Origin of the sequence: Nakamurella lactea DSM 19367, assembly GCF_000426645.1 — a bacterium.
GTDB classification, from domain to species: domain Bacteria; phylum Actinomycetota; class Actinomycetes; order Mycobacteriales; family Nakamurellaceae; genus Nakamurella; species Nakamurella lactea.
The window spans coordinates 526,786-584,456 of record NZ_KE384549.1 but is presented as its reverse complement, the minus strand read 5'-3'; the positions used below and the strand labels follow the sequence as shown (position 1 = coordinate 584,456).

Genomic DNA, 57,671 nt, shown 5'->3' with positions numbered 1-57,671 from the left:
GGGAGGAGATCACCCTGGCGTCCCGGTTGCCGCAGGCGATCCTGATCGAGGGCCTGGTCGCCGCCACCGCGGCCCGGCTGGGCGAGGTGGCCGACCGGGCCAGGGAGCTCTCGCTGGACGCGATCGGCGACAACCTCGCCGAATAACGGGCCGAACAACGGAAAGTCCCGGTCCACCTCCCCGACAGAGGTGGACCGGGACTTACCTTCCTACAATGCCCTCGACTGCGCAGTTGTTGCAGTCCGGGGGGCGATTTCTCGATCCGTTCACCGAATCGAGATGTTCAGTTTCCGTCCGTCAGCGGATCCGGGCGTGCGCGCGGGGCCCGCCGACCTGGTTCTTGCCGCGGCCGGTGATCGCACCGACCAGCCAGATGCCACCGGCCACCACTGCCACCCAGAACACCGCGGTCGCCAGGAAGCCGAAGACCCAGCCGACCAGCCCGAACGCAATCCAGGCGACCAGCACGATGCCGGCGATCTTGAGGAACTTGTCCATGTCGCTTCTCCTGTGTCTTGTCTCCCGGCCTGAGAACCTCTCACCGCCGGTATGACTCCACAGTGCCACCGGACGCCGGCGGAAACATCAGGTGTGATCCCTGATCTTCGAGTCAGGGTTTGCCCGGGACCATTTACGGCACCGAACAACTGGTCAGCAGGCCAAGGGCCACGTTCAGGGTGGCGGTCACCGGAGTCGATTTCCAACCCCCGGGCCCCGTCGCCCGTAGCTCAAAGGTCCCGCTGCCGACCGTGAGGATGCCACCGCCGTTCAGCCGCACCGTGGTCGCCGCCGCGTTGTTGATGGTGCCGCTACCGGACGGGCCCAGTGCGCCGATCGGCTTCACGACCCAGGTGTACCCGGTCCTGGCCAGGCCGCCGGCCGGCAGCGTCCAGGTCAGATCGAATCGGCTGACACCTGCCAGACAGCTGAGGCCGGTGGGCGGACTCACGTTCCCGGCGGTGAAGGTGGCCTTTCCGTAGTCTCGGTCCGTCCAGGCGGCGAGCGTGGTCGACGTCGATGCCAGCGTGACAGCGAGCAGCACCAGTCCCAGTGCGGCCAGCCCGGTCCGCAGCTGGCGACTCCGACGACGTCTGGTCACCCCGGTCACCGGACAACCCTCCGGCCGCGCCGCTGAGCCACTCCGAGCAGGCTCAGTCCGACGATCAGGCCGAGCGCCCCGGCCAGCAGCGCTGCGCGCACCCCGCCACCGAGCCCGGTGTTCGGCAGCTCACCGCCACCCGGCGCGCTGACCACGGTGTCCCCGAAGCCGGTCGCGGCAATCCGCACTCGCGCCGTTCCAGCCTTCGTCCCGGCGGCGTCGGCCGGTAACCACGCCTCCACCTGCAACCATCGTTGCTCGCCGGCCGGCATGCTGCCGGCGGGCTTGGCTGCGCCGAGATAGCCGGCCGCGGGTGCGGCCGGCAACACTGGTGACATCGACGTCGGACAGTGGCCTGCTCGCCACCGTTCCGCGCAACTCGAGACGCTCAGCTGCAGCCCGCCGGGTGTCGATGCCAGCGGCCCGGACACCATCACGGTCAGGTCGATCCGACCCGGCTCCGGGGGGTCGCTGGATACCCCGACCTGCCACCGGACCGGTTGTCCCGGTTGGAGATTCGTCATCGCTGCTTCGTCGCCGACCGTGATCAGGGTGATCACGCTGCCGCTGATCACCCGCTCCTGGATTCCGGCGGAGGCGTTGGCCGGTCGCGCCGTGATCAGGAGGCCGCCGAGACCGACCAGGACGACCGCGGCGAGCGAAGCCGACGTACCGCCGAGCCGGATCCCGCCGCCGTCGCCGGTGGAGTCGTCCGTGGGGTCGCCGGCGGGCTCCGCCGGGGATTCGGTGGCCGGCCCGGATCGCGCCGCTCGCGGCCAGAACGCCCACAAGACCAGCCCGGCCAGCAGAATGGTGATGCCCCCCAGGACGAATGGATTCGACAACGCGACTATCACTCCGGCGACGCCGGGGATCGAGAACTGCACCAGGCGGACCGACGTCACGGGGTAGGTCTCCGCGTCGTCAGCGGCATTCGCATCGCCGCGCAAGGTCAGGATCCGAGCAGCGCCCTGGCCCGGTTCGACGGCTCGAACCCGGTGTGTCACAGGCAATCTGCCGGGTCGGTCGACCGTCACCACGTCGCCGATGTTGACCTCGGCGGCCGGGATCTGCCGGACGACGGCCACCGAACCCGCCGGGATGGTCGGACTCATCGAGCCGGTGGAGAACATGATCAAGGTGATCTTGAAGATCCAGGCGGCCAGCACGGCGAGGATGCAGATCGCACCACCGATCGCCGCCAGGGTGAGCAGCAGATTCCCGGCCGCGGCCGCTACCCGACCGGACCGGCTCGTTCCGGCACCCGAAGCCGCGGGCGGAGGCTGCCCTGCCGCCTTGGCGGCGCCCACCCCGATCAGCTCGTCGAAGTGGCCAGCAGCTGCCAGGTCGCGGTCCCGGTCTGGCCCTGGACGAGCCCGGCGCCGGCAGTTACCGCGAAGCACAGGTACACCGGAGCACCGGCAGTTCCAGCCGTGGCGCCCTTCACCAGGGTGAACGGCGCGGGTGTCCCGACTGAGCTGAGCAGGGTGCCGGCGGGCACCAGGATGGCGGCACCGGTGGCACCGGTCACCGCGGCCGCGTTGCAGGTGATGGAGGAAGTCGTGACCAACGCATAGGTCAGGTTCGTCACCGTCCCTGTGTTGGTCACCGCCTGCACGGCCACCGACGCGCCGGTGGTGGTGCCGGCCGCGAGCCGGATCGCGAACGGCGAGTAGACGACCTGGCCGGGCGAGAGATTCGTCGGGTTGACGGTGAACGGCAAGGTGGCGGCGGTCGCCCCCGTCGCGTGGTCGGCATAGGTGGTGCCGTCGGTGCTGCCCTCGAGGTTGAAGGTGCCGGCGGCGAAGGTCCCGGTCGCGTATTCGGAATCGTTCCAGGCGGCCAAGGTGACGGCTGCCCCCAGCCCGAGTACCAGGCCGGCGGCCAGCACGGCGCGCAGCTTGCGCCGCCGGGGCTGACGAATCGCTGGGGTCTGGGTGGTGTTCATGGCGATGGTTCTCCTTCGGCACGCCGACGGTGGCCGACCCCCGAACAGACCGGCGCGGTCCCCGCAACGCGGCCACCGTCTCATGCGGGGCCTCGCTCCGCAACATCTGACCCTTCAGAACGCGAAGTCCTACCCCGAACAGCGCAACCGATCAGTGCTCAGTCGCTGACGAACGCCCGCAGCCCGGCCAGCGCGCCGCGGATCTCCGCCTCGTCACCGGCGAAGCACATCCGGATGAACCGGTGACCGTCGGTGAGGTCGAAGTCAAGGCCGGGGACGACGGCGACGCCGGTGGCGGCGAGCAGTTCGGCCGCCCAGATCGACGAATCCGGCGTCAGCGCGGAGATGTCGGCGTAGAGGTAGAACGCCCCGTCCGGCGGTGCCACCTTGTCGATCCCGATCGCCGTCAGCCCGTCCAGCAGCAGCTCGCGGTTCGCCGCGTACCTGACCACGTGGGCGTCGCACTCGGCGGTCGCCTGCAACGCGCCCAGCGCCGCCACCTGGGAGACGGCCGGTGGGCAGATGGTCAGGTTGCCGGCCAACGCGTCGACCCGGTCGCGCAGGTCGTCGGGCACCAGCAGCCAGCCGATCCGCCAGCCCGTCATCGAGTGGTATTTGGAGAAGGAGTTCACCACGAACCCGGTCCGGTCGCTCGCCCAGCTGCAGGCCTGCTGCACGGTGCCGTAGGTAATGCCGTGATAGATCTCGTCGGAGATGAGCCGGATCCCATTTCGGCCGCAATAACGTGCGATCGCGTCGACCTCAGCAGGGGGCAGCATCGAGCCGGTCGGATTGGCCGGCGACGCCAGCACCAGCCCGTCCAGGTCGATGCCGTCGTCGGCGTACTGCTGCAACATCGCCACCGTCGGCTGGAACCTGGTCTCCGGGCCGCAGGCGAACTCGACCAGCTCACAGCCGAAGGCGGTCAGCGCATTGCGGTAGGCCGGATAGCCCGGCCTGGCCATCGCCACCCGGTCGCCGGTGTCGAAGGCCGACAGGAACGCCAGGATGAAGCCGGAGGACGACCCGGTGGTCAGGTAGACCGCGTCCGGATCGACGTCGAGGCCGTAGCGGTCGCAGTACAGCGCGGCGATTCCGGCCCGCAATTCCGGCAGTCCTGGTGCCTGGGTGTAACCGAGCACCTGTTCGTCCAGCGCCCGGTGCACGGCATCGATCGCCGGTTTCGGCGCCCGCGTCGCCGGCTGGCCGGCGGTCAGGGCGAAGACGGCGTCGCCGGATGCCCGCCGGGCTTCGGCTGCGGCCAGCACCTGCATGACCCGGAACGGATCGATGTTGCTGCGGGTGCTCGGCCCGAACGACGGCCCGGCTTCGGACATCGGCGGTCTCAGCGACGGGCGGGGCTGACGGACTCGCCCGCTGTCGGGGCGGTCTGGGTCGGGGCGGTCTGGGTCGGGGCGGCGGCGACGGGCTGCGCGGCGGCTGGCGGCGCGGCAGCAGGCTGCGCGGCGACTGGCGGCGCGGCAGCAGGCGGCGCGGCGCCATCAGGTGCGGCGGCGCCTCCGGACAGCTGCCCGGGGCGGGTCCCGCCGCTGAGCCGGCGCATGGTGCCGACCGGCACGTTGAGCGCCAGTGCCTGCTCCTCGTTCAGCGGGATGTACTCGTCGCGGCCGAATCTCATCTTCTTGGTGTGTTCCAGGGAGTCCTCGATCAGCATCCGGTTGGTCCGGATCAGGTCGGCGGTGATGCCGATCACCAGCATCAGGAAGGCCAGCACGAACATCACCGAACCGACGATCACCGACTGCACCAGTGGCCGGTCGTCACCGATGATCCGATAGACCCCGAACCGGATGAAGAAGAACGCACCGAGAGCGGCGAAGATGCCACCGAACAGCGAGAAGATCGCGTACGGCTTGTACATGATGTAGGCGCGGATGATCGCCCCGGCCGACTTCATCATGTGCTCGCGCATCGAGGAGAACAGCCGCGACTCCCGGGTCTTCGGGTTGGTCCGGATCTCGATGCTCTCGATCTTCAGCTTCTTGTTACCCGCCTGGATGATCGTTTCCATGCAGTAGCTGAACCGGGTGATGGTGTTCAGCAGCATCAGGCTGTCGCGCGAGTAGGCCCGGAAACCCGAGGCGGCGTCCGGCAGTTTGGTGCCGGCGGCCATGTTGACCACGCTGCTGCCGAACTTCTGCATCTTCTTCTTGAAGCCGGAGAAGTGCTCGATCTTGGCGGTCTGCCGGTCGCCGATGGTGATCTCCGCGCGCCCGGCGATGATCGGCTGGACCAGCTCGCCGATCATCTCCTGCGGGTACTGGTTGTCGCCGTCGGTGTTCACCACGATATCGGCGCCGAGCTCCAGCGCCCGCTGCACGCCGTCGTGGAACGAGCGACCGAGGCCGCGGTTGCGGGCGTGCCGGACGAAGTGGGTGACGCCGTGCGCCTTGGCCACCTCGACCGTGCGGTCCGTCGAGCCGTCGTCGATGATCAGCACGATGATCTCGTCGATGCCGTCGATCTGCTTCGGGATGGTCGAGAGCACCATCGGAAGAGTTTCTTCCTCGTTGAGACACGGGATCTGCACGACCAGGCGCACCAGCGGGACCTCTTCTTCTCGGCGTGTTGTCTGTCGTTCGGGACTCGTACGGCGGTGGCCGGCGGCGACCGGCCCGTCCGGTCCGGCGTCACCTGCGCCATCGCCCATCCGAGGATACGCCGACGGGCGACACCCGCCGGGCAACCGCAGCGGCCCGGGTGTCCGGAGTCACGGCGCCACACATAGCATGCTCGTCCCGCCGCCACCTCGTCCGGCCGCCACCCGGAGTCGCCGACCAAGGTACGTCGACACTTCGGATACCTCGGACGGGCCCGGACCGGCTGCGGACGGTCTGCGGCTAACCGGCAGAATCGACCCGGTGAACAGCGCATCAGCCACGGTCGAAGAGGTCGCCTGGGACGATCCGCGGGCGGCAGCGCTGCGGGCCGCGATGAGCGTCGAGATGCAGGCCAGGTACGCCGGCCGCAGCGAGAACCAGGATGCGGTCCGGGCGGCCATCTCGGTGGATCCGGCCGACATGGTGTCGACCGTGATCGTCAGCGACCAGGACGGGACGCCGGTGGCGCACGCGGCGCTCCGGCGGTTGGGCGCCGAATGGGAGGTCAAGCGGGTGATCGTCGACGCCGACCGCCGCGGCCAGGGACTTGGCCGGCTGCTGATGGCCGCACTCGAGGACATCGCCACGCGGCGGGGCGCGACCCGGCTGATCCTGCAGACCGGCGACCGGCAGCCGGACGCCGTCGCGCTGTACCGACGCCTCGGCTACACCGAGATCCCGGTGTACCAGCCGTACACCGATGCCGTCCCGTTCTCGCTGTGCTTCGAAAAGGTGTTGGCTGCACCGGTCATCGATCCCGACGACGCCGACGACCGCGGCGAACGCGACCTCAGCGGCGCGGCCCGCTGACCTGACCGGCGATCGCGGCGGCCGCGATGTCGGTGCGGTGGTGCGAGCCGCGCAACCGCACGGAATCCACCAGCGCGTAGGCCCTTTCCCTGGCCGTGGCCAGATCGGGACCGCTGGCAGTGGCCGACAGCACCCGGCCGCCCGAGCTGACGACGACGCCGTCGGCCTGGGCCGTTCCGGCGTGCAGGACAACGGCATCGGCGGTCGGGGCCGGGATACCGGTGATCTCGTCTCCGCTGACGGGTGCCGCCGGGTAGTTCTCGGCGGCGATCACCACCGTCACCGCGGCCCCTGATTTCCACTGCAGTGCAACGCCTTCGAGGTTGCCGGCGGCCGAAGCGCCGAGCAGTTCACCGAGCGGCGAGTCGAGCAGCTCGAGCACCACCTGGGTCTCCGGGTCACCGAACCGGCAGTTGAATTCGATCACCTTCGGACCCTCGGCGGTCAGCACCAGCCCGGCATACAGCAGCCCGGAGAACGGCGCTCCGCGGCGCGCGAGTTCGGCGAGCACGGGGTCCAACACGGTGCGCTGCACGGTGTCCACCAGATCCGGCGGCGCCCAGGGCAGCGGCGCATAGGCGCCCATCCCGCCGGTGTTCGGGCCGGCATCCCCGTCAGCCGCGCGTTTGAAGTCCTGGGCCGGCAGCAACGGCAGCGCCCGAGTCCCGTCGCAGACCGCGAACAACGACACCTCGGGACCGGCCAGGAACTCCTCGACCAGCACCGGATGCCCGGCCGCCAGCACCGCACGCGCGTGCTCCTCGGCGACCGCTCGGTCCTCGGTCACCACCACGCCCTTGCCGGCCGCCAGGCCGTCGTCCTTGACGACGAACGGCGCGCCGAGCGCATCCAGCGCGGCGCCGATGCCGCTCTCCTCGGTGACGCCGATCGCCCGGCCGGTCGGCACCCCGGCAGCGCTCATCACGTCCTTGGCGAACGCCTTCGATCCCTCGATCCGGGCGGCGGCGGCCGTCGGACCGAACGCCGCGATCCCGTCCTGCCGCAACCGATCCACCGCACCGGCGACCAGCGGAACCTCTGGACCGATCACCACCAGATCGACCCCGAGCCCGCCGGCCAGCGCGCTGATCGCCGCCGGGTCCCCGACATCGACCGGGTGCGCCGCCGCCAGCTCCCCGGTCCCGGCGTTGCCGGGTGCCACATGCAGCTGGGTCACCGCCGGATCGCGGTCCAGGGCCCGCAACAGGGCATGTTCACGGGCTCCGGAACCGATGACGAGGATGCGCACGCGTCAACCCTAGCCAGCCGCCGCGCGCCCTCCGCCGATGGATTCAGCTCAGCTGCGGGCAGCGCCCCATCGTCGCCTTCTCGGCGGCGAATCGGCCCACTGGCCGCTCGTCAGATGAATCCGCCGCCACGCCGGACCCGTGGCACCGAGCCGTCGTCATCCCACCGTGAAACAGTGAACCCATGTCCAGCGACGCCCGCTTCGAAAGTGAGCCCGCCGAGTTCGGCCTCGCCGGGCGACTGGCGGCCATCGGCGCGGGCACCGAGCGCCTGCTGGACAATCTGCGGGCCACGGGTCCGGATGCCCCGGTGCCCACCTGCCCGGACTGGACGATGCGCGACCTGGTCCTGCACCTGGGCATGGTGCACCGCTGGGCCGGCAACATCGTGGCGAACGCGATCACCGACTTCGCCGACGCTCGCGACGACTTCGCCCCTGCCCAGCCCGAACCGGACGTCGACGACCTCGCCGACTGGCTCGCCGAGGGTTCGGCGGCGCTGCTCGACGCGTTGACCGCCGCCCCCGACGACCTGGCTGCGCTGGTCTTCATCAAGGCCGCCCCGGCTCCCCGGGACTTCTGGGCACGGCGGCAGGCCAACGAGACAACGATTCACGGAGTCGACGCGCTGGCCGGCCGGCTCGGCCGGATCCCGACCACGAAGGAAGCCGACATCCCGACCGACCTGGCCCTCGACGGGCTCGAGGAACTGCTGGTCGGCTTCCTGCCACGCAAGTCGTCGGCGATGCGCGCCGAATCGCCGGTGAGCTTCCTGGTCGCACCCAGCGATGCGGCGGCGAGCTGGACGGTTCGGCTGTCGCCGGAACCCCCGGTGGTGGTGCGCGGAGCTGACGGCGAGCCGGACGCGGTGATGACCGGCACGGCCGCGACCTTGTACCTCGGCCTGTGGAACCGCGGCGACGAGATCGCGGTGACCGGCGAGCCGGAACTGCTGGGCGTGTGGCGGGACAAGACCCGCATCCTCTGGAGCTGATCGACCGATGACCAGCGAGATCCATCCTCGGCCGACGCCGGTGGCCCGCATCTGGCACGGCCTCACTCTCGTGGTCGCGCTGGCGGCCCTGGTGCTGCAGTTCGTGCTGGTCCTGCGCGGCGGCCACGTGCTCGGCGAGACGACCCTTCCGCCGACGGGCGAACGGGTATTGAACTACTTCAGCTACTTCACCATTCAGTCGAACATCCTGGTTGCCGTCACCGCCTGGACCCTGGTGGCCGGACGCGACACGGACCGAACCTGGTGGCGGGTGGTCCGGTTGAACGCAGTGGTCGGCATCAGCATCACCGGGCTGGTGGTCTGGCTGATCCTGGCGCCCTGGATGAAGAAGAACGGGATGGGATTGCACGGCGCTGACCTGCTGGCGGACCGGCTCCTGCACGTGGTCGTGCCGCTGCTCGCGGTGATCGGATTCGTCGTGTTCGGACCGCGAAAGCGCGTCAGTGTCAGGGATCTGCTACTCACCCTGGTCTGGCCGCTGGCCTGGATCGGCTACACGCTGATCCACGGGGTGATCGCCGACTGGTACCCGTATCCGTTCGTCGACGTGGCCGCCAACGGCTATCCCCGGGTGCTGTTGAACTGCCTGGGCATCGCGGTCCTGCTGCTGGTGGTGACCGGCGTGTTGCTGCTGCTCGGCCGCTGGCGATTGACCCGGGTGGCCCGCGGGCAGGTCAGCTACTCCCCGCGCTGAACTCGACGTCCGGCAGGCCGGCGGTGATCTCCGCCAACTGATAGAGCCGCTGCTCGGTCGCCGCATCGACCGGCGTCATCACCGACATCCGCAGCTCGCCGACGTCGTCCATCGCGGTCCAGACGAACTCCAGGTGCATCTCGCCGACCTCGGACTGACGGATCCGTTTCGTCGGGTACTCGCGGTTGAGCACGTCGTGCTCGCGCCACAACCGGTCGAACTCGGTCGAGCTGGTCCGCAGCTCGTCGACCAGTTCGACGAACCGCGGGTCGTCGATCCGTCCGCCCATCGCCGCCCGAAGTTTGGCCACCATCCGGCCGGCGACGATGTCCGGATCCAGGTAGTGGGCGCGCCAGTCGCGGTCGGTGAACATCAACCGGACACAGTTGCGCTCCTGCGGTGCCCTGGTGTCCATGTCGCCGAACAGGAACCGGTAGGCCCGGTTGTAGGCGAGCACGTCGAACCGGGCGTTCTGCACACAGGCCGGGTACGGGTCGAGTTGCGCGATCACCTTGCGGGCGCCGCTGGAGATGGTCGGGAACGGTTCCGGCGGCGGCCCGGGCGGGGTGACGCCGGCCAGCGTCCAGAGGTGGTGTTCCTCGGTCGAGGTCAGCCGCAGCGTGCGGACGATGGCCCCCAGCACCTGGGCGCTGGCGTTGATCGGCCGGCCCTGTTCGAGCCAGGTGTACCAGGTGACGCCGACCCCGGCGAGCGCGGCGACCTCCTCGCGGCGCAGGCCGGGCGTGCGCCGTCGGCCGCCTGCCGGGATACCGGCCCGTTCGGGACTGAGCCGTTCCCGCCTGGTCCGCAGGAAATCGCCCAGCTCGCGCCGGCTGTTCGCCGAGGTCTGTCCAGCCATGGGCCCAGTCTGCCCGCTGCTCGGCGGGCGATCCAGGTTGCGCTGGTACCAGGATAACTACGCTCTGGTACCCGGATAACCGTGCTCGCAGGCTGGTACCCGTGACTACCACTACCTCACTCGCCACCCCCGGCAGCCGGCCACTCACGGCCACGCAGAACACGCTCAGCACCGCCGGCCTCTACACGGCCCTGTCGGCGCTGCTGATGTCGGTGCTCAGCTTCTCCGCCACCAGCGTCGCGCTGCACGACATCGGCACCGCCCTGCACGCCTCGCCGGCGTCACTGTCGCTGGTGATGTCCGCCTACTCGGTCGGCTTCGCCATGCTGATGGTGATCGGCGGCCGGCTCGGTGACCTCTACGGCCGCCGACGGCTGTTCCTGATCGGGATGGCCGGCTTCACCGTGACCTCGCTGCTGGCCACCTTCGCCCCGGACGTCGGGGTGCTGATCGCCGCGCGTGCCCTGATGGGCTTCGCCGCCGCGATGATGGTGCCGCAGGTGCTGGCCACCTTCACCGCCACCACCAGCGGGAAAGCAAGGGCGAAGGCGGTCGGGCTGTTCGGCGCCACCGCCGGCGGTGGCACAGCGCTCGGCCAGGTACTGGGCGGAGTAGTGCTGTCGGCCGACGTTCTCGACTCCGGCTGGCGCGGCGTGTTCGCCATCGGGGTACCGATCGGCGCGCTGGCCTTCGTGGCAGCGCTGCGCTGGATGCCGGAGACCACCGCGCCCGGGCACCGGCACCTGGATCTGCGCGGGACGGCGTTGCTCGGCGCCGCCCTGCTGGCGCTGCTGGTTCCGCTGGCCGAGGGTGGCTCGCTGCACTGGCCCTGGTGGACCTGGGCGCTGATGGCGGCCTCTGTGGTCCTCGCCGGATGGTTCTGGCGGACCCAGAAGTCGTTGCACGGCAAGGGAACCGTGCCGCTGGTTCCGCCGCCGCTGATGCGACTGCGGACGTTCCGGCTGGGCCTGCTGATGGCGGTGATCCTGATGGCCGGGTACGGCGCGTTCACCTTCGAGTACACGCTGCTCACCCAGACCGGACTCGGTTGGTCGCCGATGCATGCGGCGCTGGTCACCGTGCCGTTCGCGCTGGTCTTCCTGATCGTGTCGATCGTCGCGGGAAACCTGGTGCCACGCTTCGGGAGTCGCCGGATCCTGCTGATCGGCGCGATCGTCCAGAGCCTGGGGCTGATCGGGATCGCGAGCACCGCGCTGGCCGAGGGTGGGTCGCTGGATTCGGTCTCGCTGGCCGGCTCGCTGGTCGGAATGGGGCTGGGTCAGGCGATGATGCTCGGCCCTCTGGTGGGGGTGGTACTGGCCGAGGTTCCGGTCGCCTCCGCTGGTGCCGGATCGGGCGTGTTCACCACCACCCAGCAGGCATCGCTGGCGCTCGGGGTGGCCGCCCTCGGGGCGGTGTTCACCACCATCGTGGGTGACGGCCGGGACGCCCCCGACGCGGCCCGGTACTCGACCGCATTCGCGGTCTGCCTGCTGATCCAGGCGCTCGGCGCGGTGCTGTTCGCGGTCGCCGCGGCCCGGCTCCCGCGCCTGCAGCGGTAGGTGCCGCGGACGGGACAACCCCGCTACGGCCGCGGCGGGACAACCCCGCTACGGCTGCGGCGGGACAACCCCGCTACGGCCGCGGCGGGACAACCCCGCTACGGCCGAGGGGAACCGGCCCCGTCACCGCTGCGGCCGCGCCCGCACGTGGATCCGTTCGCCCTGCTTGCCAAACAGGCTGAGCAGCTCGACCGCCTGCTCGCCGGCGCGGCCGAACCAGTGCGGGGTGCGGGTGTCGAACTCGGCGACCTCACCCGGCTCCAGCACCAGGTCGTGGTCACCGAGCACCAGTCGCAGCCGCCCGTTCAGCACGTACAGCCATTCGTAGCCTTCGTGCGTCCGCGGATCGGGTTCGTTCCGCGGGCTGTCGGCGGCGATCACCATCTTGAACGCCTGCACCCCGCCCGGCCGCCGGGTCAGCGGCACGTAGGTCATCCCGTCCGCGGACACCGGCCGCAGGTGCACCCGGGGATCTGCCACCGCCGGCGCGCCGACCAGTTCGTCCAACGGCACCCGATGGAAACGGGCGAGCGGCAGCAGCAGTTCCAGGTTGGGTCGGCGGTGCCCCGACTCCAGTCGGGAGAGGGTGCTGACCGAGATGCCTGTGGCGGCGGCCAGGTCGGCGAGAGTGGCCGACCGTTGCAGCCGCAACGCCTTCAGCCGCGGGCCGACCGCTGCCATCACCTCGTCGATGTCACCGTCCGATTCGCCGTTCGTTTCGCCGGCGGAGTGGTTGCGCATTCCTCCAGCTTGCCACTTCGGCAACGAAGCTTGCCAACTCCTGGAGTGGCGGCGCACGGTGAACGGCATGACGAAGACGCTCTCGAACCGGTATGACGTGGTGGTGATCGGCGGCGGCGCCGCCGGGCTGAGCGGGGCGCTGACGTTGACCAGGGCACGCCGCTCGGTGCTGGTGATCGACGCCGGCGAGCCGCGTAACGCCCCGGCCGCGCACCTGCACGGCTTCCTGTCCAGGGACGGCGCCGCGCCGTCCGAACTACTCGCGAACGGCCGCCGGGAGGTGACCGGCTACGGCGGCGAGATCGTCAGCGGCGTCGTGACTTCCGCGCGGCGGGAGGAAGCCGGCGGATTCCGGCTGACGCTCGCCGACGGGCGGGTCACCACTGCCCGCCGGCTGTTGGTCACCACCGGGCTGACGGACGAACTGCCGGACCTGCCCGGCCTGGCCGAGCTGTGGGGCACCGACGTCATCCACTGCCCGTACTGCCACGGCTGGGAGGTCCGCGACCAGCCGATCGGTGTGCTCTCGACCGGGCCGATGGCGATCCACCAGGCCCAGCTGTTCCGCCAGTGGAGCGACGACGTGGTGCTGTTCGGGCACACCGGCCCGGAGCCGACCGAGACCGAGCACCGCGCGCTGACCGCCCGCGGCATCAGGTTCGTCGCCGGCCAGGTCGAGCGACTCGAGACCGAGAACGGCCGGCTGCACGCGGTCCGGATGGTCGACGGCAGCACCGTCGAGCGGCGTGCGCTGGTGGTCGCACCGCGGTTCACCGCCAGGGTCGGGCCGCTGGCCGAGCTCGGGCTGACGGCAGTTCCGCTGCAGCTCAACGATTTCCGGCTCGGCAGCCGACTGACCGCCGATCCCACCGGCCGCACCGAGGTGCCCGGCGTCTGGGTCGCCGGGAACGTCACCGACCTGATGGCCCAGCTGATCGCAGCGGCCGCATCCGGGGTGACGGCGGCCGCGGCGATCAACGGCGACCTGATCGACGAGGAGGTGGCCACCGCGCTCCGGGCAGCGGACAACCCGTTCTCGGCCGCCGCCGAGGCAGCGCTCAACGCGCAGGTACAGGGCGACCGGCGGCACGGGCTGACGGTCGGGTGATCGTCGGCCGGCCGGCTGCCGCATAGTGAACCCATGCGATCACTGACCTCGGCCGGCGACGCCATCGACACCCTGGCCAGGGTGGTGCCGGACTTCCCGGCGCCCGGCGTGCTGTTCCGCGACCTGACGCCGCTGTTCGCCGACCCGACCGGGCTCCGGCTGCTCGGTGAGGAACTGGCCGGGCTGTGTGGGCCGGTCGACCTGTTCGCCGGACTGGAGGCCCGCGGATTCGTGCTCGGTGCGGCCGCCGCCATGGCCGCCGGCGCCGGAATGATCGCCATCCGCAAACCCGGCAAGCTGCCCGGGGCGGTACTGGGTGAGGACTACGCGCTGGAGTACGGCAGCGCGCGCCTCGAGGTGCACCCGGACGACGTGCCGGACGGCGCCAGGGTGGTGATCGTTGACGACGTGCTGGCCACCGGAGGCACGGCGGCCGCGGCCTGCCGGTTGCTGCGCCGGGCCGGTGGCGTGGTGGTCGGTGTCGCGGTGGCGATCGAGCTCGCCGACCTGGGTGGCCGGGCCCTGCTACCCGCCGACGTCGCGGTGGCGGCGATCCGGCAGGTCTGAGAGTTCATCTCGGTCGAGGCCAGTGGGCCGCTCGGGTCGATCCGAGCCTGATTTCGCCCGGCCGGCCGCAGCTGGGCTGACTCTCCATTGACCCTGACGCGACGTCAGGCTTTAGCGTCACCGTGCCTGCGGCCGCACCCGGCGACCGGGCTGAACCAGAAGCAGGAGCGATGACGAACACCGAGAACCGCCGGGAGATCCGGCGCGCCGATGACGACGAGCTGCTGGGCTTCGTCGCGGCTGCCGAGGACGCCGGCGGGTACCGCTCGCTCACCGTCTTCGGCGGACTGCTCGGCATCCACGACGACGGCGAAGCGGCCGAGCAGCAGGTGCGGTCGATCGGGTTGCAGAGCCTGGCCGAGCGCTGGTGGATCCACTCCGACGGACGGTGGGAGCGCTGCCACCTGATCGAGGCATCACCGGACCGGCTGCTGGTGATGATCGCCACCTACGCATTCGAGGCCAGGCCACAGGTGGTCCCGCCGGGCACACCGCTGCAGCTGGCCGAGCCCGCTGACCTGGGCTGACGCCAACCGCATCGGACGGTCCGGGACCCGCCAAGTCGGCGAGTTCCGGACCGGATCCGGTCACCCGGCGTGGCCGAACCCGCCAGGTCGGCGGGGTCGGGACCGGATCCCGCCGGGTCTGACGCCGGGTCGGGAACAGCTCCGGCGGGTCGGGAACAGATCCGGTGTCCTCCACGTTGGAGAGGTTGGTACCAGCCGGTCCATGACCCCCGGGCTCAAACCTCAGCCGCCACGAGCGTGCCACTCGCCGAGAGGCGTCTGCCGGCTGGTACCGCACCACCTCCGGTCCGAGCGACCGATGTCCCGATCCGCTGGAACCAGGTCGGTCCGCCGTAACGATGCTCCAGCCGTCAGCTCTCCAACCGGACGTCCTCCGGCGACTTGTCGGTCCGCACCCCGCGCCAGGACGCCGCCCGCAGCCGGCGATCCGGGGTCCACTCGCCGAACGTCACCTCGCCGACCAGGTCCGGCTCGACCCACACCGCATCTCGCGCATCCGCCGCCGGGATCCCCGCTGCGGCCGGGGCAGCAGCCGGGTGCAGCATCCGTTGCAGATCGTCGAGCACCTTGTCGGTGAAGCCGGTACCGACCCGCCCGGCGTACCGCAGCCCGGCGACCCGGCCCTCGTTGTCGGGCACGGCCACCAGCAGCGAACCGATACCACCGGCCCGCCGGCCCGCGCCGGGCCGCCAGCCGATCACCACCACTTCCTGCATCAGCTGGTTCTTCATCTTCAGCCAGTGCCCGGAGCGCACCCCCGGCCGGTAGATCGAGTCGCGTCGCTTGGCCACGATGCCCTCCCAGGCCAGCTCCCGGCTGTAACGCATCGCCTCCTGCAGATCGCCGTCCAGCGGTGCCGGCACTTCCACCCGTTCGCCGACCAGCTCCAGCGCTTCCAACAGCCGCCGCCGCTGGTCGTAGGTCTTGCGCAGCAACGAGATTCCATCGAGCTGCAACAGATCGAAGGCGAAGTAGCGGACTGGCACCTGCTCGACGGCCCTGGCGATCGCCGGCGCCGACGCCAGGTTCATCCGCTGCTGCAGCAGCGGAAAGCTGGTGCGCCCATTGCCGTCCAGCGTCACGATCTCGCCGTCCAACACCGCGGCGTGCCCGTCCAGCAGCTCGGCCAGCTCGGCCAGTTCCGGGTATCCGGAGGTCAGCTCGCGGCCGGACCGGCCGATCAGCCGCACCGCGCCGTCCGCCACCGCGGCCAGCGCCCTGATCCCGTCCCACTTGCCCTCGAAGCGCCAGGCCGTCGGGTCGGTGATCTGGGCCGGCTCACCGGCCGTCGCCAGCATCGGCAGCAGCTCGGGCGCCCCACCACCGGACAAGGTGGTTCGCTCCCGCGCCGCACCGCCGGGCGTACCCGTTGCCTTGGCAGAGTTCTCCTTGCGGACCACCCGGCCCCGCGGTCCCTCCAGCGGATCCTGCCAACGGTGCGCACCGTGCGTCTTCCCACCGCCCATCGCGGCAACCGCGTAGGCGGCGGCGCCGGCCCGCGGGTCGTGCGGCTCGTCCGTACCGTCCTCGTTGCCGTCAGCTCCGTCGCGGTGATCCGCGGCGTCGTCAGCCGCGGGACCGTCAGCCTCGGGACCGTCAATCGCGGGACCGTCGTTCCCGGGCGTCCCGAGATCGCCGTCAGCCGCGGCACCGTCATCCCCGGGGTTGCCGGCATCGTCGTGCTGACCGAAATGGTCCCGCCACGGATCGAGCCCGTCGGCGAGCCGATCCAGCACCTCGTGGAACTCCAAGTGCCGCAGGTCGGCTGCCTCGAGTTCGGCCCAGTCGCGGGGCGCGGCGACCATCGGCCGCTCCCGGCCGCGCATCGAGTACGGGGCGATGGTGGTCTTCGCCGCGCTGTTCTGCGACCAGTCGATGAACACCCGGTCCGGGCGCACCGATTTGGCCATCTTGGAGGTCACCAGCTTCGGGTGCTCGGCCTCCAGCGACTGGGCGACCGCCTTCGCGATCGCCGACACCTCGTCGGAGGTCCGCTCACCGTCCAGCGCCACATAAAGGTGGAGCCCCTTGGAGCCGCTGGTCACCGGCACCGCATCGGATCCGGCCTGCTGCAACACCTCTCGCACCCAACGGGCCACCCGAGCACACTCGACCAGACCGACGCCCGGACCGGGATCGAGGTCGAAGACCATCCGGTCCGGCCGGCAGGTGCCGTCGGCGGAGCGACCGGCGAACCGCCACTGCGGGACGTGCAGCTCCAGCGCCGCCATCTGCGCCATCCAGGTCAGCACCGCCGCCGAGTCGGCCAACGGGTAGGTCACCGGCCCGTCACTGTGCGGCACCGTCCGGCGCGGAATCCACCTGGGCGCCCCGGCTTCGGTGTTCTTGACGAAGAACGGCTCGCTGTCGACCCCGTTCGGCCAGCGTTTGCGGGTCACCGCCCGGTCGGCCAGCACCGGCAGCAGGGCCGGCGCCACCAGCGCGTAGTAGCGCAGCACCTCGGCCTTGGTGGTCCCCGTCTTCGGGTAGAGCACCTTGTCGAGGTTGGTCACGGCGAGTCGACGCCCGTCGATCTGCACGATCGTCGATTCGCCGGCCATTCCGCCTCCGCCCACGCCCGTCGACCAACAATATTCGGCACAACGCCGCCGAACCGTCCATCATGGTTCCATGCGATCGATCTGGAAGGGCTCCGTGGCGTTCGGGCTGGTCAACGTTCCGGTCCGGCTGTACAGCGCCACCGAGGACCGCGACATCAAGTTCCGGCAGGTGCACGGCAAGGACGGCGGCCGGATCCGCTACCAGCGGGTCTGCGAGCTGGATGGCGAGGTAGTGCCGTTCTCGGACATCGAGAAGGCCTACGAGAGCGAGGACGGCCAGACCGTCGTGCTCACCGCCGACGACTTCGCCAGCCTGCCGGTCGAGGAGGACCGGGAGATCACCGTGCAGAACTTCGTGCCGGTCGATCAGGTCGATCCGCTGATGTTCGAGAAGGCCTACTACCTGGAACCGGCCAGCAAGTCGGCGAAGCCGTACCAGCTGCTGCTGCAGACCCTGGAGGACACCGACCGGCTGGCGATCGTCAGCTTCGCGCTGCGCCAGAAGACCCGGCTGGCGGCGCTGCGGGTCCGCGACGGCGTGCTGGTACTGCAGACGCTGCTCTGGCCCGACGAGGTGCGGGAGGCCGAGTTCCCGGCCCTGGAAGATCCGCCGAAGGTGGCGCCCGCGGAGAAGAAGATGGCCTCGATGCTGGTCGAGTCCTACTCCGACGACTTCCACCCGGAGAACTTCACCGACACCTACCGGGAGGAACTCCAGCAGCTGGTGGACGCCAAGCTGGAAGGCGGCGAGGCGTTCGCGATCAAGACCAAGGAGGACGAGGGCGAGGACGCCGAGGTGGTCGACCTGCTGGCCGCGCTGGAGCGCTCCGTCGCCCGCCGTAAGGGCGGCGACACCGCGGACTCCGATGACGGAAAAGCGCCGACCAAGGCCGCACCCGCGAAGCGCAAGGCCCCGGCGAAAGCAGCCGCCAAGCCGGCGCCGAAGACCAAGGCGTCAAAGGCGGGCTGACGGCACCCGCGGTCAGGAGTTGATCGCCCGCAGGTGCCGCCGCCGGGCCGGGCGGGCCTGCCGCCGCCGGGCCGGCTCGGTGGTGTCGGCCTGCTGCAGGGCGCCGGTCGGATCGGTCCACACCTCCGCGACCGCCAGGTAGCCGGTCGACGACCATCGGCCGCCCTCGGTCGAGCATTCCGGCTGGCCGGGCACCGAGACCCCGTCCACCATCAGCTCGCCGAATCCGCAGGGCGCGTACACGTTGGTCAGCCCGAGCTCGATCTCACCGAGCGGGAAGGCCGGGTGGGCGAAGGGCCGACGGTCGCGCACGTCGCCGAGCCGCAACTCCAGCCCGCCGCCGGCGGCGTGCAGGCCGGACCGCAGGTCGCAGGTCAGCTGTACCTCGTCGTCGGTGTGCCGGACCGGCGCCTGGTCGTCGAACGACTCGGCCTCCGGGAAGTGCCGGTTGAACCGTTCCAACAGGATCCTGGCCAGGTGCTCGTCGGTGCCGACGGTGCGCCAGCCGTCGGCGTCGACCATCATCAGGACGGTGCCAAAGCCCCAGACGGACCAGTCGACCGACCAGACGCTGGCCATCGCCACCGGCGTGCCGTTGTCGAACAGCAGCAGGCCTGGGTTGCTGCCCACCAGAACGATGCTCATCTCACCACCAAGGAATCCTGCGGACGGGGTCATTGTCCGGCGGTTGTCCGGACCACTGCTGCCCGGACCTGGTGCCGGCCGATCTACCGGCGTCGGGCGGCCCAGCCGGAACCGGCCGCAATCCCCGACCTGGCCGGTCCGAATCTGCCCGTTCGCCGGTGCGCATTCTCTAGCGTGCGCGCGAAACGCCGGGCGCGCATCTCGACAATCCACTCCGTCACGGGTTTCATCCAGGTTGTCCGCGGGTACCACCCGTTCGGCCGCGGCACCCGCCCGTGGCTAGCAATGCCAGACCGCCCAACGGGAGGAAATGATGTTCGGATTCATCATCAGCATGCTGGTCATCGGTTTGATCGCCGGTGCGCTGGGTCGGCTGATCGTGCCCGGTAAGCAATCCATGTCCATCCCGCTGACCATCCTGCTCGGCGTCATCGGCAGTTTCGTCGGCGGCTTCCTCGGCTACCTGATCTTCCACAAGGACCCCAGCGAGGGCTGGTTCCAGCCCGCCGGGATCGTCGGCTCCGTGATCGGTGCCGTGATCGTGGTGGCGTTGTGGGTCAAGTTCGCCGGGGGCCGGAGCAAGATCACCGGCTGACCCACGCGTCGGCACCCATTGGTTCGAGCCCGTCCCGCTCCGGCGGGACGGGCTCGGCGCCGTTCCTGAGGTCGGCAGCTCAGCCGGCGGCCGGATCGCTGAATCCGACCCGGCGGGCGGTGGCTGCCCAGACGTATTCGGCGAAGTCGTCGGACGGGTCGAAGGTGCCCACCAGATGGCCGTACAGCTCCGCGCTGATGGTGCCCATCAGCTGGGTCCAGGCGCCGCCCATCCGCACCCCCAGCCAGTCCGGCAGGTCGCCACCCATCGCCTTCGCCATTGCCGCGACCTGCGCGGACAATTCCGGCGCGAGCGCCTCCGGGGCCTGTGGCGGGGTGAGCTGGCCGTCCCTCAGACCTTGCTCCGCCAGGCGGAGCAGTGCCAAAGGCATCCGCGAGGCCGGGTCGACGGTCTGCTCGGGAGCGCGATATCCCGGCACCGGCGAGCCGTACAACAGCGACCACTCGTGCGGCCGTTCCTTCGCCCAGGCGCGCACCGAGCGGCAGGTCGCGACAAAGCGCTCGCCCGCCGTGCCGGCGCCGAGCGCGGCTCGTTCGGCGATGTCTCCGAGCGCGGTGTACGACTCGACGAGCAGCACGGTCAGCAGTTCGTCCCGGCTGGCGAAGTAGCGGTAGATCGCCGATGAGGTCATCCCCAGCTCCCGGGAGATCGCCCGGAGCGAGAGTTGCCCCGGGCCGAGTTCGGCTAGCTGCCGGCGGGCGGCGTCCAGAATCTCCGCCGTCAGCGTCTGTCTGGCCAGGGCGCGGGCGGTGCGGTGCGCGGGGGGCGTCATCCGACCATCCTGACACAATTCGGCCTGGTGCTCGCGTTTCCGACCGACGCTCGCAGATTGCGCCGCCGGCGCCGCGGCAGCAGGAACCACGGAAAAGGCCGCTGCGGATGTCGGTACCGCTGCGTACCGTCGTGGAGTATGACCCGCGCAGACCCCAGGGCCGACGAATCCAGCGCCCGGAAATCAGAAATCACCGAGTCGGTCAGCCAAGCAGCCGGCGCGCAAGCATCCGGCGCGCAGGGATCCGGCACCGCACCGGCCGCTCGGCAGTCGGTGACCGACGCCGAGTTCGAGGCGCTGGTCGCACCGCTGCGCCGCGAACTGATCGCGCACTGCTATCGGATGTTGGGCTCCAGCCATGAGGCCGAGGACATGGTGCAGGAGACCTACCTGCGGGCCTGGCGAGCGTTCCACGCGTTCGAGGGCCGGTCCAGCGTCCGGACCTGGATGTACCAGATCGCCACCAGAACGTGTCTGACGGCGCTCGGCCAGCGCGGCCGGCGGCCGCTGCCGAGCGGGCTGGGCGGCGACCCATCGGATCCGGTCGGCACGCTGGAGACGGCCGAGGTGCCGTGGCTGGAACCGCTGCCCGACCGGGTCGAGGCGGCCGATCCGGCGACCACCGCCGTCAGCCGCGACGGTGTCCGGCTGGCCTTCGTCGCCGCGTTGCAGAAGCTGACGCCGCAGCAGCGAGCGGTACTGGTCCTGCGCGACGTGCTCGCCTTCAGCGCCGCCGAGACCGCCGAGACGCTGGAGATCTCGGTCGCCTCCGCGAACAGCGCGCTGCAGCGGGCCAGGGCGCACGCGGGCGACACCGGTCCGATCGATGCCGCCGAGCTGTCCGAGCGCGACCACGAGCTACTGGCGCGCTACGTGAAGGCGTTCGAGAGTTACGACGTCGGCGCCATCGTCGACATCCTGTCCGAGGACGCAGTCTGGCAGATGCCGCCGTTCACCGGTTGGTACCGGGGCGCGGAGAACATCGGCCGGCTGATCTCGGCGAACTGCCCGGCGCAGGGCCCCGACGACCAGCGGCTGATCCCGACCTCGGCGAACGGCCAGCCGGCCTTCGGGCTCTACATGCGCGGCGAGGACGGCGTGCACCGCCCGTTCCAGCTGCAGGTGCTGGAGATGGGCCCGACCGGGGTGACGAACGTGGTCGCCTTCTTCGACCTGTCGCTGTTCGAGCAGTGGGGCCTGCCGGAGACCGCCTGAAGCCCGTCCCGGCGCGTCGTCGCCGGGCCGGGACCGGGTCGAGGCGCTACCGAAGGCGCAGTTGCCAGTAGCTGAACGACCTGATCCCGTCCAGCGTGCCGATCCGGCGCTCGATGCACTCGGTCGCCTCGACGACGAACGTGACGGCCCGCCGGAAGTACGGCGCGTACGGGACAAACGTGTGGTACTCACCGAACTCCCCGCACGGGTCGCAGCCGGCTGGCAACGCCTGCACGAACGCCCGATCAAGGGCGGCGCCGAGGTGGTCGGGGCCGAGAACGGCGGCATCGACCACCACGATCCGGGCATCGATCCGCGATTGCAGGAAATCCTCCATGCATTCGGGTGACGTCAGGCCGGCCAACGGTTCGACCACCGAGAGCCCGGCCGGCCCGAACAGCTTCACCCGGTGGTCGAAGGCACCGGAATGATCGAGGTCACCGAAGGCCACCGCGCGGATCCCGGCCGCGCGCATTCGCCGGGCCGCATCGCCCATCACCTCGGTGTAGTCCTCGAGCCCGGGACCGGCCAGCGCGACGGTGTGCAGCGGCACTCCGATGGCGCGGGCCTGCGCCCGCAGCAGTCGTTCGGCCAATCCGTGCACCGTCGAACCGCTGCCCGCACGGTCGATGGTGCTGACCAAACACCGCACCTGGTACCTGTGGTCGAGCAGTAGCCGCCCCAGGGCGTGCGCGGAATCCTTGCCGCCACTCCACTGGAAGGCGATCGGCATCGGCGTGGTCACGGGCCGGATCCGACTGCCGGCGCTGCAGGAAGCCAAGCCACGACCACAACCTACGTACCGCCGCCCGGCAGGGAATGCCCGACGCGCTCGGGCGTTGCAACAGCTATGACGACTGACGCCACCGCAACACCGAGCCAGCAATTCGAGCCCAACGCGACGCCCTGGGTACGCAAGCAGCTGGAGAAGATCGACGCCACCGGCACCACCCGCTCGGTCGACGTGCTCGGCAGCCCGGTGATGGTGCTGACCATGATCGGCGCGAAGTCCGGCAAGCCTCGCCGGGTCCCGCTGATGCGGGTCGAGCACGACGGCGTGTACGCCGCCGTCGCCAGCAAGGGCGGCGCGCCGGAGGACCCGGTCTGGGTTCGCAACATCGTCGCCAATCCCGATCTGACGGTCCAGGACGGCACCGAGCACCATGAGTTGCGCGCCCGGCTCGCCACCCCCGAGGAACGCGAGCTGTGGTGGCCCCGCTGTGTGGCGGCGTATCCGAGTTATGCGGAGTACCAGACCAAGACCGACCGGCAGATTCCTGTGTTCTTGCTCGAGCCCCGCTGATGCTCGTTTCTGCCACCCGGCAGAATCGACTGATGGGAACTCCCGGTCGCGCCGACCGCACGGTCACCGTCGAACGCACCATCGACGCGCCGCCGGAGCTGATCTTCGCGTTGCTGGCCGATCCGGCCCGGCACCACCAGATCGACGGCTCCGGGACGTTGCACGGCCGGTCCCGCGGACCGCAGCGGCTGGAACTCGGATCGACGTTCTCGATGGCGATGCAGCAGTCGAAGTTCCGCTACCGGTCGATGAACCGGGTGATCGAATTCGTCGACAACCGGGTGATCGCCTGGGAGACCGTCGGCGAACGCAACGGCCGGCGGTTCATCGGCGGCCAGCGGTGGCGCTACCAACTTGTCCCGATCGCCGGCCCCGACGGGCTGCCGTCCACCCTGGTACTGCACAGCTACGACTGGGGCGCCGCGCTGTTCGCGCCGGCGATCCACCTTGCCGGGTATCCCCGGCGGATGGCCCTGGGGATGACGAAAACCTTGCAGCGCTTGGCGTCTGCGATCTCGGCGGACGCCTCGAAGCGCTGAACGGCGCGGCAGCCGTCAGACCCGTAGTTGACGCAGTACCGGGGCCAGCTTGGCCAGTTCGTCGAGCATGCCGGTCGCCGCGCCCTGCAACGCCTCGGTCGAGCGCACCTGACGATTCTCGTCGAGGTCCCTGGCCAGTTGCAGCGAGACGCTCGGGATGATCGCGTACATCCCGTGCGCCACCAGCTGCGGCTTGATCGCCTCCACCGCCCGGATGCCGCCGGACGCGCCGCCGTAGCTGCAGAAGCCGACCGGCTTGTACTTCCACTCCCGCTTGAGGAAGTCCAGGGCGTTCTTCAGCGGCGCCGAGTACGAGTAGTTGTACTCGGGCATCACCAGCACGAACGCGTCGCAGCCGTCGGCCAGTTCGCTCCAGTTGCGGGTGTGCGGGTGGGCGTACGTCCCGGTCATCGGATGGGCGGACTCGTCGTGGAACGGCAGATCGAGCTGTTGCAGATCCAGCATCCGGACCTCGAAGCCGCCGTGCCCGACGGCCTGCTTCTCCAGCCACTCACCGATGACGCCGCCGACCCGCCCCGGCCGGGTACTGGCCACGATCACGCCCAGCACCGGCCCACTCTGGCGATGCTCCGCTGAGCGGAGCATCGCATTGGGGGGAATACTGTTGTCCGAGGCAATTGTTGACATTTCATTCATACTACCGGTGACGGTCAGGTCGACCCAGCCGCGCGACGAGCCCGATAGGCGGCCATGTTCGCCCGGTTTCCGCAGGTCACGCCGCAGAATCGCTTCGAGCGGTTCTTCGACAGGTCGATGAGAACGTCGTCACAATCGTCGGCGGCACAGGTCCGTAACCGGTCGGTCTCATCGCTGCGGATCACATCGACGAGCGCCATCGCCGCCTCCACCGCCATCCGGGTGGCCAGCGGCTGCTCGGGCGCCGTCGCGTGCAGGTGGTAGTCCCAGTGGTCGTGCCGCACCAGCTGCGGCAGGGCGCGGCCGTCCCGCAGCAGCTGGTTGACCTCGTCGACCAGCGCCGACCTGTCGGCGGTCCAGATTCCGCGCAGCCGGCCGCGCAGCCGGCGGACCGCACGGAGTTCGGCCTCGTCGTGGGCCCGACTGCCGGTGAACTCGTTGGCCGTCACGAACGCGTCCAGCTGATCGACGGTTGTCAGCGTGTCGCCGTCGGTCGAGTCCGTGTTGACCAACGCGGCCGCCGACAGGAGCGACACCTCTGTGTCATGAGCAAAAAGCAACTTGACTCCTGACGCGCTCGACTCCTAGTGTCAGCAGTGTAACCCGGTACACCACTGACATGCCGTGACTGGCATCCCTCGCAGGAGCATCCCGATGACCGATCGAGGCACCATCGCCGCCGCGCAGACACCGGCCGCCGGGACCTCGATCCTGCCCGGCGTCGGCTTCGGCCTGTTGTCCGCGGCCACCTTCGGCAGTTCGGGCGTGGTGGTGCGCCCGCTGCTGGACGCCGGCTGGTCGGCCGGCGCCGCGGTCCTGCTGCGGATCGGACTGGCGGCGATCCTGCTGATCGGGCCGGGACTGTCGGCCCTGCGCGGACGCTGGCACCTGGTCCGCCGGCGGGCAGGGCTGCTGGCCCTGTTCGGGCTGTTCGCGGTCGCCGGCTCGCAGGTCTGCTACTTCAACGCTGTGCAGCACCTGTCGATCGGCGTGGCCCTGCTGCTGGAGTACTCGGGCATCGTGCTGATCGTCGGCTGGGTCTGGCTGCGGACCAGGGTACGGCCGGCCACCCTCACCCTGATCGGCGCCGGTGTGGCGATCGTCGGGCTCGTCCTGGTGCTGGATGTCCTTGGGGCGACCAGGGTCTCGCCGATCGGCGTGCTCTGGGGCCTGGGCGCAGCGGTCGGACTGGCGGTCTACTACGTGTTGGCGGCACGGACCGAGGACGGCCTGCCGCCGCTGCTGGTGGTGACCGCCGGGATGGTCACCGGGTCGGTCGCCCTTGGGCTCGCCGGGATGGTCGGATTGCTGCCGATGACGGTGGTGTTCACCGACGTCCAGCTGGGCGGGGTCACCATGAGCTGGCTGGTGCCGGTGGCCTGGCTCGGGGTGATGACGGCCGCCGTCGCCTACGTTGCGGGTGTCCAGGCCGGCCGCCGGCTGGGCGCCACCATGGCCTCCTTCCTCGGGCTGACGGAGGTGTTGTTCGCCATCGTCTTCGCAGCCCTGGTGCTCTCCGAGGTCCCGGCGTTGATCCAACTGTTCGGCGGCGCGCTGGTGCTGGCCGGCGTGGTGCTGGTCCGGCTCGGCAGCCGGGATCGCAACCCGCAGCCGGGTACCCCGGTGGCGGCGGGGTAGCCGCTCCTTGTCAGCCCCGCCCGGCCGCGTCAGCCGCCAATTGCGCCGGCCGGCCCGTCCGCCTCACCCCATGAACTGCGTCAGCCGGCCCGTCCGCCTCACCCCATAACCTCCGTCAGCCGGCCCGTCCGCCTCACCCCCTTACCAGGCCGTCCCGCACCCGTTCGCGCCCTTTGCGACGTCTCGGTGACGTCCCGACGCGAAACCTCCCCATCCAGGCGCCCTTTGCGACGTCTCGGTGACTTCCGGGCCTTGCCACGATCCGTCCGCATCGCCACCAAGATCATTGTGGACAACTCGGAGGCAGCCCCGCAGATCAGTCAATGTGGTCGGGTGGGGATTCCGGGAAACTTCGGTCGACGTCCCTTCACGGTGGCGCAGTCCAGAGCTGCCGGGATCGGCCGGACTGCGCTGCGCGGCAGCAAGTTCCGGCCGGTGTTTCGCGGGGTGTACGTGGCTGCCACCGAACCCGACTCGGTGCAGCTGCGTACCACCGCGGCACTTCTGCTGGCGCCTGCCGGTGCAGTGGTCAGCCATCAGACAGCCGCCGAACTCTGGGGAGCTGTGGTGCCGATGGATCCCCAGATCCATCTGACCGTCAGCGGCACCAGCCATTGGCGCGGGCCGACCGGCATCGCGGTGCACGCCGCCGATGCCGAGGTCGGCGCACGGATCCTTCGCGGCATCGTGGTCACTCCCCCCGAAAGGACTTTCCTGGATCTGGCCGCACAGCTGTCGTTGGTCGACTTGGTAACGGTCGGCGACGGTCTGGTCAAACACCGTCGGACGAGCCCGTCGAACCTGGTTTCAGCCGCTGAAGGCTTCCGCGGTCGTGGCGCCCGGCTGGCCAGGCGCGCCGCCGGGCTGGTCCGCGCCGGTGTCGACTCGCCCCGCGAGACGCGCACCCGGATGCTGATCGTGTTGGCCGGCCTCCCGGAACCGACGGTCAACTTCATTCTCTACAACGGTGACGGGAGCTGGCGCCGCCGTTGCGATCTCGCCTACGAAACGTTGAAGATCTCGATCGAGTACGACGGCCGTCAGCACGCCGAGGACGACCGGCAGTGGGCCATCGACGTGACCCGCCGGGAGGAGTTCGACGACGATGGCTGGCGGGTGATCATCATCCGATCCCCCGACCTGTACCGCGATCCGGCGAATACGTTGGAGCGCATCATGCGAGTACGGGAGAAGCGCGGAATCCGACGTCCACGACAGCTCAAACCCGAGTGGCGCCAGCACTTCCCGGGCCACCTGCAGGCCGGAAGCTGAATCGCAATGGTCCAGACGTCACCGAGACGTCCCAAAGGGTCGCGGAATCTGCGATTCCAGCGTCCGGACGTCACCGAGACGTCGCAAAGGGTGATGTGGTGGCCGGCTGAGGGCGGGACGGGCCCGGTAGGTCAGTCGCGCAACTCTCGCTTGAGGATCTTGCCGGTGGCGGTCTTCGGCAGGGCATCGATCAGCGTCACCTTGCGCGGATACTTGTACGCCGCCAACCGATCCTTGACGAACTGGGAGATCTCCGCCGGCTCGGCCGAGGCACCGGCGGCCAGCACCACGTACGCGGCGATCTCCTCGCCCAGCATCGGATCCGGCGTCCCTACCACCGCGGCCTCGGCGATCGCGGGATGCTCGTACAGCACCTCCTCGACCTCGCGCGGGTAGACGTTCATCCCGGCGCGGATGATCATGTCCTTCTTCCGGTCGACCACGTAGAAGTAGCCGTCGTCGTCCTGCCGGCCGAGATCGCCCGAGTGGAACCAACTCTCCCGGATCGCAGCAGCAGTCGCCTCGGCATTGTTCCAGTAGCCGCGCATGATGTTCTCGCCGCGGATGACGATCTCGCCCACCTCGCCGGCCGGCAGCACCGCGTCCGACTCATCCATGATGGCCATCTCGCAGCCACGAATGGCGAACCCGATCGAGCCGGCCTTGCGCTCCGCGTCGGGATGGTTGAACGAGGCCACCGGCGATGTCTCCGACAGCCCGTAGCCCTCGAGAATCATGCAGCCGAAGGCCTTCTCGAACTTCCGCAGCACCTCCACCGGCAGCGAGGAGCCGCCACAGACGCTGGTCCGCAGCGACGACAGGTCGGTGTCCCGGCCGGCCGCGGCCGCCAGCATCGCCGCGTACATGGTGGGCACTCCCTCGAACACGGTGACCCGGTCGCGGGCGATCACGTCCAGCACCGCCGAGGGGTCGAAGCGTGGGATCAACGTCAGCGCGGCGCCGGCCGCCACCGCGGCGTTGAGCCCGCAGGTCATTCCGAAGACGTGGAACAGCGGCAGACAGCCCATCACCACATCGTTGTCGGTGAGCTCCAGCAGCGTCTGGGCTGTGGTGCGCTGGTTGCTGTCGAGGTTGGCATGGGTCAGCTCTGCACCCTTGGGTTTACCGGTGGTGCCGGAGGTGTAGAGGATGACGGCGGTGTCCGCGTCATCCCGGTCGGTCACCTCGGTCACCGGCTCACTGCCGCCGATGACGCCGCGCAGGTCGATCGCGTCGGCGCCTTCGACGGCGACGAACTCGGCGCCGGCGGAGCTCGCCCCGGCCGCCGCATCGCCGGGCAACGCGAAGATCATCGACGCCCCGGAGTCACCGAGGTAATGCTCGATCTCGCGCAGCTTGAGCAGCGGGTTCATCGGCACCACCACACCGCCGATCCGCAGCACCCCGTAGTAGATGACGGCGAAGGCCGGCACGTTCGGCAGCATCAGCGCCACCCGGTCGCCGGCCCGCAGACCCTTACCGGTCAGGTATCCGGCCATCCGGGCGCTGGCCGCGTCGAGGTCGGCGAAGGTGAGCCGCACGTCGTCGAAGATGATCGCCGGCCGGTCCGGAACGCGGGCGGCCGAGGCGAGCAGATTGCGGGCGAGGTTGGCCATCGTCACTCCTAGGTCCGGGGTGCTGACACTTCACCACGAACACCCCGCCCTGGGGAAGCACCGGCGCCGGGATCCCGAGTCGGGATCAGTCCGGTCGGCCGTGCCGGCCGGCCGCGGCCGGCTGCACCACCGCACCGTCGCTGAGTTGCACCAGCCGGTCGGCCATACCCATCAGGTCCGCATCGTGGGTGGCCACCACCGCGGCCACCCCGAGCCGGTGCACCAGGTGCTGGATCAGCTGCAGGATGCCGCCGGCGGTCGCACTGTCGAGCTGTCCGGTCGGCTCGTCGGCCAGCAGCAGTCGCGGCCGGGCCACCAGCGCCCTGGCCAGGCTGACCCGTTGCTGCTGACCACCGGACAGCTCGTAGGGCCGCTGGTCAAGGTGCCCGGCCAGCCCGACGTCGCCGAGCACTTCCGTCACCCGCTGGTCCCGCTCCCGCGCGGGCGTCCGCAACAGCCGTAGCGGCACCTCGACGTTCTCCCTGGCCGACAGCATGGGTAGCAGACCGAACGCCTGGAACACGTAGCCGATGTATTCGCGGCGCAGTTCCGACAGCTGGCGGTCGCTGCATTCGGCATAGTTCCGCCCGGCCAACGACACCTCGCCGGAGGTGGGCCGGTCCAACCCGGCCAGCAGGTTGAGCAGCGTGGTCTTGCCGGCGCCGGACGGCCCGGCGACCACCACCAGCTCCCCCGGCCGCACCAGCAGATCGATGTGATCGTTGGCCACCGTGTCGCCGGCGGCGGTCGGGTACACCCTGGTCAGCCCGCCGGCCCGCAGCAACGGCTCGCTGGCCCGGAAGTCGTGCCGGTCGACCACGGCCGTAGCCGCCGGCCGCGGCGAGCCCGCCGCCACGCCGTTGCCGGTGTGGCCCAACGGCTTCGGCTGGGTCCATGGCTCGGCCGCCAGGTGGCCAGGCCCGACCGTCGGGTGACCAGGCCCGACCGCCGGGTGACCTGGCCCGACCGCTGAGTGGCCGGGCCCGGCCGCCCGGCGGCCCGGCCGGTCGTCTGACGGCTCCGGGGTGTCGGCGAACAACGGATCGTTCATCGCTGCTGGGTCCCCTCGTCGGTCCACTGGTCGGGCCCCGACGCCGTCGGGTCGAGGCCGCTCGGCCAGACCGCCAGGTGATCGTCCTGGCGGTGCAGCCTGACCCGCTGTCGCAGGCCCAGTTCCCGCACCACGTCCGGCGGTAGCTGCATGCGCCCCACCCGGTCGAGCACGGCGAAGTCCTCGGCCACCTGCCGGGGCCCGCCATCCGGCCCGGTCACCGTGCGCCGCAGGGTTTCTGCCGCAATCCGGCCGTCCCGGATCTGCACCGTCCGGCTGACGTGGTCGGACACTCCGGCATCGTGGGTGACGATCAGCGTGGTGGTGCCCAGCTCGTCGTTCACCGACCGCAGGGTGTCCAGCACCCGAACCGTGGCCTGCTCGTCGAGTTCGCCGGTGGGCTCGTCGGCGAGCAGTACCTCGGGATTGTTGGCCAGCGCCACCGCGATCGCCACCCGTTGTTGTTGCCCGCCGGACATCTCGGCCGGTGTGCGATCGGCCTCATCGGCCGCCCCGGTCAGTTCCAGCAGCTCGCTGACCCTGGCCCGCCGGCCGGCCGCTCCGCCGCGCCCCCGGCCCGCGACCGCCAGCACGATCGCAATGTTCTCGGCGGCGGTCAGGTACGGCAGCAGGTTTCGCGCGGTCTGCTGCCAGACGAAGCCGACCGCGTCGCGCTGGTAGACCACCCGCTGCCGGCGGTTCATCCCCACCAACTGGTGGCCGGCGACCCGTGCGGTGCCGGCGGTTGGCTGGTCGATGCCGGACAGGATCGACAACAGGGTGGACTTCCCGGAGCCGGACGCGCCGACGATCGCCACCAGCTCACGTGGCTCGACGCGCAGGCTCAACCCTTGCAGTGCTTGGACTTCCACCCCTTCGGCGGTGTAGACGCGGACCAGATCGGTACACAGCACCGCTGCCCCGTCACCGTCGTCGAGCCCGACCGGCAGGTCGGCACCGTCCGGCGCCGTCGGTACCGCCCGGTCGCTCACCACCGCCGCGTTGTCGCTGGTCATCAGTCCTCCATCCGTAACACGGTAGCCGCGCCTGCCCGCCTGGCCAGCAGCGACGACACTCCGATGGCCAGCGCGACCACCACGACGAAGCCGCCGATCACCGTCAGCAGGCTCCACAGTTGCACCGAGAGTGCGGGCTCGTCGGTACCGCCGGTGAACGCCCGCAGATCGACGACGCCGCCGATCACCGCGGCCAGCAGCACCCCGAACCCGCCGCCGACCACGACCGCGGTCAGCGCCGGCGGCGCCTGTTCCCAACCGGCCAGCTGGGCCATCTGCCGCCGGTCCAGCCCCAGCGCCCGGAGCACCGCGAACAGCCTGTTGCGTGTCCTGGTACCGGATACCGCCGTCACCAGCACGGCCAGTGCCACCAGCAGCAGGCCGAGCGCGGTGGCCGCGATCAGCGCGGCCCGCATGCCGCCGATGGTCGGCGCACCGGTCAGCCGGTCGACCACGTCGGACGGCCGTTGCACGACCGCATCCGGACCGACGATCTTCGTCAGGGCCGCCGCGGCCGCCGGACCGGAACCCGGCTGCAGCGAGACGAGCACGGTGTCCGGCACCCCGTTGGAGGTGAGCAAAGACCGGGCCAGGGTGACGTCGGCGATCGCCCAGTCGCCACGATCGCCGAGGCCGGCTGAGTAGCGACCGGTCCCGACAACGTCGACCGGATCGCCGTCCACCGTCAGCGTGCCGGGGAGCGCCGCCCGGACCGAATCCGAGACGACGATCGGCACCCCGGCGTCCGTCCTGGTGCCCATCGTCGTCGGCACCGCCGGCGCCCCCGGGATGTCCTGCTGCACCTGGGCGAAGGTGGTGCTGTCGACGAAATACAGGTTCACGTTGCGGGTACCGGAGTCGGATTTCAAGGCGATCGAACCGCCGAACCCGGCCGTACTGACCACCTCGACGCCGGGAATGGCCCGCACCCGGTCGACCACATCCTCGGTCATCCAGGGGCCGGCCGCCCGCAGATCGGCGCCCACCGTCCGGGCCGCCACCCCGTCGATACCGCTGGTCACGGTCGCGAGCGTCACCACCGAGAACACCGCGACCGCGACCCCGGTGACGGTCGCCACGATGAGTGGGGTGCCGACCATCGGCTCCCGCAACGAGCGGGCGGCGCCGAGAAATCCGACGGCACCACGCCGACCGCGCATGGTGCGCTGGATCGCCAGCAGCACCAACGGATAACAGCGCAGCACCAGGACACACACAGCCAGCGTGAGGAACACCGGGGCGGCCGCCACCAACACGTCGGCGCCGCCCCCGGAGCCGGCGGCCAGCCCGCCGGAGAGCAGCAGGTACAGCGACAGCGCGGCCAGTGCCAGCACCACCACCTCGCCGATCCAGCCCGGCCGGCCGGCCGACGCGGTGCCGAAGTCGGACCGGGCGGCGCGCAGTCCGGACGCCGAGACCCCCAGCGGCAGGGCGGCGGCCGGGATCAATCCGGCCAGCAGTCCGAGCATCATCGCCCACCACGGCGCCCGCCAACCGAACAGCAACTGGACCACCAGAACCGCGACCACCGCTGCCGGCAGTCCGATCAGCACGCCCTGCACCGCCAGCGAGCGGCGCACCTGGCCGAGCGAGGCACCGCGCGACACCAGCAACGCGGTGGTCGGCCGCCGCCGGCGCAGGAACGATTGCAGGCCGAGCGCCAACACGGCCAGCGCGGCGCCGCACGGGCCGAGAGCGGCCACCGTTTGCACGGCGGATGCCGACACCACCCTGGCCCTCGCCGCGTCAAGGGCGGCCGGCAGGTCGGTGGTCAATTGCAGCGAGGTCAACGCGAAGGTTGCTTGGTCGGTCGGCGCGCCGACCACCGGGTACTCGACCACGGTGACCCGGCGCAGCGCAGCCGTCATCGCCTCGACATTCGCGGAGGTGACGGATCCGGCCCGCACCGGATACCAGATGAGGGCCTGCGCCGACCCGGCGCTCTGCGCGATCGACCAGTCCCCGGAATTGACGAAGACGCTGCCGGTGACCCGGATCGGCTGGTTGCCGTCGTCGAAGATGTTGGGCTGGTTGGCGAACGGGTTGTGCACCAGATAATCCGCCGAGTCGGCCGCGGCATCGGTCAGTCCGACCAGTTTCAGCCTGGCCACCGCACCGCCGACCGCTGCACTGCGCGTGGCGCCGACCGTCCACTGCATCTCTGCGGCGGACGACTTCGCCAACACCACCTGCAGATCGATGGTGCCGTCGGGGTGGATCCCGTCGCCGGGCGCCGGCCACTTCCCCGAAACGAGCCGGAGGTGTTCGGAGAGGTACGGATCGACGTTGAACGTCACCTGCATCGTCTTGCCCGTGGTCACGGCCGGGTCGTCGGCCAGACCTGCCGCGGCGGTACTCAGGTAGAACCGGGCCGGGTCGGTTGCCTGCCTGGCCGGCTCGGGAAAGGCAGCGTGGGTGTGCGCCAGGGCGCCGGCGAACGAACCCCAGACGGGTTGCTCGGCCGCCGGCAGGTCAGTGACCGTGCCGGCCGGGGCCGGCCCCTGCGGCAACGCGCTGGTCGTCTTCTCGGTGAGGTCCCGGTCGGTGGGTGAGAGAGCGGTGACGGCATCGCGGATCTCGGCGGTGGCGATCGACGACATGGCCGCCGGGGCAGCGGCGAAGATCGCCGACACCATCAGCACCAGCAGCGCCAGCACCGCGGCCGGCCCGAGGTCGTCGCGCAGCTGCCGGCCGGTGAGCCCGGCCAGGCCGAGGTCTCCCCTCACGAACTCACCCCGCCCGTCCGCCGCATATTGCCCTCGCCCGGTACCGATGAATCGTCCCCGCGTTCCGTTGCTGCGCAACGGTCCGCGCGGGTCCACGCAGGCTCGCTCACGCCGTCACCTCCCGGGGATCGGCGGCGTGCGCCTGTCGACGAACCGCAACCGAGTGCCAGCCGATGGCCAGCAGCACCAGCAGCACGTGCACCCCCAGCAGCAGACCCCAGGTCTGCCATGCCATCAGCAGCGGCGGATTCTCCTGAGACGATCCGGCCACCACCGCCTGCCTGGCGAGCCCGGGAACGATCAGCAGCGCGGTGCCGAAACCCGCTGCCAGGCCGAAGATCCAGGCCGGCAAGGCGGTCGCCAGCAGTTCGCGACGACGCATCCGGGCCTGCACCACCGACGGCACGCCCATGGCCCTGAGTACCGTGAGTTCGGCTCGCCGGCTGCGGGCCAGGGTGGCCATCACCAGCAGCATGCCGACCGCGGCCAGCAGCAACGCGCCGCCGGTTCCCCACCACAGCGCCCGCACTGCCGGGCGAAGCAGCACGTCGACCGACCCGGAACCGACTCCGGTGACGATCGCGGTCGGGCCGGTCAGCGCCCGGGCCGCCGCCGCGGTCTGGACCGGATCCCCGGTGGCCAGCCAGGTCTCGTTGGTACCCGGCAGCACCACCGCCGACCGCAACATCTCGGTCTGCAGCGCGGGCAGGTCGGCGAGCATCAGGTCGGGGCCGGCGAATCCGGGGATGCGTTCGGCAATGCCGGCGACCTCGGCGCGCAGCGGCAGACCTGGCAGCGACACCGTGATCCGGTCCCCGACCCGCAGCCCGAGGGCCTGCGCCATCGACGCATCGACCACCACCGGCACCCCGCCAGCCGCCGGTGCAGCGGGCATCAGCCGGACGGTGGTCGGCTGCGGCTCGGCGTTCGACGATTCTTTGCGGCCGTGAAAGTTGAGGCCGGTGGTCGCATCCGTCGACGAGCCGGTGAACTGCTGCGGCGCACCCTGGCCGGCCACCGTCGGCTGCACGGTCCAGCCGGTCCGTTCGATCGGCGCGGTGGTCGGACCGGTCCGAGCCAGCACGGTCACCTCGGCCGAGTAGCTGATCGGCTCGTTCGCCCCGCTGAGCTGCAGATCGACGGCCAGCAGCCGGGTTCCGGCCCGCAGCCCCGGCAGGTCGGCCGTCAGCTCGAACCGGCTGTCGCCCTCCAGCTTCACCGTCCCCGCGCCCAGCGAGGCCGGGGCCAGCGCACCATCGGGGGTCAGTAGCCAGACGCCGACCGGCACGCTCGCCGTGTCGTCCAGCAGCCCACCCGAGGCGCTCAGCCGGATCCGCACCGTCAGACCGCCGGTGCCGTCCGGCAACACCACCGATCCCGGGACGACCTCGGCGTCCGCACCGGATCCGGTGGGGCGCAACAGCTCAGCCATGGCGTCCGGGTCGTAGGACGGCGCCGGCCTGGTCAGCGCCGGGAGTGCCGGCGGGTTGATCCCGATCAGCGTGACCGGGGTGTCGCCCGCGGTTCCGGCCGCCCGCAGTACCGGAGCCACGGCGGTGACGCCCGGCAGCGCCGCGTACCGGGCAGCGGGGTCGGAGAAGGCAGCAAAGGACGACAGCGACGACCCGGTGGTCACCACCCGGACATCGGAACCGTTGGCCAGTTGTTCGGTCACCCGTTGATGCTCGGCGGTGGTGCTGGCGTAACCGGCCGCCACGGTGGCACCGCCGACGGCCAGCGCAATCAGCATCACCGCCGCACCGAACACGGTGCGACGCCTGGCCACCTGCCGGGCCGGCAACACCGCCGTCAGCGCGGTGCTGGCGCCGGCGACGCCGCGTTCGGCGAGCGTGGTCAGCAGTCCGAACAGCACCACGCCGACGGCCGCGAACGCGACCAGCGTCACCGGCGGCGCGAACAGCACCGCCGGGTCCAGCACCCGACGGCCGTCGACATCCGTCACCGCATCGGCGCCCGACCGGCGGAACCGCCACACCGCGAAGGCCGCGGCGGCGGCCAGCAGCACCAGCACCCCGCCGGCCACCGCGATCCGGCCGCGGCCGGAATCGTCCAGCCGGTCCCGGGTCAGCCGGGCCGCGCCGTCCCGCCAGGCCGGCAGGGCGCAGGCCAGCACCGCGGCCAGAACCGTGCCGGTCGCGATCCACCAGCCAGCAGACGGCACCTGGGCGACCAGGGTGGCGGCGGCGAGCCCGAGGACCGCACCGACGGACGCGAAGAGCGCGGCTTCCAGGCCCGCCCACCACGACGCCCGGCCGGCCGACAGCCCGCGGGAGACGAGCAGGGCCGTCTCGCTGCGCCGATCGCTGGTCACCAGCCGGCCGATCTGACTGATCATCACCAGGCCGAAGGCGATCACCAGCATGATCGGCAGCGGTTGCGCGACCACTGCGGCATCCAGGCTGCCCTGGAGCACCCCGAGGGTGGTGATCAGGCCGCCGCCGGTCAGCACCCCGTTGACGTTGACCGCCTGGTCCGCCCGGACCAGTTCGGGCAGCCGGACAGCGGCCGCGCTCATCGGCGCGACCTGGTCGGGTCGGATCCGCTCCACCTCGGGCTGCAGCGTCCAGCTCACCGACGGGGTCGAGCCGCCGGCAGTCAGCGCGGCCGGGTCGACCATCAGCACCGGGCTGTAGTCGGCAACGGCACTCCCGGACACCAGAGTGCTGTTCGCGCTCCAGAACGTGCTGCCGTCGGGTTCGAAGATCGCCGCGACCCGCAGGGTGCGGGCCGTCCCCGATGGCGGTGTGGCTTCGATGGTGGCGCCGGCCGTCAGCCCCCATTCGGTGGCCACGGCCGACGACACGGCCACCGCCTGCGGACCGCTGCCGGTGGTGGCCGGCCAGTTGCCCGCGGTGATCCTGGCATGCTCGGTGAACCCGTCGTAGCTGCCCAGTCGCAGCGATCGGCCGTCCGCGCCTGGCACGGTGTAGGGGGCGGACACCACCCGACGCAGCTGCTGCACCGGCAGGTCACCGAAGGCCGTGCCGACCAGCGTGCTGAACTCCGCCGACTGCGCGGCCGGATCCGCGGCCAGGCTGGTGGACAGCACACTCACCCTTGCGGTGTCGTCGACCTCGGCCAGGTAGCCGCGGACGCCGTCGGCGGCATCCCGCTGGGACATCCCGATGATCGCGGTCAGCAGCAAGGTGACGGTGAAGGTGAGTGCGGTGATCGCCACCAGCAGACGGACCCGGACGCCGCTCCGGCGCACCATCCACCCACCCGATCGCACCGGTGCGTCCTCCGCTCGCCTGCCGCGCTTGTTGTCTTCCTAATGGAACGAGGGCGAGAGCTGTGTCGCGGCTGTTCCGGCAATCTGTCATCGGGCGGCCGGCGCCAGCCGATCGACCAGCTGGAGGATGCAGGTCAGCACCCGGGCAGGCAGACCGCTCAGCACCGCGGCCGACCCGGCACGATGCTCATCCGAGCCATTCGGGGCGGCGCCGCACCGCCTGCATGCCGGCCTGGAACCTGTTGCGGGCGCCCAGGTTCGCCAGCAGATCGGCGGTCCGCCGGCCGAGGGTGCGGACACTGATGCCCAGCTCACGGGCGATCGACTCGTCCTTCATCCCGGTCGCCAGCAGGGCCAACAGCCGTTCGTCGATCTCCTCGCCGATGGACGGGGACGTCCCCGGCGTCCAGTCCGGCAGCGGACACGCCTGCTGCCACATCATCTCGAACAGTTGCACCAGCGCGGCCACCACCATCGGAGCCCGCACGGTGAGCGCGGAATCGACCACCCCGCTGCGGGTCAGCGGCAGCAGTGCCACCTGCCGGTCGCCGATCGCCAGCTTCATCGGCACCTCCGCATGCACCCGTGCCTGCTCGCCCTGCTCGATGGCGATCAGCGCCTGCTCGAACGCCCCTGGCAGCTCGAAGGCCTCCGGCGCATAGATGCCACGGACCTGGGCGCCCTGACCGAGCAGGTCGCTCTCCGCGACATTGGAGGCCGCCACCTCCTGGGCGTACGGCGGCCGGTCGAGCACCAGCAGTTCTTCGCGGGCGCCATGCATCAGCTGCACGAACTGCGCCTCGACGGCCGCCTTTCCGATGACGATGCCGACCAACTCGCCGGGACTGGCTCGCAGCTCCTCCGGGAACTGTTCGGCCAGTCGCTGCGCATGCTGTTGCGCCGCAGCGAGTTCCTCGGTGCGGCGCATCACCAACGCGTTCACCGCGAGGTCGGGCCGGGCCGCAGTCAGCGTGCCGCCGGCGACCGCCCGGCTGACGAAGCCCAGCTCCTCCAGCCTGTCCACCGCCGAACGGACGGTCTGCGCGCTCTTGCCGATCCGGTGAGCGATGTCGGCCGCCGAGCGCTGCGGATGCTCCAGCAGCGACAGATAGACCTGCTCGTCGGTCGACGTCAGCCCGATGTTCTGCAGCACGCGGGTCCCTTCCACCGGACCGGCAGATCGCCGGGTGGCGGATCCTTGCCATGGCCAGGAGTGGCCAGCGTAAGTCCCTTCCGCTGCGCGGCGCAGCCCGGTTTCATGAGCAGATGCCGTCCCCGCTGCCTGCCGCCCTGTTCACCGGTGTTCTGCTGGCCACCATCGTGACCGGCGTCGGCTCGGGCCACTCCGGGCCGGTTGCCGCACCACACTGGGGAACCCCGGACTGCGCAACCGTTACCGGCGCGGACGGCGCACTGAGCTTCACCACCGACGACGGCGCGACCATCGCACCGACGGCCGGGAAGCTGACGCCGGTCGCCTATACCCACCTGACCGCGCTCAGCGAGCCGAACACCCTGATCGGGTTCTCCAAGGGGATGATCCAGCGCTCCACCGATGCCGGCTGCAGCTGGCAGGAGATCGCCAAGCTCGAGCAGAACCTGGACGCCTACGATGTGGCCGCCGGACCGGCCGGGGTGGCCTACGTGTACGGCATCAACGATCAGCCGATGTTCGTGGTGCACGGCGACCGGGTCACCGATGGGTCGGCACCGATCGCCGGCGACGGCGTGGTCGGCCTGGTGGTCGATCCACAGAATGCCTCGCACGTCCGGGCCGTCGACAAGGACGGTCGGCTGCACGACTCCTTCGACGGCGCACAGACCTGGCGCACGGTGGGCAACGCGCCGGCCGGGTCGCCGTGGGCCTACTCAGCGGCGATCGACCCGCTGGACCTTGACCACGTGGTGCTGGGCTGCAGCTCGGTTTCCTGGGTCACCTTCGACGGTGGGATCAGCTGGCAGCAACCGACGGGGCTGACGGAGGGACTCAACGGCAAGTCCGTCAACCTGTTCAGTACCGCGATCTCGCCGCTCGACTCGTCCCTGGTCTGGGCCGAGGGCTACGACTCCGACCGCGCCGGCCAGGGCAACGCGGTCCGCCGGATCTACCGGTCGACGGACGGTGGCCGCAGCTTCACCGGAATGCTCGACGGGCTCGACGCAACCCTGATCAACGGCACCGACCTGTATCCGAGCCCCACCGACCGGGATGTGCTGTACTTCGTCTACGGCACCTGGTACGCGGGCACCGGCACGAATCTCTATCGTTTCGACACCTCCATGAACGGCCGCAATCAGCGATTGTCCTTCACCCACAACACGTATGACGGCATCGACTCGATCGTTTTCAACCCAGCCGACCCGCGGGTGCTGTACCTGGGGCTCAGCGAGGTCCGATAGTGCCGATGAGCTCGGCGATGCCATCGATCAGCCGGTCGACGCCGAAGCGCAGTTGTTCCAGCGGGTTTCCGGACGCCTGGTAGTGCTCGCCGGCCGCCGCGCCGACCCGGCCGGCCAGCGGGAAGTGGTGTCCGGACATGGCTGTCGCGAGCAGTGGGCCGACCTGCTCCCACCAGTCGGCGTCGCCGACACCGGAAGCGGCGCGCAGCCGGTCCAGCCCGATCTGCCACCGGGCGGCCGATTCGACCAGCCCCAGCAGATTGCCCAGCGTCAGATCCATCTGCACGTCGGTGAGTCCGATGCCGTCCAGCGGCGCCAACTCGATCTCGTACTTGCCGGTGGCCCCCGGGCCGGGCACCGGGCGGCCCGGCGCCAGTTCGGCGAGCCAGCGGTGGCTGATCAGGTGCTCCCAGTTGCGGTCGGCGATCTGCCGGACCCCGGCCTGCCAGGTCGCGGCGCTGCCGGGCAGGTCGCTGCCCGAGTAGAGCCGGCCGGCCACCAGGTCGCACATCAGCTCGACCAGCTGGGGTTTGCCGATCACGTGCCCGTACAGCGACATCGTTCCGACGCCGAGGGTGTCGGCGATCCGGCGCATGGTGAGGGCTTCCAGCCCCTCGGCGTCGGCCAGTTCGACCGCGGCCGCGGTGACCTTGGCGACCGTCAACCCGGTACGGCCGGCGTTGCTCGTCGGCGGCATCCACAGGTGCGCGATCAGGCCGGCCGGGTCGCCGATACCCGTGGATTTCCTCGACACTCCTGAACCGTACAACGTACGAGGGCCGGCCCTCATGGGGTGCTGTCCGGCGCTACCACTCTGCCCCGCTCACCGGGGCAGAGTGGTACCGCCGCAGAGTCCCTCCCGCAGGCATCGACGACCGCCCGCCAGGTCGTCCAGTTGACCGGCAACCTCGGCGGCGGCAGCGCAGCTCTCTTTTGTGAGCACTGCTCTTGCATGTGTCCGCCGGAAGTGCCACACTCGAGACAACAGAGAGCGCCGCTCTCGTATTCGAGCAGGGAGTGCACATGTCCGATCGTCACGTCATCGTCGGGGCCGGGCCGGTCGGCACCGAGACGGCGAAGGTCCTCAGCGCCCGCGGTTCCGAGGTGGTGCTGGTGTCCCGGTCCGGCCGTGGCGCCGACCTGAAGGGCGTCAGCCGGGTCGCGGTGGACGCCTCGGACGCCGCCGCACTGACCGAAGTGACCACCGGCGCGACCTCGCTCTACAACTGCGCCAACCCGGGCGACTACACCCAGTGGGATCGGGTGTGGCCGCCGATGTCCGCGGCGCTGATGGTCGCCGCGGAACGCACCGGCGCCACCCTGGTGACCGCCGGGTCGCTGTACCCGTACGGCCCGGTTGACGTTCCGATGACGGAGGACCTGCCGGCCGCTGCCACCGATCACAAGGGCCGACTGCGGGCTGGGATGACGGCCGCTGCCTTCGAACTGCACCGGGCGGGCCGGATCCACGCGGTCGAGGTCCGTGGGTCGGACTACGTCGGTGTCGGTGTCGGGAAGAACGGACATCTGACGCGCCTGCTGCCCCGCGCTGCCGCCGGCAAGGGGGTCTGGGTGATGGGCTCCCCCGACCTGCCGCATTCCTGGACCGATGTGCAGGACATGGGCCGCACGCTGGTCGCCGCCGCCGACCGGCCGGAGAGCTGGGGCCGGGTCTGGCATGCCCCGACCAACGCACCACGCACCCAGCGACAGGGCCTGACCGAGGTGCTCGGCGCGATCGGCAAGCCGGCCGTCACGGTCCGGCCGATGCCGTTGCGCGCGTTGGCCCTGGTCGCCAAGGTGCACCCACTGACCCGCGAGCTGCTGGAGATGAGCTACCAGTTCACCCGCCCGTACGTGCTGGATTCGACTGCGGCGCAACGGGAGTTCGGCCTGGCGCCGACGCCGTGGGACGAGGTTTGCGCCCGCACCGCGACCGCCGCGGCCTGAGGCCGGGCGGTCGGGGCGGGGCGGGCCGGTCGGGGCGGGCCGGTCGGGGCGGGCAGGACGCGGTCAGCTCAGCCGGGCGTAGAACTGCCGGATGTCGCCGACCAGCACGGCGGGCGCCTCGTGGGCCGCGTAGTGCCCGGCGGCATCGTTGGCGCCGCCCCCGGAGGCGTTGCCGTCGTAGGAATTCCAGCTGACGATGTTGCCGTGGTCGCGATCGGCGAACTTACGGATCGACTGGAAGTCGCCGGCGAACATGGCCAGCCCGGTCGGCACCGTCGTCGGCCCGGTCGGCTGATCGGCGGTGTGCGCGTCCTCGTAGTAGAAGCGGATGGCCGACCCGGCGGTGCCCGTCAGCCAGTGGATCGCGACGTTGGCGATGACGAATTCCGGGTCGAGGCTCTCCCCGAAGAGCTGGGCGTTCCAGCCCAGCAGGCCGACCGGCGAGTCGGCCAGCGCGTAGGCCAGGGTCTGCGGCTGCTGGCTCTGCAGCGTGTTGAACGACATCTTGTTCTCGTAGAACCACTGCAGGTGGCCCAGCGCGGCCTGGTCCGCCTCGGACAGGTCGGCGAAGTCCGACGGGTCGCCACTGGGGAACGAGAACAGTTGCGTCACATGCACTCCGACGACGTTCTCCGGGTCCAGCCGACCGATCTCGGGAGAGACCATCGAGCCGCCGTCGTTGCCGACCGCGCCGTACCGCCGGTAGCCGAGCCGGTGCATCAGCTCGACCCAGGCCGCCGCGGTCCGGTAGCGGTTCCACCCGGTACTGCGGGTCGGCCCGGAGAACCCGAATCCCGGTAGCGACGGGATCACCAGGTGGAAGGCAGGTTGGTCGGCGGCTTCCGGTTCGGTGAGCGGTCCGATCACGTCCAGGTACTCCAGGATGGTGCCGGGCCAACCGTGGGTCAGCACCAGCGGCGTGGCGTCCTCGCGGGTCGACCGGACGTGCAGGAAGTGAATGTCCTCGCCGTCGATCTCGGTGACGAACTGCGGGTAGCGGTTGAGTCGTGCCTCCAGCGCGCGCCAGTCGAACTCGTCGCGCCAGTAGGTGGCCAACGCCTGCACCCGGCCGACCGGAACGCCGTAGCTGTCGCCGACGCCGGACAGTTCGTTCGGCCAGATCGTCCGACCGAGCCGGTCGGCCAGGTCGTCGAGCTGTGCCTGCGGGATGTCGATCCGGAACGGGCGGATCGCGGCGGCGGCCTCGGTGGTGGTGGTCCCGGTGCCGTTCTGGTTGGTCGTCATGATTTTCTCCTCTGGAACGGAATGGTTGATTCCGTTTCACTGTATCAGAACGGAATGATCCATTCCACTGCTATCCTCAGGTTCATGGCGAAGCGGACGACGGCGCAGGTCAACGACCCGACGACGCCCGACGGAGATGACGAATCCATCCCGATGCCCGGCCGCAAGCGGCAGGCGGCGCGCAACGACGGCGTCATCCTCGATGCTGCGCGCGAGGTCTTCCTGGCCGATCCGAAGGCCCCGGTCTCCGCGGTCGCCGAACGGGCAGGTGTCGGGATCAGCGCGTTGTATCGGCGTTACCCCGGCAAGGAGGACCTGCTGCGCACGCTGTGCCTGGAGGGATTGCGTCGGTACAACACCGAGGCCGAAACGGCGTTGCTCGTCGCCGACGGGGATGACGGCGCCGGAACCGGCTGGACCGCGTTCGTGCGTTTCCTGCAGAACGTCATCGAGGCCGATGTCCATTCGCTGACGACACAGCTGGCCGGCACCTTCACCCCCACAGATGAGCTGGCCGCCGAGGCCGTCCGGGCGGGTCAACTGGTGACAGAACTACTTGAGAAGGCAAGGGAGTCAGGCCTTTTGCGGGCGGGCGTGGTGGTCGCCGACGTCGGTCTGATCCAGGAGTGTTGCGCGGCGATCCGTCATCCCGACCCCGAGCGCACCCGTCAGCTGCGGCGCCGGTACCTGGCCCTGCTGATCGACGGCCTGACGGTCGGCGGCGGCTCTCTGCCCGGCCCACCGCCGAAGGACGGCGAGTTCGCCTGGCGCTGGCAGCGTCGGTGAGTAGGGCGGGCCACCGATGGCGGAGGCGTCAAGGGCACTCCGCCGTGCGTGATAATCTTGTCCCGTCGCTCGGGCGAGTGGCGAAATGGCAGACGCGCACGGTTCAGGTCCGTGTGTCCGAAAGGACGTGGGGGTTCAACTCCCCCCTCGCCCACTCTGGTTGAGACAGACGTCAACGGCCCCGTCGGATTCCGGCGGGGCCGCTGCCGTCGGCGCCACGACCGGCCGGCGTCGATACCGCAATCGCGGTAGTGGATTCACCGCGTTGGGTTGACGACCCGACGGCCCCCTCCAGAGATCCTCAACAGTGTCGCTAGATCCTCGATCTGTTGAAAGGTTCCTGATGAATTCCCTCGCACTATGGGCCGCGAAGTGGCGCAAAGCGGTCGTTGGCGGCTGGGTGCTGGCCATTGTCGCGTTGGCCGGCGTGCTCGTCGCTGTCGGCACGTCCTTCACCGATTCGACGACGCTGCCGGACAGCGAATCATCCACCGCCTACACCCTGCTGGCAGAACAGTCCGGTGGGCAACAAGCCTCGCAGACAGGTCAGATCGTCTGGCACAGCAGCGGTTCGGTGACCGACCCGGCGGTCCGGCAAACCACCACGGCGATGCTGCAGGAGGTCTCGAACCTTCCCGGCGTGTTTCACGTCGTCAACCCGTATCTCGATGGCGAATCGGCGGTGAACTCCTCGACGAACACCGCCTACGCCACAGTCACCATGGCCCGGGACGCCGATACCGGTGTAGTCGTGCAGGCGGCGGACAAGATCCGCGGACCCGATCTGCAGGTGGAAACTGGCGGTGCCGCCTTCACCGTGGACCCGGCCGCCTCCCACGGCACCGAGGTCGTCGGGCTGCTCGCAGCGCTGGCCATCCTGTTGCTGATGTTCCGTTCGATGTGGGCCGCTGTTCTTCCGATCATCACCGGTGTCGCCGGCGTGGCTGTCTCGCTGCTGCTGGTGATGCTGGGATCGCACGTGCTCGACGTTGCCTCCACCAGTCTCACCATGGGAGCACTGATCGGGCTGGGCGTCGGTATCGACTACGCGCTATTCATCGTCAACCGGTTTCGCAAAGCCGCCGCTGCCGGCGTCCCGAGCCCCCAGGCGATCGCCCATTCGCTGAACACGTCGGGGCGGGCGGTGATCTTCGCCGGCCTGACCGTGATCGTCGCGTTGCTCGGAATGTTCGTGGTGAACCTCAGCATCCTCACCGGCATGGCCCAGGCCGCCGCCGTCACCGTGCTGTTCACCGTAGCCGCGGCACTGACGCTGCTACCCGCCCTGCTGGCCATGCTCGGCCACAAGGTGCTGTCGAAGAAGCAGCGTGCTGCACTGGCCGGCGGCAACACCACGCCTGAGGATCGGGCCACGCCCCTGACCGGTCCTGCCTATCGCTGGGCCGGTCTCGTTCAGCGGGCGCCGCGTCGAGTCGCGGCCGCCGGCCTGCTGCTGATAGTGGCCCTGGCTTCGCCGGTGGTGGCGATGCGGGTCGGCGACGCCGACGCCAGCAGCAGCCCCGTCGACACTCCCGCCCACAGCTACTCCGTACTGATGGCCGACGGCTTCGGCGCCGGCATCGACGCGCCACTGCTGGTGGTCGCCACGACGCCGGATGCCGGTTCAGCAGCGGCATTCAAGGCGCTCACCGACCGCATGACCACGACACCGGGCGTCGCATCCGTCACCGCCGGACCGGTCGCCGCGGGTCAGCAGATCTCTGTGGCCACCGTCACCCCGACGACCAGCGCCCAGACCGAGGAGACCGCGGATCTGCTGTCAACCTTGCGGGAAGACGTGATCCCGGCCGCCGTGGCCGGAACATCATTGCAGGTCTATGTCGGCGGCACCGCGGCCACCAGCATCGACCTCGGCGACGCGTTGACGAGCAAGCTCCCGTTGTACCTTGCACTCATCGCACTACTCGGTTTCCTATTGCTGGCCATCGCCTTCCGCAGCATCGTGGTGCCGCTGGTGGCGGCGCTGAGTAACCTGGCGACCATCGCCGTCGGGCTCGGAGTGGTCACCGCGATCTTCCAGTTCGGCTGGGGCTCCGGCGTGCTCGGGGTGGGTTCCGGCGCGCCGGTGATGTATCTGGTGCCTACCCTTCTGGTTGGGGTGATGTTCGGCCTGTCGATGGACTATCAGGTGTTCCTGGCCTCACGGGTCCATGAGGAATGGACCCACACCAAGGACAACGAGCGCTCCGTTCGGGTCGGGCTGGCCGAGACCAGCAAGGTGATCGCCGCCGCCGCGCTGATCATGCTGTCGGTGTTCGCATCATTCGGATTCAGCGGCGAACGGATCATCTCCGCCATCGGCATCGGCCTGGCCATCGCCGTGGTCTTCGACGCCTTCGTCATCCGGCTCGCCCTGATTCCGGCCCTGATGAACCTGCTGGGCCGGCGCAACTGGTGGTATCCGCGGTGGGCGGACCGGATCACCCCCCGGTTGTCGGTGGAAGGTCCCGCCGACAGTGCCACATCGCAGACATCGGTGAAGGTTCTGGTCAGCGCGTCCGCGGCGGCAGACGCGGCGTCGAGTAGGACAGGGGTGTGACCTCAGCACCCACCGTCGGATCGGCCCGGACACGCATCCAGCGTGCCCGGGCCGTGCTGGCGCGTCAGATCGTGCCGTACCAGCCAAGGACCAGGTGGGCCGGGCCGCTCATCTCCGGGATCGTGCTGGTGTCGATGCTGATCACCGCCACCCTCCGGCAGGGCCACCAGGAGATTCCCGGTCCAACCCTCCTGGTGCTGACCCTGCTCGCCTGGCTGCCCCTGCTGTTCCGCCACCGAAGTCCCGGGCTTGCAGCGATCGGCGCCGTCGCCGCCGAGGCCCTGCACCTGATCGTCATGCCGTTCACCATCGAGAATCCGACCGCTGGCGTCGTGATGGGCGCGTACCAGCCGGTCCCGATCGCCAGCATGGTCGCGATGTGCGTGCTCGCCACCCGCAGTTCCCGCCTGTTCGGCTGGATCGCCGGGGTCAGCGCCGCCGCGGTCCTGCTCGCCGTGGGAGTGATCGCCCAACCGTTGTCGCTGCTGGCAACCGACATGATCGTGTTCAGCATTGTCGTCATCGCTACCGGCACCGGCGTCGTGGTCGGCGCCCGACGCGACACCATCACCCGTCGCGAACAGGAACACCGCGAGGAGGCTCAGCGGCAGGTGGTCGCCGAACGACTCCGCATCGCCCGGGACCTTCATGACGTCCTGGCCCACCACCTGACCCTGGTGGACGCTCAGGCCGCAGTCGCCGGCTACCTGCTGGATACCAACCCGGACAAGGCCGTCGAGGCGCTCGTGGACATCAACCGGCACACTCGGGTAGCCCTGGACGAGCTCAGGGCCACCGTCGGTCTGCTCCGGCAGGACAGCGACGGCCCTGACTCCCGTGAGCCCGTACCCCGGCTCGATCAACTCGACCGACTCGTCGAAGGATTCCGCGCGGCCAACCCAACGATCACGGTGACCGTCACCGGAACACCGGTCCCGCTCGCGTCCGGCACAGACCTGGCCGCGTTCCGCATCGCGCAGGAGGCGCTGACCAACGCGTTCAAACACGCCCCCGGCGCCGCTGTGCATCTCGATCTGGCCTGGACGCCGGAGCGACTGCGCCTACGGATCCACAACACCGCGGCGGCGGGATCCGAGACCTCGGATCCGGTGCCCGGTTCAGGAAGCGGGTTGATCGGCATGCGAGAACGCGCCCAGGCCTGCGGCGGCACCATCCATGCCGGACCAGATCCGACCGGCGGCTTCCTGATCGAAGCGACGCTGCCGACCATCCCGACCGATCCGACCTCTGCCCGGGCACGATGACCCCATGACCATCCGCGTTCTGCTCGCCGACGATCAGGCACTGCTGCGCGCCACCTTCCGGCTGCTGTTGGACTCAGCACCCGACATCCAGGTCGTCGCCGAGGCCGCCGACGGCCGCGAAGCCGTCGACCGTGCCCGCGACGGAGTCGACGTCATCGTGATGGACATCCGGATGCCCGAGATGGATGGCATCGAAGCCACATCACAGATCATGTCCGACCCCGACCTCACCGAGGTACGAATCCTGATGCTCACCACCTTCGAGACCGACGAGCTGATCATGGCGGCGCTGCGAGCCGGCGCCACCGGATTCATCGGAAAGGGGGTCCAACCCGCCGACCTACTGAACGCCATCCGCACGGTCGCCACCGGCGACGCCCTGCTCTCCGCAACGGCCACCACCGCCCTCATTCGCCGAGCAGTCAGCGAACCGGACCACCCGGCTCCCACCACATCCCAGGTTCCGGGCAATCTCACCACCCGCGAACTGGAGATCGTCACCCTCGTCGGCACCGGGCTGTCGAACAGTGAGATCGCCGACAAGCTCTTCATCAGTGCCGCCACCGTCAAGACCCACGTCAACCGGGCAATGATGAAGGTCTTTGCCCGTGACCGCGCCCAGCTGGTCATCTTCGCCTACGAACACCGCCTCGTTCACCAATAGCAACAGGCGCCGCCGGTACGTCAGCGGGCGAGACAAACGTCAAAGAGCAGCATGGGCTCGATGACCCGGAGCGATTCGACCTGCTCATCGCCGAGATCATCACCCGGCTCTGCAGCTAAGTAGCCATCGCAAAAGACCAGTGCGGTGGCTCGACGTGCTGGGAACCTCGCCCCAGCCCAGTGCCAGTCCGGAATCTCCACATCCTCTCCATATCTCAGTGCGGCCGACGGTCATCGTCAGGGTGGGCCGGTATACCTGTCGGCCACCAGCGACGGGAGGCCGCAGGTGCAGACGCGGATCAGGGTGATCGACGGCAGCGCCGGACCGCGACCGTCGCGGGCCGGCCGCCCGCTTGCCGCCGCCGCGGTGTTACTCACCGGCGCGGTCGTCGCTGTCGCGCTCGGTGTCTACGCCCGCGCCCACCACGCCACCGGCCGGCCGCTGGCCACCTTCGGTTTCTCCGGGACCATCCAGATGAAGGTGTGGCTGAGCAGCGCGGCGCTGGTCCTGGTGCTGGTACAGCTGCTCACCGCGTTGTGGATGTGGGGTCGGCTGCCAGGTCGGCCGAAGGCGCCGGTCTGGGTGGCCACCCTGCACCGCTGGAGTGGGTCGGTTGCCTTCGTGCTCACCATTCCGGTCGGCCTGCAGTGCCTGTGGGCCCTTGGCGCAGGCACCGGCACCGGTCGGGTACTGCTGCACGGTCTTGCCGGCTGCGTGTTCTACGGCGCGTACGCCGCCAAGATGGTGGGCCTGCGAAGTCGCAGCCTGCCGAGTTGGGCGATCGCTGTGCTGGGCGGCACCGTCTTCACGCTGCTCGTCGTCGTGTGGCTGACGTCGGCGGCCTGGTTCTTCGCCTCCGACCTGCCGCTGACCTAGGAGAATCCATGCCCGAACTCCTGACCCGCCGCTCCGCGCTGACCGGTACCGCTACCGCGGTGTTGGCCGTGGGAGCGGGCTACGCGGCGACCAGGTGGGCGCGTTGGGGTGTCCCGAACACGTTGCCGGACAGTCATTACCGACCGGATCCGGCGGTCGCGGAGCCACTGGCCCGGATCGATGACGTCCCGGTGGGCGGGGGTCTGGTGCTGGAACCGGCCGGGGTGGTGTTGACCCGGCCGAGCCCGGGCGAGGTCCATGCCTTCTCGGCGATCTGCACCCATCAGGGCTGCACCGTCACCGACGTCGCCGCCGGCACGATCCGCTGTCCCTGCCACGGCAGCCGCTTCGACGCCGTCACCGGCGCGGTGACCCAGGGGCCGGCCACCGTTGCGCTGCCCGCCGTTCAGGTGATGGTCAGCGGCGGCGTCATCCGCCGATCGACCGAGGACCACCGATGAGAGTCGCCGGCCGCCTGGCAACCCTGTTCTGGCTGATCGCGGCCTGCTTCGCGATCGGCATGCTCCTCGCCCTGCCCTGACCGCCCGGTTCGTCCGCAGTAGTGGGCGACGCCAGAAATGAGACGCAGCATGGCCATCCGCGTCGGACGTCGGATCCCCGACCCACAGCAGCTCGGCCGGTCGATCACCGGATCGACGACGTGATGGCTTCCGCCCTGGGTGTCGGGACGGCGTCCGACCAGCGACGAGGTTGGGGCCTGCAGTTGCTCGGATCGTTCGCGGTGAGCGTCGGCGAGGTGGCGATGCCGGCCGAGCGGTGGCGCCTGCGGAAGGCGAAGTCTCTGGTGGCGATGATCGCGCTGGAACCGGGTCAGCGCTGCCACCGTGATCGGGTCGTTGATCGGTTGTGGCCCGATCTGGAGCCGGGTGCGGCGGCGAAGAACCTGCACCAGACGTTGTATGTGGCCCGCCGCGCCCTCGCCGACGCCGGTGCCGCGGCCACCGGCCTGATCCTGATCCGCGACGATCAGGTCATGCTGGACGACGGCGGACCGGTGGATGTCGATGCGCTGAGGTTCGAGGCCGCGGCCCGCGATGCGTTGACGGCCCCGACCGAGGAGCGATTGCTGGCGGCGGCCGATCTGTACACCGGGGACCTGCTACCCGAGTGGCCCGATTCCGAATGGCTCACGGCCCGGCGGCACGCCTTGCAGCAGACCCGGAGCGAAATCCTGCTGAAACTGGCCGACTCGCTGCGCCCGCACGCCCCCGAGCAGGCGCTGCTGGTGCTGACCAAAATGCTCGACTCCGAACCGCTGCATGAGGGTGCCGTCCGGGCCGTGATGGGAGTGTTGACCGGCCTTGGCCGGCGGTCGGAGGCCCTGAGCCGTTACGAGCACCTGGCCGAGGGACTGCTGGAGGAGTTCGGAACCGACCCGGATCCGCGCACGGCCGCCCTGTTCCGCGAGCTGCTGACGGCTGCCCAGGACAACGCACGCCCGCCGGCGGCCGCCGTTCCCGGCGGCCCGGACGACACCGTCGGTTCGCTACCGACCGCGGTGACGAGCTTCGTCGGCCGGGAGCGCGAGCTCGGCGACGTCGAGCGGTTGATCGGTCATGCTCGCCTGCTCACGCTGACCGGAACCGGAGGCTGCGGTAAGACGCGGTTGGCCGTGGAGGCCGCCCGGAGGGCTCGATCGCGCTACCCGGACGGCGTGTGGTTCGTCGACCTGGCGGCCGTCCGTGACCCGCGGTCGGTGGCCGACGCGGTGGCGGCGGCACTCGGGCTGGATCCGGGTCTGGCGGTGCCCAGCCGGGAACGTGCCCTGGCCGATCGGCTGCAGGCGCGGCGTCTGCTGCTGGTACTGGACAACTGCGAGCACCTGCTCGCCGGCTGCGCCCGGCTGGTCGCGGCGCTGCTGGCCGGAGAGCGGCGCATTGACGTGCTGGCCACCAGCCGGGAGCCGCTGCACACCCACGGCGAGTACACGCTCCGGGTTCCGTCGTTGGCCCTGGCGCCGCCCGGCACCGACCCGACAGATCTCGTCCGGCTGGGCCGGCTGCCGAGCGTGCGCCTGTTCGTCGAACGGGCCACCCAGGTTCGGCCAGATTTCGTGCTCGACGCCGCCAACGCGCGGGACGTGCTCGAGCTGTGTCGACGACTCGACGGGATACCGCTGGCCCTGGAGATCGCCGCGGCCAGGACCGCCGCGCTGGAACCGGCGGAGATCGTGGCACGGCTGGGCGACGTCCTGTCGATGGGCGGCCACCCGACAGCCGGGATCACCCGGCAACAGACGCTTCGCGGCGCGCTCGAGTGGAGTCACGATCTGCTCAGCGGACCGCAGCGAATCCTGCTACGCAGGCTCTCGGTGTTCTCCGGCGGGTTCACCCTCGAGGCGGCGGAAACCGTGTGCGCCGACTCGGCGCTGGCCCGCGGCGACGTACTCGACCTGCTGACGGCCCTGGTGGACAAGTCTTTGGTGACACCGGAAAGGGCCGGCTCCGGGACCCGGTATCGACAGCTGGAGACCGTCCGGCAGTTCGGCAGCGAGCAATTGGAACGGGCCGGCGAGGTCGGCGACCTGGCGGCCGCCCACGCCGGGTTCTTTCTGGGCGTCGCGGTCGCGCACAACCCCGAGCGGGCCCAAGGGCTGGTGATCGAACAGCCGAAGGTTCTCGACCTGGAACACGACAACCTGCGCGCGGCGTTGCGGTGGGCCGGCGCCCACGACCCGGTGACGGCGCTGCGCCTGGCGGCAAGTCTGTGGCGGTTCTGGTTCGTCCGCGGTCACGCGGTCGAGGGTGCCCGTTGGCTGGAGTCTGCGCTGGCGGCTGCGCCCGAGCCGACCCGCGCCCGGGCGGCCGCGCTGATCGGTCTCACCGGATTGGACAGCCGCCAGGGGCGGGCGGACCGGCACCGTCGGCTGGGCGCCGAGGCGTTGACCATCGTCCGGCAGCTCGGCGACCCGGACGAGGTGATGATGGCCCGGATCATCGAGGCAACACTTGCCTGGAGCACCTTCGATCTGGACGAGGCCGAACTGCTGGCCACCGACCTCCGGGTGGCCGCGATCGACGGCGGTCGAAGCGAATACGCCGCCGCCGGCAGCTGGCTGCTCGGCCAGTGCGCGATGTTCCGTGAAGACGGCGCACTGGCGGTGCGGCACTTCGAGTCCGCGCTGGACGAGCTCGCGTGCTCCGACGGTGCCGCGCGACCGTTTCTGCCGGTGGTCACATCGTGTCTGCAGCTGGCCCCGATCTCCGGACGTCTTGTCCCGTACGTCGGAGAGACCATGTTGTTAGGGCGCCGGGTCGGGGTCGCGCAGGCCATCGGATACGCGTTGTCCGCCGTCGGCGACGCGCGCCGGATGTCCGGCGATCTGCCGTCGGCGATCGTGGTGGCCGGCGAGGCGGCGCGACGTTTTGCCGACCTCGGAGACGACCTGGCCAGGGCTCAGGTGCTGAATCAGGTCGGCTGCCTGCACCGCGACGACGGGGACTACCGGGCGGCCGAAGAGGCGCTGTCCCAGGCACGCGAGCTCCGCCTGGAGCTGGGAGATCGTCGGGGGCTGTTGCTGACCGAGCTGAACCTGGCCCTGCTGCATGCGCTCGGCGGCGACCGCACCCGGGGTCTGGCGGACGCGCGAAAATCCTTGTCGGGCTTCGATTCCGTCGGCGACCCGGTCGGCGTCGGCGCGAGTCTCACTGCCCTGGCGGCCATCGCGCTGCTGTCCGACGAGACCCGGGCGGCGCGCGAGCTCTACTCGCAGGCGGCGGAAACGGTCGCGCCCTGGCGGCGATTCGCGGGGTGGCTACGGCTGATGGTCGCCGAGTTGTCGGCCGAACTGGACGATCCGCGCCGCACCGCCCGCGAGATCGACAGCACCGCAGCGATCTTCGACCCGATGCGGTGCGTGATCGCCGGTCGGCGGCTCGATCTCCTGCGCCGGCAGACCCGCGGCACCGCTGATTGAGTCAGCGTTGATTTCCCGTTGAGGTGGCCTTCCTAGCGTTGTCGAAGAAGCTCGAAGACCACCAGGAGGAACAGATGACCACCACCGAAAGCTCGCCTTTGCGCCTCGGAGAGGCCACCGTCGCCGAATTCGCCGCGGGCCTGCGGGGCACCGCGATCACGCCCGGCGACGACAGCTACGACCCCGACCGCGCGATCTGGAACGGCGCTCACGACCGGCATCCGGCGCTGATCGCCCGCTGCGCCGGCGTGGCCGACGTGATCCGCACGGTCGATCTGGCCCGCAGCGAGGGGCTGCCGTTGGCGGTCCGCGGCGGGGGCCATTCGATCCCCGGGTTCTCCACCGTCGACGGCGGGATCGTGTTGGACCTGTCGCCGATGCGAGGGATCCAGGTCGACCCGGACCGCCGCGTCGCAATCGCGCAGGCCGGCTGCACCTGGAAGGACCTGGATGCCGAGAGCCAGCAGTTCGCCCTGGCGGTGACCGGCGGTTTGGTCTCCTCGACCGGCATCGCGGGGTTCACCACCGGCGGCGGCATCGGCTGGCTGATGCGCAAGTACGGGCTGGCCAGTGACAACCTGATCGGGGCCGACGTCGTCACCGCGGACGGCCAGTTCGTGCACGCCAGCGCTGACGAGAACCCCGACCTGTTCTGGGGATTGCGCGGTGGCGGCGGCAACTTCGGCGTGGTGACCTCCTTCGAGTACCGGCTGCACGACGTCGGCCCGGCGGTGTTGTCCGGGCTGGTCTTCTACCCCGCTGACGAGGCCGAGCAGGTGTTGGCCGGCTACCGGCAGGCCTGCGCCGCGGCCCCGGATGAACTGACCACGCTGGTCAACATGACCACCGCCCCACCGGTGCCCTTCCTGCCCGAATCCGTCCACGGCACACCGATTATCGGCGTCGGCGGTTGTTGGTCGGGTGATCCCGATGACGGCGAGGCCGCGACCGCCCCGTTCCGATCCCTTGGCACCGTCATCGCCGATATCTTCGCCGTCCATCCGTACGCCGGATGGCAGCAGGCGCTGGATCCGCTGTACCCGCGGGGCATCTACAACTACTTCCGTTCGGCGTTCCTGCGCAGCGCCGACGCCACATCCCTGCGGGTGCTGCAGGATTCGTTCGCCACACTGCCCAACACACTCACCGAGATCCACCTGCAGCACCTCGGCGGAGCGGTGGGCCGGGTGCCGGCCGACGCGACCGCATTCGCCTTGCGGGATCAGGAGTTCATCGTCAATATCGTCGCGAGGACGCCCACCGCCGACGGGTTCGCCGCGGCCGTCGACTGGGCCAGGGCCGTCACCTCGGGCCTGGGTCAGGACGCCGGCACCTACGTGAACTTCACCGGCGAATCGAATCAGGCACTGGTCCGGGCCTCCTATCCCCCCGACACCTACCGCCGGCTCGTGGAGTTGAAGAACGAATACGACCCCACCAACCTGTTCCGGCTCAACCAGAACATCGTCCCCTCCACCTGACCGGCCAGGTCGTCACGGCCCGTGGGCGTGGTCAGCAGAACATCCGACGCTGCCGGCACAAATGGGTGGCGCGCCCGTCGCTGCGCTGGCGACAATCCTGAGGTGAAAACCGATGTCAGGGTCACCGGTGGCGTTGTCCGCGGCGAAGCGGCGACGGATCTGACGGTCTTTCGCGGCATCCCCTACGCGGCGGCACCCGTACGTTTCGGTGCGCCGCAGCCGGTCCGGGCCTGGGACGGCGTGCGCCCGGCAACCGATTTCGGGCCACCACCTCCGCAGTCCGGATACTTCGGAATGGACCGGGTGGGCGAAGAAGGCGACGACTGGCTGACCGTCAACATCTGGTCATCGGAGCTCGGCGGCAGCCTGCCGGTGATGGTGTGGATCCAGGGCGGCGCCTATGCGTTCGGCACGTCCGGTCTGCCCGAGTACGACGGCGGCAACCTCGCACACGGCGGCGTAGTTCTGGTGACGTTCAACTACCGGGTGGGGCTGGAAGGCTTCGGGTATGTGCCCGGGACGCCGGCCAACCGTGGTCTGCTGGACCAGGTTGCGGCGCTGAAATGGGTGCAGGACAACATCATCGCCTTCGGCGGCGATCCGGACCGGGTCACCGTGTTCGGCCAGTCCGCCGGTGGCGGATCGGTGGCTGCGCTGCTGGCCATGCCGCGGGCAGCCGGGCTGTTCCACCGCGCGATCGCGCAAAGCGTGCCGGGCACCTACTTCACGCCGGAGCTGTCAGCTGACATCACCCGGGAGTGCGCTGCGGTACTCGGCCGCGCACCCGCCGAGCTGTCCACCGTGGATCCACGGCTACTGCCGGCCGCTGGTGACGCCGTCATGGCGAAGATGGGGCAGTTCGCGGATCGCTGGGGTCAGGCGGCGCACGCGCGGATACCTTTCGCACCGGTCGTCGACGGCGACGTGCTGCCCACCACGCCGTGGTCCGGGGTGACCGGCCGGGTCGGATTGATGGTCGGGCACACCCGTGACGAACAGCGTTTGCTCACCGCGCTGAGCGGAATGCTCGGGGACATCACCCGGGCGCAGGCCGCCGAAACGGCCGCGGTTTTCGCGCCCGATTCCCGGCGATACCTGGAGAGCTTCCCGGATCCCGACGAGCTCTACGAGGTGGTCCGCTCCGACTGGCTGTTCCGGATGCCGTCCCTGCACCTGGCGAAAGCTCAAATCAGGGCCGGCGGTCGCGCGCACCTCTATGAGCTGAGCTGGCCCGCCCCTGGCATGGGCGGCCTGTTCGGCGCCTGTCACGGGCTGGACGTGCCGCTGGTCTTCGGCAATCTCACCGCCGGCCAGCCGGCGACATTGATCGGCGATCCCACCCCGGAAGCTGCGGCGATGTCGGCACAGCTACGCACCGCTTGGATCGCCTTCGCGACGGTCGGTGACCCCGGCTGGCCCACCTTCGACACGGGCGCTACCCGGCTGTTCGACGTCGAGCCGACGGTCGCCGCCTATCCCGAGCAGGTGTCGGCCCAGATCTGGTCCGACCCGCCGTGCGTGCTCGACCTCGTCGCAGGTGACGATGCGGCGGATCCGCCGACGACGCCGCGTAGGTGAGCGTGGCCGAACGCCTCGAGGTGCCGCTGATCGCCGGTGATGGCAGGCTGACCGGAGCGAGCGGCCCGCGGTGGCGGTCGACCTGATCGCCTGATCGTTCGCCTGCCGATTGTCGACAGAGGGGCGCGTGATCATGTACTACAGCAGCGGCAACTACGAGGCGTTCGCCCGTCCCCGCAAGCCCGAGGGCGTCGAGAACAAGACCGCCTGGTTCGTCGGCGCCGGTCTGACGTCGATGGCATCGGCCGTGTTCATGATCCGCGACGGACAGCTGCCGGGTGACCGGATCACCATCCTCGAGCGCCTCGACCTTCCCGGCGGAGCGCTGGACGGCATCCGTAAGCCCGAGAAGGGCTTCGTCATTCGCGGCGGCCGCGAGATGGAGGACCACATGGAATGCCTGTGGGACCTGTTCCGCACCATCCCGTCGCTGGAGGTCGACGGGTCGGTGTTGGACGAGTTCTACTGGCTGAACAAGGACGATCCGAACTTCTCGCTCTGCCGGGTCACCGAGAAGCAGGGTCAGGACGCGAAGACCAACAACGAGTTCGGACTGAGCGACAAGGCTCAGCAGGAAATGGTCAAGGTGTTCCTCGCCTCCCGCGAGGAGATGCAGGACAAGCGCATCGACGAGGTCTTCGGCGAAGACTTTCTGAACAGCAACTTCTGGCTGTACTGGCGCACCATGTTCGCGTTCGAGGAATGGCACTCCGCGCTGGAGATGAAGCTGTACCTGCACAGGTTCGTGCACCACATCGGGGGTCTGCCCGACCTGTCGGCGTTGAAGTTCACCAAGTACAACCAGTACGAGTCGCTCGTTCTGCCGATGTACCAGTGGCTGCTCGACCAGGGCGTCACCTTCGCGTTCTCCACCGAGGTCACCGACATCGACTTCGCCTTCGACGGCGACCGGAAGCAGGCGACGTACCTCCACTGGGTTGCCGGCGGGGTGGCCGGTGGCGTCCAGCTCGGTCCGGACGACCTCGTGCTCGCCACCATCGGTTCGCTGACGGAGAACTCCGACGACGGCAACCACCATCGACCGGCGAAGCTCGACGAGGGACCCGCACCGGCCTGGGACCTCTGGCGGCGCATCGCCGCCAAGCACCCGACGTTCGGCCGTCCCGACGTGTTCGCCGGCGACATCGCGAAGACGAAGTGGGAGTCCGCCACCGTCACCACCATCGGACCGGACATCCCGGCCTACATCGAGAAGATCGCCGGGCGCGACCCGTTCGCCGGAAGGGTCGTCACCGGCGGCATCGTCACCGCCAAGGACTCCGCCTGGCTGATGAGCTGGACGGTCAACCGGCAGCCACACTTCAAGGCCCAGTCGCCCGACGAGATCGTCGTCTGGGTCTACGGTTTGTTCGTCGACACCCCCGGCGACCACGTCAAGAAGACCATGTCCGAGTGCACCGGAGAGGAGATCACCCAGGAGTGGCTCTACCACCTCGGGGTGCCGACCGAAGACATCCAACGGCTGGCAGCGGACGGCGCGAAGACCGTGCCGGTCATGATGCCCTATGTCACCTCGTTCTTCATGCCCCGGACGGCCGGCGACCGACCCGATGTCGTGCCCGAGGGTGCGGTGAACTTCGCGTTCATCGGTCAGTTCGCCGAGACGACGCGTGACACCATCTTCACCACCGAGTACTCGGTGCGCACGGGCATGGAGGCCGCCTACCAACTCCTCGGAATCGACCGCGGCATCCCCGAGGTCTTCAATTCCACCTACGACCTGCGTTTCCTGCTGAAGGCGACCACCCGCCTCCGCGACGGAGCCGAGGTCGAACTGCCAGGACCGAAGTTCATCGGCAATCGCATCATCAGGAAGCTCGACCACACCCAGATCGGGCAGCTCCTCACCGATTTCGGCCTGATCCACGACATCGACAACATCGGACGCGATCGAGCCGACGACGCCAACGCCTGAGACATGACATGACGGGAATGCGTCACCTCGCTCCGGTGCGCTGGCCGCCGAGCCCGCGGCTCCGCTCGATGGTGGCAGGCGGCGGCTATGTCGGATGGGCGATGCGACCGGATCGGACTGCGCGGTTCGTGGTGCCCGCGCATGCGTCGGTGCAGCTGGTGATCAAGGTCGAGGACTCGGCGGTGCGCCCACCGGAGTTCCTGCACGGTACGGCCGACCGGCCCACCCCCCTCGAAGGCGGTTGCGCGCCGCGCTACCTGCAGGTGGATCTGACTCCGCTGGGTGCCTATCGGGTGTTGGGTGTGCCCATGCACCACCTCGCGGGGCAGTTGGTCGATCTCGGCG

At 70.0% G+C, this 57,671-nt stretch carries 51 protein-coding genes and 1 tRNA gene (2 of these 52 only partly in view); 29 read left to right on the top strand and 23 right to left on the bottom strand.

Annotated features, from left to right (window positions below; all coding sequences use genetic code 11):
- Positions 1–146, top strand: the end of a protein-coding gene (locus tag K340_RS0123610; protein ID WP_084614822.1) for a MurR/RpiR family transcriptional regulator. Its footprint begins 817 nt before the window's first position; only the last 146 of its 963 coding nucleotides appear in the window; the start codon falls outside the window, past its left edge; the stop codon is at positions 144–146.
- A gap of 151 nt (positions 147–297) precedes the next feature.
- Here K340_RS0123610 and K340_RS0123605 read toward each other — a convergent pair whose 3' ends face one another.
- From K340_RS0123605 to K340_RS32820, 6 genes are all read right to left on the bottom strand, one after another.
- Positions 298–498, bottom strand: a complete 201-nt coding sequence (locus K340_RS0123605) for a hypothetical protein (RefSeq protein WP_029138499.1) — start codon at positions 496–498, stop codon at positions 298–300.
- 133 nt (positions 499–631) lie between these two features.
- A complete protein-coding gene (locus K340_RS0123600; RefSeq protein WP_154674441.1) occupies positions 632–1,099 on the bottom strand; it encodes a hypothetical protein in 468 nt (155 codons plus the stop codon).
- 5 nt (positions 1,100–1,104) lie between these two features.
- Positions 1,105–2,409 carry a signal peptidase I gene (locus K340_RS36140; protein ID WP_245599694.1) on the bottom strand — a complete coding sequence of 435 codons (1,305 nt, stop codon included), beginning with the start codon at positions 2,407–2,409 and terminating at the stop codon, positions 1,105–1,107.
- Positions 2,410–2,414: 5 nt separating this feature from the next.
- Positions 2,415–3,047: a SipW-dependent-type signal peptide-containing protein gene (locus K340_RS0123590; protein WP_051267370.1), complete on the bottom strand. Its 633-nt coding sequence runs from the start codon at positions 3,045–3,047 to the stop codon at positions 2,415–2,417.
- Positions 3,048–3,205: 158 nt separating this feature from the next.
- Positions 3,206–4,384: a pyridoxal phosphate-dependent aminotransferase gene (locus K340_RS0123585; RefSeq protein WP_029138496.1), complete on the bottom strand. Its 1,179-nt coding sequence runs from the start codon at positions 4,382–4,384 to the stop codon at positions 3,206–3,208.
- Between the two features lie 8 nt (positions 4,385–4,392).
- A complete protein-coding gene (locus K340_RS32820; RefSeq protein WP_407662255.1) occupies positions 4,393–5,598 on the bottom strand; it encodes a glycosyltransferase family 2 protein in 1,206 nt (401 codons plus the stop codon).
- 331 nt (positions 5,599–5,929) lie between these two features.
- Here K340_RS32820 and K340_RS32815 point away from each other — a divergent pair, with 331 nt between their 5' ends.
- Positions 5,930–6,478 carry a GNAT family N-acetyltransferase gene (locus tag K340_RS32815; RefSeq protein ID WP_211229601.1) on the top strand — a complete coding sequence of 183 codons (549 nt, stop codon included), beginning with the start codon at positions 5,930–5,932 and terminating at the stop codon, positions 6,476–6,478.
- Here K340_RS32815 and purD read toward each other — a convergent pair.
- Positions 6,459–7,727, bottom strand: a complete 1,269-nt coding sequence (gene purD / locus K340_RS0123570) for a phosphoribosylamine--glycine ligase (RefSeq protein WP_029138495.1) — start codon at positions 7,725–7,727, stop codon at positions 6,459–6,461. The two genes, K340_RS32815 and purD, sit on opposite strands and share 20 nt — an antisense overlap.
- 182 nt (positions 7,728–7,909) lie before the next feature.
- Between purD and K340_RS0123565 the strand changes: the two genes are divergently transcribed.
- A complete protein-coding gene (locus tag K340_RS0123565) occupies positions 7,910–8,719 on the top strand; it encodes a maleylpyruvate isomerase family mycothiol-dependent enzyme (RefSeq protein ID WP_051267368.1) in 810 nt (269 codons plus the stop codon).
- Positions 8,720–8,726: 7 nt separating this feature from the next.
- Positions 8,727–9,434 (top strand): Pr6Pr family membrane protein, encoded by a 708-nt coding sequence (locus K340_RS0123560; RefSeq protein WP_051267367.1) that lies wholly within the window; start codon positions 8,727–8,729, stop codon positions 9,432–9,434.
- Here K340_RS0123560 and K340_RS0123555 read toward each other — a convergent pair.
- Complete coding sequence (locus tag K340_RS0123555; protein WP_029138492.1) at positions 9,415–10,293, bottom strand: helix-turn-helix transcriptional regulator; 879 nt, start codon at positions 10,291–10,293, stop codon at positions 9,415–9,417. The two genes, K340_RS0123560 and K340_RS0123555, sit on opposite strands and share 20 nt — an antisense overlap.
- A gap of 101 nt (positions 10,294–10,394) precedes the next feature.
- On the opposite strand from K340_RS0123555, the gene K340_RS0123550 reads away from it, so the two are divergent.
- The gene (locus K340_RS0123550; RefSeq protein ID WP_029138491.1) at positions 10,395–11,855 is read left to right on the top strand and encodes an MFS transporter; all 1,461 of its coding nucleotides are present in this window, start codon (positions 10,395–10,397) and stop codon (positions 11,853–11,855) included.
- A 123-nt stretch (positions 11,856–11,978) separates the two neighbouring features.
- Here K340_RS0123550 and K340_RS0123545 read toward each other — a convergent pair whose 3' ends face one another.
- On the bottom strand, positions 11,979–12,596 hold the full coding sequence (locus tag K340_RS0123545) for a helix-turn-helix domain-containing protein (RefSeq protein WP_051267365.1): 618 nt from the start codon (positions 12,594–12,596) through the stop codon (positions 11,979–11,981).
- Positions 12,597–12,663: 67 nt separating this feature from the next.
- On the opposite strand from K340_RS0123545, the gene K340_RS0123540 reads away from it, so the two are divergent.
- The 3 genes from K340_RS0123540 (at position 12,664) to K340_RS34755 (ending at position 14,798) form a co-directional block, all read left to right on the top strand.
- Complete coding sequence (locus K340_RS0123540; protein ID WP_029138489.1) at positions 12,664–13,704, top strand: NAD(P)/FAD-dependent oxidoreductase; 1,041 nt, start codon at positions 12,664–12,666, stop codon at positions 13,702–13,704.
- Between the two features lie 33 nt (positions 13,705–13,737).
- Positions 13,738–14,271 carry an adenine phosphoribosyltransferase gene (locus tag K340_RS0123535; protein ID WP_029138488.1) on the top strand — a complete coding sequence of 178 codons (534 nt, stop codon included), beginning with the start codon at positions 13,738–13,740 and terminating at the stop codon, positions 14,269–14,271.
- Between the two features lie 170 nt (positions 14,272–14,441).
- Positions 14,442–14,798, top strand: coding sequence for a hypothetical protein (locus K340_RS34755; protein WP_051267363.1), 357 nt, complete (start codon positions 14,442–14,444; stop codon positions 14,796–14,798).
- A gap of 350 nt (positions 14,799–15,148) precedes the next feature.
- Here the strand turns inward: K340_RS34755 and ligD are convergent, their stop codons facing one another.
- The gene (gene ligD, locus K340_RS0123520) at positions 15,149–17,359 is read right to left on the bottom strand and encodes a non-homologous end-joining DNA ligase (RefSeq protein WP_029138486.1); all 2,211 of its coding nucleotides are present in this window, start codon (positions 17,357–17,359) and stop codon (positions 15,149–15,151) included.
- A 70-nt stretch (positions 17,360–17,429) separates the two neighbouring features.
- Between ligD and ku the strand changes: the two genes are divergently transcribed.
- Positions 17,430–18,329: a non-homologous end joining protein Ku gene (ku, locus tag K340_RS0123515; RefSeq protein WP_029138485.1), complete on the top strand. Its 900-nt coding sequence runs from the start codon at positions 17,430–17,432 to the stop codon at positions 18,327–18,329.
- A 12-nt stretch (positions 18,330–18,341) separates the two neighbouring features.
- Here ku and K340_RS32805 read toward each other — a convergent pair whose 3' ends face one another.
- On the bottom strand, positions 18,342–18,974 hold the full coding sequence (locus K340_RS32805; protein ID WP_051267361.1) for a hypothetical protein: 633 nt from the start codon (positions 18,972–18,974) through the stop codon (positions 18,342–18,344).
- A gap of 313 nt (positions 18,975–19,287) precedes the next feature.
- On the opposite strand from K340_RS32805, the gene K340_RS0123505 reads away from it, so the two are divergent.
- The gene (locus K340_RS0123505) at positions 19,288–19,569 is read left to right on the top strand and encodes a GlsB/YeaQ/YmgE family stress response membrane protein (protein ID WP_029138484.1); all 282 of its coding nucleotides are present in this window, start codon (positions 19,288–19,290) and stop codon (positions 19,567–19,569) included.
- Between the two features lie 79 nt (positions 19,570–19,648).
- On the opposite strand, the gene K340_RS32800 is transcribed toward K340_RS0123505, so the two are convergent.
- The gene (locus K340_RS32800; protein ID WP_037366208.1) at positions 19,649–20,362 is read right to left on the bottom strand and encodes a TetR/AcrR family transcriptional regulator; all 714 of its coding nucleotides are present in this window, start codon (positions 20,360–20,362) and stop codon (positions 19,649–19,651) included.
- A gap of 138 nt (positions 20,363–20,500) precedes the next feature.
- Between K340_RS32800 and K340_RS0123495 the strand changes: the two genes are divergently transcribed.
- Positions 20,501–21,577 (top strand): sigma-70 family RNA polymerase sigma factor, encoded by a 1,077-nt coding sequence (locus tag K340_RS0123495; RefSeq protein WP_084614818.1) that lies wholly within the window; start codon positions 20,501–20,503, stop codon positions 21,575–21,577.
- 46 nt (positions 21,578–21,623) lie between these two features.
- Here K340_RS0123495 and K340_RS32795 read toward each other — a convergent pair whose 3' ends face one another.
- Positions 21,624–22,322 (bottom strand): Dph6-related ATP pyrophosphatase, encoded by a 699-nt coding sequence (locus K340_RS32795; RefSeq protein WP_051267359.1) that lies wholly within the window; start codon positions 22,320–22,322, stop codon positions 21,624–21,626.
- Positions 22,323–22,427: 105 nt separating this feature from the next.
- On the opposite strand from K340_RS32795, the gene K340_RS0123485 reads away from it, so the two are divergent.
- Entirely contained in the window at positions 22,428–22,880 is a 453-nt protein-coding gene (locus K340_RS0123485) for a nitroreductase family deazaflavin-dependent oxidoreductase (RefSeq protein ID WP_029138482.1), read from the top strand.
- A gap of 32 nt (positions 22,881–22,912) precedes the next feature.
- Positions 22,913–23,419 carry an SRPBCC family protein gene (locus tag K340_RS0123480; RefSeq protein WP_037366206.1) on the top strand — a complete coding sequence of 169 codons (507 nt, stop codon included), beginning with the start codon at positions 22,913–22,915 and terminating at the stop codon, positions 23,417–23,419.
- Positions 23,420–23,434: 15 nt separating this feature from the next.
- Here K340_RS0123480 and K340_RS0123475 read toward each other — a convergent pair whose 3' ends face one another.
- Entirely contained in the window at positions 23,435–23,989 is a 555-nt protein-coding gene (locus tag K340_RS0123475; protein WP_029138480.1) for an NADPH-dependent FMN reductase, read from the bottom strand.
- Between the two features lie 101 nt (positions 23,990–24,090).
- Complete coding sequence (locus tag K340_RS0123470) at positions 24,091–24,636, bottom strand: CGNR zinc finger domain-containing protein (RefSeq protein WP_029138479.1); 546 nt, start codon at positions 24,634–24,636, stop codon at positions 24,091–24,093.
- Positions 24,637–24,730: 94 nt separating this feature from the next.
- On the opposite strand from K340_RS0123470, the gene K340_RS0123465 reads away from it, so the two are divergent.
- Both K340_RS0123465 and K340_RS32790 read left to right on the top strand, forming a co-directional pair.
- A complete protein-coding gene (locus K340_RS0123465; RefSeq protein WP_051267354.1) occupies positions 24,731–25,714 on the top strand; it encodes an EamA family transporter in 984 nt (327 codons plus the stop codon).
- 333 nt (positions 25,715–26,047) lie between these two features.
- On the top strand, positions 26,048–26,986 hold the full coding sequence (locus K340_RS32790) for a DUF559 domain-containing protein (protein ID WP_211229600.1): 939 nt from the start codon (positions 26,048–26,050) through the stop codon (positions 26,984–26,986).
- Positions 26,987–27,117: 131 nt separating this feature from the next.
- Here K340_RS32790 and K340_RS0123455 read toward each other — a convergent pair whose 3' ends face one another.
- The 6 genes from K340_RS0123455 to K340_RS0123430 all read right to left on the bottom strand — a co-directional run bounded on the left by K340_RS0123455 (position 27,118) and on the right by K340_RS0123430 (position 37,801).
- On the bottom strand, positions 27,118–28,602 hold the full coding sequence (locus K340_RS0123455; protein WP_029138477.1) for a long-chain-fatty-acid--CoA ligase: 1,485 nt from the start codon (positions 28,600–28,602) through the stop codon (positions 27,118–27,120).
- 85 nt (positions 28,603–28,687) lie between these two features.
- Positions 28,688–29,653, bottom strand: a complete 966-nt coding sequence (locus K340_RS32785) for an ABC transporter ATP-binding protein (protein WP_084614817.1) — start codon at positions 29,651–29,653, stop codon at positions 28,688–28,690.
- Positions 29,650–30,669, bottom strand: a complete 1,020-nt coding sequence (locus tag K340_RS32780; RefSeq protein ID WP_084614815.1) for an ABC transporter ATP-binding protein — start codon at positions 30,667–30,669, stop codon at positions 29,650–29,652. The genes K340_RS32785 and K340_RS32780 overlap by 4 nt, the downstream gene beginning before the upstream one ends.
- Positions 30,669–33,395, bottom strand: coding sequence for an ABC transporter permease (locus K340_RS0123440; RefSeq protein ID WP_154674440.1), 2,727 nt, complete (start codon positions 33,393–33,395; stop codon positions 30,669–30,671). The genes K340_RS32780 and K340_RS0123440 overlap by 1 nt, the downstream gene beginning before the upstream one ends.
- 106 nt (positions 33,396–33,501) lie before the next feature.
- Complete coding sequence (locus K340_RS0123435; RefSeq protein WP_029138475.1) at positions 33,502–36,630, bottom strand: FtsX-like permease family protein; 3,129 nt, start codon at positions 36,628–36,630, stop codon at positions 33,502–33,504.
- Positions 36,631–36,835: 205 nt separating this feature from the next.
- Positions 36,836–37,801, bottom strand: a complete 966-nt coding sequence (locus K340_RS0123430; protein ID WP_029138474.1) for a helix-turn-helix domain-containing protein — start codon at positions 37,799–37,801, stop codon at positions 36,836–36,838.
- Positions 37,802–37,914: 113 nt separating this feature from the next.
- Here K340_RS0123430 and K340_RS0123425 point away from each other — a divergent pair, with 113 nt between their 5' ends.
- Positions 37,915–39,048 carry a sialidase family protein gene (locus K340_RS0123425; protein ID WP_029138473.1) on the top strand — a complete coding sequence of 378 codons (1,134 nt, stop codon included), beginning with the start codon at positions 37,915–37,917 and terminating at the stop codon, positions 39,046–39,048.
- Here the strand turns inward: K340_RS0123425 and K340_RS0123420 are convergent.
- Entirely contained in the window at positions 39,032–39,802 is a 771-nt protein-coding gene (locus K340_RS0123420; protein WP_029138472.1) for a TetR/AcrR family transcriptional regulator, read from the bottom strand. The genes K340_RS0123425 and K340_RS0123420 overlap by 17 nt on opposite strands.
- Positions 39,803–40,071: 269 nt before the next feature.
- Between K340_RS0123420 and K340_RS0123415 the strand changes: the two genes are divergently transcribed.
- Complete coding sequence (locus K340_RS0123415; RefSeq protein WP_029138471.1) at positions 40,072–40,998, top strand: NAD-dependent epimerase/dehydratase family protein; 927 nt, start codon at positions 40,072–40,074, stop codon at positions 40,996–40,998.
- A 63-nt stretch (positions 40,999–41,061) separates the two neighbouring features.
- Here K340_RS0123415 and K340_RS0123410 read toward each other — a convergent pair whose 3' ends face one another.
- Entirely contained in the window at positions 41,062–42,243 is a 1,182-nt protein-coding gene (locus tag K340_RS0123410; protein ID WP_051267349.1) for an epoxide hydrolase family protein, read from the bottom strand.
- Between the two features lie 153 nt (positions 42,244–42,396).
- Between K340_RS0123410 and K340_RS0123405 the strand changes: the two genes are divergently transcribed.
- The 12 genes from K340_RS0123405 to K340_RS32755 form a co-directional block, all read left to right on the top strand.
- Positions 42,397–43,029: a TetR/AcrR family transcriptional regulator gene (locus K340_RS0123405; protein WP_029138469.1), complete on the top strand. Its 633-nt coding sequence runs from the start codon at positions 42,397–42,399 to the stop codon at positions 43,027–43,029.
- Positions 43,030–43,100: 71 nt separating this feature from the next.
- Positions 43,101–43,183: transfer RNA gene (locus tag K340_RS0123400), tRNA-Leu, on the top strand.
- A 189-nt stretch (positions 43,184–43,372) separates the two neighbouring features.
- Positions 43,373–45,589: an MMPL family transporter gene (locus K340_RS32775; protein ID WP_051267347.1), complete on the top strand. Its 2,217-nt coding sequence runs from the start codon at positions 43,373–43,375 to the stop codon at positions 45,587–45,589.
- Positions 45,586–46,854, top strand: a complete 1,269-nt coding sequence (locus K340_RS0123390) for a sensor histidine kinase (protein ID WP_051267344.1) — start codon at positions 45,586–45,588, stop codon at positions 46,852–46,854. The genes K340_RS32775 and K340_RS0123390 overlap by 4 nt, the downstream gene beginning before the upstream one ends.
- 4 nt (positions 46,855–46,858) lie before the next feature.
- Positions 46,859–47,518: a response regulator transcription factor gene (locus K340_RS0123385; protein ID WP_029138467.1), complete on the top strand. Its 660-nt coding sequence runs from the start codon at positions 46,859–46,861 to the stop codon at positions 47,516–47,518.
- Positions 47,519–47,803: 285 nt separating this feature from the next.
- On the top strand, positions 47,804–48,394 hold the full coding sequence (locus tag K340_RS0123380; protein ID WP_245599692.1) for a DUF6529 family protein: 591 nt from the start codon (positions 47,804–47,806) through the stop codon (positions 48,392–48,394).
- 8 nt (positions 48,395–48,402) lie between these two features.
- Complete coding sequence (locus K340_RS0123375) at positions 48,403–48,855, top strand: Rieske (2Fe-2S) protein (RefSeq protein ID WP_029138465.1); 453 nt, start codon at positions 48,403–48,405, stop codon at positions 48,853–48,855.
- A 203-nt stretch (positions 48,856–49,058) separates the two neighbouring features.
- Positions 49,059–52,331, top strand: coding sequence for an ATP-binding protein (locus K340_RS32770; protein ID WP_037366200.1), 3,273 nt, complete (start codon positions 49,059–49,061; stop codon positions 52,329–52,331).
- A 74-nt stretch (positions 52,332–52,405) separates the two neighbouring features.
- On the top strand, positions 52,406–53,812 hold the full coding sequence (locus K340_RS32765; protein WP_037366542.1) for an FAD-binding oxidoreductase: 1,407 nt from the start codon (positions 52,406–52,408) through the stop codon (positions 53,810–53,812).
- A gap of 102 nt (positions 53,813–53,914) precedes the next feature.
- On the top strand, positions 53,915–55,390 hold the full coding sequence (locus tag K340_RS32760) for a carboxylesterase/lipase family protein (protein WP_051267342.1): 1,476 nt from the start codon (positions 53,915–53,917) through the stop codon (positions 55,388–55,390).
- Positions 55,391–55,523: 133 nt separating this feature from the next.
- Positions 55,524–57,326, top strand: a complete 1,803-nt coding sequence (locus K340_RS0123340) for an oleate hydratase (RefSeq protein WP_029138464.1) — start codon at positions 55,524–55,526, stop codon at positions 57,324–57,326.
- Between the two features lie 8 nt (positions 57,327–57,334).
- On the top strand, positions 57,335–57,671 hold the 5' end (the start) of the coding sequence (locus K340_RS32755; protein WP_084614810.1) for a helix-turn-helix domain-containing protein. The gene runs 443 nt beyond the window's last position; only the first 337 of its 780 coding nucleotides appear in the window; the start codon lies at positions 57,335–57,337; its stop codon lies beyond the right edge, outside the window.

Coding starts and splice junctions, on each gene's coding strand:
- K340_RS0123560 (WP_051267367.1), top strand. CDS start 8,727: ATGACCAGCGAGATCCATCCTCGGCCGACGCCGGTGGCCCGCATCTGG.
- K340_RS0123585 (WP_029138496.1), bottom strand. CDS start 4,384: ATGTCCGAAGCCGGGCCGTCGTTCGGGCCGAGCACCCGCAGCAACATC.
- K340_RS0123605 (WP_029138499.1), bottom strand. CDS start 498: ATGGACAAGTTCCTCAAGATCGCCGGCATCGTGCTGGTCGCCTGGATT.
- K340_RS32805 (WP_051267361.1), bottom strand. CDS start 18,974: ATGAGCATCGTTCTGGTGGGCAGCAACCCAGGCCTGCTGCTGTTCGAC.
- K340_RS0123455 (WP_029138477.1), bottom strand. CDS start 28,602: ATGGCCAACCTCGCCCGCAATCTGCTCGCCTCGGCCGCCCGCGTTCCG.
- K340_RS0123340 (WP_029138464.1), top strand. CDS start 55,524: ATGTACTACAGCAGCGGCAACTACGAGGCGTTCGCCCGTCCCCGCAAG.
- K340_RS0123505 (WP_029138484.1), top strand. CDS start 19,288: ATGTTCGGATTCATCATCAGCATGCTGGTCATCGGTTTGATCGCCGGT.
- K340_RS0123375 (WP_029138465.1), top strand. CDS start 48,403: ATGCCCGAACTCCTGACCCGCCGCTCCGCGCTGACCGGTACCGCTACC.
- K340_RS32785 (WP_084614817.1), bottom strand. CDS start 29,653: ATGAACGATCCGTTGTTCGCCGACACCCCGGAGCCGTCAGACGACCGG.
- K340_RS32800 (WP_037366208.1), bottom strand. CDS start 20,362: ATGACGCCCCCCGCGCACCGCACCGCCCGCGCCCTGGCCAGACAGACG.
- K340_RS32765 (WP_037366542.1), top strand. CDS start 52,406: ATGACCACCACCGAAAGCTCGCCTTTGCGCCTCGGAGAGGCCACCGTC.
- K340_RS32770 (WP_037366200.1), top strand. CDS start 49,059: ATGGCTTCCGCCCTGGGTGTCGGGACGGCGTCCGACCAGCGACGAGGT.
- K340_RS0123425 (WP_029138473.1), top strand. CDS start 37,915: ATGCCGTCCCCGCTGCCTGCCGCCCTGTTCACCGGTGTTCTGCTGGCC.
- K340_RS0123480 (WP_037366206.1), top strand. CDS start 22,913: ATGGGAACTCCCGGTCGCGCCGACCGCACGGTCACCGTCGAACGCACC.
- K340_RS0123540 (WP_029138489.1), top strand. CDS start 12,664: ATGACGAAGACGCTCTCGAACCGGTATGACGTGGTGGTGATCGGCGGC.
- K340_RS0123405 (WP_029138469.1), top strand. CDS start 42,397: ATGCCCGGCCGCAAGCGGCAGGCGGCGCGCAACGACGGCGTCATCCTC.
- K340_RS32780 (WP_084614815.1), bottom strand. CDS start 30,669: ATGACCAGCGACAACGCGGCGGTGGTGAGCGACCGGGCGGTACCGACG.
- K340_RS0123545 (WP_051267365.1), bottom strand. CDS start 12,596: ATGCGCAACCACTCCGCCGGCGAAACGAACGGCGAATCGGACGGTGAC.
- K340_RS32775 (WP_051267347.1), top strand. CDS start 43,373: ATGAATTCCCTCGCACTATGGGCCGCGAAGTGGCGCAAAGCGGTCGTT.
- K340_RS0123410 (WP_051267349.1), bottom strand. CDS start 42,243: ATGACGACCAACCAGAACGGCACCGGGACCACCACCACCGAGGCCGCC.
- K340_RS0123555 (WP_029138492.1), bottom strand. CDS start 10,293: ATGGCTGGACAGACCTCGGCGAACAGCCGGCGCGAGCTGGGCGATTTC.
- K340_RS0123535 (WP_029138488.1), top strand. CDS start 13,738: ATGCGATCACTGACCTCGGCCGGCGACGCCATCGACACCCTGGCCAGG.
- K340_RS0123590 (WP_051267370.1), bottom strand. CDS start 3,047: ATGAACACCACCCAGACCCCAGCGATTCGTCAGCCCCGGCGGCGCAAG.
- ku (WP_029138485.1), top strand. CDS start 17,430: ATGCGATCGATCTGGAAGGGCTCCGTGGCGTTCGGGCTGGTCAACGTT.
- K340_RS0123485 (WP_029138482.1), top strand. CDS start 22,428: ATGACGACTGACGCCACCGCAACACCGAGCCAGCAATTCGAGCCCAAC.
- K340_RS0123495 (WP_084614818.1), top strand. CDS start 20,501: ATGACCCGCGCAGACCCCAGGGCCGACGAATCCAGCGCCCGGAAATCA.
- K340_RS0123565 (WP_051267368.1), top strand. CDS start 7,910: ATGTCCAGCGACGCCCGCTTCGAAAGTGAGCCCGCCGAGTTCGGCCTC.
- K340_RS0123415 (WP_029138471.1), top strand. CDS start 40,072: ATGTCCGATCGTCACGTCATCGTCGGGGCCGGGCCGGTCGGCACCGAG.
- K340_RS0123465 (WP_051267354.1), top strand. CDS start 24,731: ATGACCGATCGAGGCACCATCGCCGCCGCGCAGACACCGGCCGCCGGG.
- K340_RS0123435 (WP_029138475.1), bottom strand. CDS start 36,630: ATGGTGCGCCGGAGCGGCGTCCGGGTCCGTCTGCTGGTGGCGATCACC.
- K340_RS0123385 (WP_029138467.1), top strand. CDS start 46,859: ATGACCATCCGCGTTCTGCTCGCCGACGATCAGGCACTGCTGCGCGCC.
- ligD (WP_029138486.1), bottom strand. CDS start 17,359: ATGGCCGGCGAATCGACGATCGTGCAGATCGACGGGCGTCGACTCGCC.
- K340_RS34755 (WP_051267363.1), top strand. CDS start 14,442: ATGACGAACACCGAGAACCGCCGGGAGATCCGGCGCGCCGATGACGAC.